The organism is Poseidonibacter parvus (assembly GCF_001956695.1).
Lineage (GTDB): Bacteria > Campylobacterota > Campylobacteria > Campylobacterales > Arcobacteraceae > Poseidonibacter > Poseidonibacter parvus.
Window position 1 is genome coordinate 1,441,789 of record NZ_CP019070.1, and the last position, 57,671, is coordinate 1,499,459.

55 protein-coding genes and 4 tRNA genes (2 of these 59 only partly in view) are annotated in these 57,671 nt (G+C 28.1%); 24 read left to right on the forward strand and 35 right to left on the reverse strand.

From position 1 onward, the window contains the following. The 4 genes in view from LPB137_RS07175 to LPB137_RS07190 are tightly spaced (at most 5 nt apart) and all read right to left on the reverse strand, a layout consistent with a single transcriptional unit that may run on beyond the window. Window positions 1-162: the start of an ABC transporter ATP-binding protein gene (locus LPB137_RS07175; protein WP_197682246.1), read on the reverse strand. 495 nt of this gene lie to the left of the window's left edge; the window shows 162 of its 657 coding nt (coding positions 1-162); its start codon is at window positions 160-162; its stop codon lies beyond the left edge, outside the window. Then, the gene (locus tag LPB137_RS07180; protein ID WP_076086349.1) at window positions 162-758 is read right to left on the reverse strand and encodes an arylesterase; all 597 of its coding nucleotides are present in this window, start codon (window positions 756-758) and stop codon (window positions 162-164) included. Before LPB137_RS07180 ends, LPB137_RS07175 begins: the two co-directional genes overlap by 1 nt. Before the next feature lie 5 nt (window positions 759-763). Further along, window positions 764-1,711, reverse strand: a complete 948-nt coding sequence (locus LPB137_RS07185; protein ID WP_076086352.1) for a sugar-binding transcriptional regulator — start codon at window positions 1,709-1,711, stop codon at window positions 764-766. A 2-nt stretch (window positions 1,712-1,713) separates the two neighbouring features. Beyond that, window positions 1,714-2,418, reverse strand: a complete 705-nt coding sequence (locus tag LPB137_RS07190) for an HAD family hydrolase (protein ID WP_076086355.1) — start codon at window positions 2,416-2,418, stop codon at window positions 1,714-1,716. A gap of 282 nt (window positions 2,419-2,700) precedes the next feature. Between LPB137_RS07190 and LPB137_RS07195 the strand changes: the two genes are divergently transcribed. The 13 genes from LPB137_RS07195 to pyk all read left to right on the forward strand — a co-directional run bounded on the left by LPB137_RS07195 (window position 2,701) and on the right by pyk (window position 18,877). After that, window positions 2,701-4,008, forward strand: coding sequence for an ABC transporter substrate-binding protein (locus LPB137_RS07195; protein ID WP_076086358.1), 1,308 nt, complete (start codon window positions 2,701-2,703; stop codon window positions 4,006-4,008). Between the two features lie 100 nt (window positions 4,009-4,108). Further along, window positions 4,109-4,984 (forward strand): carbohydrate ABC transporter permease, encoded by an 876-nt coding sequence (locus LPB137_RS07200; RefSeq protein WP_076086362.1) that lies wholly within the window; start codon window positions 4,109-4,111, stop codon window positions 4,982-4,984. A 10-nt stretch (window positions 4,985-4,994) separates the two neighbouring features. After that, the gene (locus LPB137_RS07205) at window positions 4,995-5,825 is read left to right on the forward strand and encodes a carbohydrate ABC transporter permease (RefSeq protein ID WP_076086365.1); all 831 of its coding nucleotides are present in this window, start codon (window positions 4,995-4,997) and stop codon (window positions 5,823-5,825) included. A gap of 38 nt (window positions 5,826-5,863) precedes the next feature. Further along, window positions 5,864-6,904: an ABC transporter ATP-binding protein gene (locus tag LPB137_RS07210; protein ID WP_076086368.1), complete on the forward strand. Its 1,041-nt coding sequence runs from the start codon at window positions 5,864-5,866 to the stop codon at window positions 6,902-6,904. Beyond that, complete coding sequence (locus tag LPB137_RS07215) at window positions 6,901-8,364, forward strand: mannitol dehydrogenase family protein (protein ID WP_076086371.1); 1,464 nt, start codon at window positions 6,901-6,903, stop codon at window positions 8,362-8,364. Before LPB137_RS07210 ends, LPB137_RS07215 begins: the two co-directional genes overlap by 4 nt. A 22-nt stretch (window positions 8,365-8,386) precedes the next feature. Beyond that, complete coding sequence (locus LPB137_RS07220; RefSeq protein WP_076086374.1) at window positions 8,387-9,313, forward strand: carbohydrate kinase family protein; 927 nt, start codon at window positions 8,387-8,389, stop codon at window positions 9,311-9,313. A gap of 69 nt (window positions 9,314-9,382) precedes the next feature. Beyond that, window positions 9,383-10,846, forward strand: a complete 1,464-nt coding sequence (gene zwf, locus LPB137_RS07225) for a glucose-6-phosphate dehydrogenase (protein WP_076086377.1) — start codon at window positions 9,383-9,385, stop codon at window positions 10,844-10,846. Then, a complete protein-coding gene (gene pgl, locus LPB137_RS07230) occupies window positions 10,836-11,543 on the forward strand; it encodes a 6-phosphogluconolactonase (protein WP_076086380.1) in 708 nt (235 codons plus the stop codon). Before zwf ends, pgl begins: the two co-directional genes overlap by 11 nt. Beyond that, complete coding sequence (gene edd, locus LPB137_RS07235) at window positions 11,540-13,369, forward strand: phosphogluconate dehydratase (protein ID WP_076086383.1); 1,830 nt, start codon at window positions 11,540-11,542, stop codon at window positions 13,367-13,369. The genes pgl and edd overlap by 4 nt, the downstream gene beginning before the upstream one ends. Window position 13,370: 1 nt before the next feature. Beyond that, window positions 13,371-14,006, forward strand: coding sequence for a bifunctional 4-hydroxy-2-oxoglutarate aldolase/2-dehydro-3-deoxy-phosphogluconate aldolase (eda, locus tag LPB137_RS07240; RefSeq protein ID WP_076089271.1), 636 nt, complete (start codon window positions 13,371-13,373; stop codon window positions 14,004-14,006). Window positions 14,007-14,008: 2 nt separating this feature from the next. Continuing rightward, window positions 14,009-15,664, forward strand: a complete 1,656-nt coding sequence (pgi, locus tag LPB137_RS07245) for a glucose-6-phosphate isomerase (RefSeq protein ID WP_076086386.1) — start codon at window positions 14,009-14,011, stop codon at window positions 15,662-15,664. Between the two features lie 137 nt (window positions 15,665-15,801). Further along, entirely contained in the window at window positions 15,802-17,421 is a 1,620-nt protein-coding gene (locus LPB137_RS07250) for an NADP-dependent glyceraldehyde-3-phosphate dehydrogenase (protein WP_076086389.1), read from the forward strand. Window positions 17,422-17,431: 10 nt separating this feature from the next. Then, window positions 17,432-18,877 (forward strand): pyruvate kinase, encoded by a 1,446-nt coding sequence (gene pyk / locus LPB137_RS07255; protein ID WP_076086392.1) that lies wholly within the window; start codon window positions 17,432-17,434, stop codon window positions 18,875-18,877. 53 nt (window positions 18,878-18,930) lie between these two features. Here pyk and LPB137_RS07260 read toward each other — a convergent pair whose 3' ends face one another. Next, window positions 18,931-21,438 (reverse strand): sensor histidine kinase, encoded by a 2,508-nt coding sequence (locus tag LPB137_RS07260; RefSeq protein ID WP_076086395.1) that lies wholly within the window; start codon window positions 21,436-21,438, stop codon window positions 18,931-18,933. Window positions 21,439-21,675: 237 nt separating this feature from the next. Here LPB137_RS07260 and LPB137_RS07265 point away from each other — a divergent pair, with 237 nt between their 5' ends. Continuing rightward, complete coding sequence (locus tag LPB137_RS07265; RefSeq protein WP_083657168.1) at window positions 21,676-22,017, forward strand: hypothetical protein; 342 nt, start codon at window positions 21,676-21,678, stop codon at window positions 22,015-22,017. Between the two features lies 1 nt (window position 22,018). After that, window positions 22,019-22,216 carry a hypothetical protein gene (locus tag LPB137_RS07270; protein ID WP_076086401.1) on the forward strand — a complete coding sequence of 66 codons (198 nt, stop codon included), beginning with the start codon at window positions 22,019-22,021 and terminating at the stop codon, window positions 22,214-22,216. A gap of 16 nt (window positions 22,217-22,232) precedes the next feature. Here the strand turns inward: LPB137_RS07270 and LPB137_RS07275 are convergent. From LPB137_RS07275 to LPB137_RS07290, 4 genes are all read right to left on the reverse strand, one after another. After that, a tRNA-Thr gene (locus LPB137_RS07275) sits at window positions 22,233-22,310 on the reverse strand. 36 nt (window positions 22,311-22,346) lie between these two features. Next, a tRNA-Met gene (locus LPB137_RS07280) sits at window positions 22,347-22,423 on the reverse strand. Between the two features lie 12 nt (window positions 22,424-22,435). Further along, window positions 22,436-22,512 (reverse strand) — tRNA-Met (locus LPB137_RS07285). A gap of 47 nt (window positions 22,513-22,559) precedes the next feature. Continuing rightward, a tRNA-Gln gene (locus LPB137_RS07290) sits at window positions 22,560-22,634 on the reverse strand. Window positions 22,635-22,753: 119 nt separating this feature from the next. On the opposite strand from LPB137_RS07290, the gene LPB137_RS07295 reads away from it, so the two are divergent. Beyond that, complete coding sequence (locus LPB137_RS07295) at window positions 22,754-23,785, forward strand: bifunctional 3,4-dihydroxy-2-butanone 4-phosphate synthase/GTP cyclohydrolase II (protein ID WP_076086404.1); 1,032 nt, start codon at window positions 22,754-22,756, stop codon at window positions 23,783-23,785. A 24-nt stretch (window positions 23,786-23,809) separates the two neighbouring features. On the opposite strand, the gene LPB137_RS07300 is transcribed toward LPB137_RS07295, so the two are convergent. The 5 genes from LPB137_RS07300 to LPB137_RS07320 form a co-directional block, all read right to left on the reverse strand. Beyond that, window positions 23,810-24,298: a hypothetical protein gene (locus tag LPB137_RS07300; protein WP_076086406.1), complete on the reverse strand. Its 489-nt coding sequence runs from the start codon at window positions 24,296-24,298 to the stop codon at window positions 23,810-23,812. Window positions 24,299-24,383: 85 nt separating this feature from the next. After that, on the reverse strand, window positions 24,384-25,964 hold the full coding sequence (gene pckA, locus LPB137_RS07305) for a phosphoenolpyruvate carboxykinase (ATP) (RefSeq protein ID WP_076086409.1): 1,581 nt from the start codon (window positions 25,962-25,964) through the stop codon (window positions 24,384-24,386). Between the two features lie 27 nt (window positions 25,965-25,991). After that, window positions 25,992-27,314, reverse strand: coding sequence for a sodium ion-translocating decarboxylase subunit beta (locus tag LPB137_RS07310; RefSeq protein WP_076086412.1), 1,323 nt, complete (start codon window positions 27,312-27,314; stop codon window positions 25,992-25,994). A gap of 18 nt (window positions 27,315-27,332) precedes the next feature. Beyond that, complete coding sequence (locus LPB137_RS07315) at window positions 27,333-29,153, reverse strand: biotin/lipoyl-containing protein (RefSeq protein ID WP_076086415.1); 1,821 nt, start codon at window positions 29,151-29,153, stop codon at window positions 27,333-27,335. 5 nt (window positions 29,154-29,158) lie between these two features. Next, a complete protein-coding gene (locus tag LPB137_RS07320) occupies window positions 29,159-29,401 on the reverse strand; it encodes an OadG family protein (protein ID WP_076086418.1) in 243 nt (80 codons plus the stop codon). Between the two features lie 320 nt (window positions 29,402-29,721). On the opposite strand from LPB137_RS07320, the gene LPB137_RS07325 reads away from it, so the two are divergent. Further along, the gene (locus LPB137_RS07325) at window positions 29,722-30,378 is read left to right on the forward strand and encodes a S24 family peptidase (protein ID WP_076086421.1); all 657 of its coding nucleotides are present in this window, start codon (window positions 29,722-29,724) and stop codon (window positions 30,376-30,378) included. Between the two features lie 2 nt (window positions 30,379-30,380). Here the strand turns inward: LPB137_RS07325 and LPB137_RS07330 are convergent, their stop codons facing one another. The 5 genes from LPB137_RS07330 to mobB are packed head-to-tail and all read right to left on the reverse strand — an operon-like array spanning window position 30,381 to window position 34,865. Beyond that, window positions 30,381-31,340 carry a UDP-N-acetylmuramoyl-tripeptide--D-alanyl-D-alanine ligase gene (locus LPB137_RS07330; RefSeq protein WP_076086424.1) on the reverse strand — a complete coding sequence of 320 codons (960 nt, stop codon included), beginning with the start codon at window positions 31,338-31,340 and terminating at the stop codon, window positions 30,381-30,383. Beyond that, complete coding sequence (metG, locus tag LPB137_RS07335; RefSeq protein WP_076086427.1) at window positions 31,340-33,295, reverse strand: methionine--tRNA ligase; 1,956 nt, start codon at window positions 33,293-33,295, stop codon at window positions 31,340-31,342. Before metG ends, LPB137_RS07330 begins: the two co-directional genes overlap by 1 nt. A gap of 28 nt (window positions 33,296-33,323) precedes the next feature. Continuing rightward, window positions 33,324-33,530 carry a hypothetical protein gene (locus LPB137_RS07340; RefSeq protein WP_076086430.1) on the reverse strand — a complete coding sequence of 69 codons (207 nt, stop codon included), beginning with the start codon at window positions 33,528-33,530 and terminating at the stop codon, window positions 33,324-33,326. Next, window positions 33,523-34,365, reverse strand: a complete 843-nt coding sequence (locus tag LPB137_RS07345) for a class 1 fructose-bisphosphatase (RefSeq protein WP_076086433.1) — start codon at window positions 34,363-34,365, stop codon at window positions 33,523-33,525. Before LPB137_RS07345 ends, LPB137_RS07340 begins: the two co-directional genes overlap by 8 nt. A 2-nt stretch (window positions 34,366-34,367) precedes the next feature. Then, entirely contained in the window at window positions 34,368-34,865 is a 498-nt protein-coding gene (gene mobB, locus LPB137_RS07350; protein ID WP_076089273.1) for a molybdopterin-guanine dinucleotide biosynthesis protein B, read from the reverse strand. Between the two features lie 67 nt (window positions 34,866-34,932). Here mobB and LPB137_RS07355 point away from each other — a divergent pair, with 67 nt between their 5' ends. Then, the gene (locus LPB137_RS07355) at window positions 34,933-35,412 is read left to right on the forward strand and encodes a hypothetical protein (RefSeq protein WP_076086436.1); all 480 of its coding nucleotides are present in this window, start codon (window positions 34,933-34,935) and stop codon (window positions 35,410-35,412) included. Here LPB137_RS07355 and LPB137_RS07360 read toward each other — a convergent pair. The 6 genes from LPB137_RS07360 to bamA are packed head-to-tail and all read right to left on the reverse strand — an operon-like array spanning window position 35,381 to window position 43,144. Continuing rightward, entirely contained in the window at window positions 35,381-37,033 is a 1,653-nt protein-coding gene (locus tag LPB137_RS07360; protein WP_076086439.1) for a lytic transglycosylase domain-containing protein, read from the reverse strand. The genes LPB137_RS07355 and LPB137_RS07360 overlap by 32 nt on opposite strands. A 9-nt stretch (window positions 37,034-37,042) precedes the next feature. Continuing rightward, window positions 37,043-37,315, reverse strand: coding sequence for a YggT family protein (locus LPB137_RS07365; RefSeq protein ID WP_076086442.1), 273 nt, complete (start codon window positions 37,313-37,315; stop codon window positions 37,043-37,045). Further along, window positions 37,312-38,532: a glutamate--tRNA ligase family protein gene (locus LPB137_RS07370; protein ID WP_076086445.1), complete on the reverse strand. Its 1,221-nt coding sequence runs from the start codon at window positions 38,530-38,532 to the stop codon at window positions 37,312-37,314. The genes LPB137_RS07365 and LPB137_RS07370 overlap by 4 nt, the downstream gene beginning before the upstream one ends. Window position 38,533: 1 nt before the next feature. Then, complete coding sequence (locus tag LPB137_RS07375) at window positions 38,534-39,826, reverse strand: M16 family metallopeptidase (protein WP_076086448.1); 1,293 nt, start codon at window positions 39,824-39,826, stop codon at window positions 38,534-38,536. Window positions 39,827-39,833: 7 nt separating this feature from the next. Continuing rightward, window positions 39,834-40,904, reverse strand: coding sequence for a dehypoxanthine futalosine cyclase (locus LPB137_RS07380; protein ID WP_076086451.1), 1,071 nt, complete (start codon window positions 40,902-40,904; stop codon window positions 39,834-39,836). Further along, entirely contained in the window at window positions 40,904-43,144 is a 2,241-nt protein-coding gene (bamA, locus tag LPB137_RS07385; RefSeq protein ID WP_228144648.1) for an outer membrane protein assembly factor BamA, read from the reverse strand. The genes LPB137_RS07380 and bamA overlap by 1 nt, the downstream gene beginning before the upstream one ends. A gap of 101 nt (window positions 43,145-43,245) precedes the next feature. Between bamA and LPB137_RS07390 the strand changes: the two genes are divergently transcribed. Next, on the forward strand, window positions 43,246-44,076 hold the full coding sequence (locus tag LPB137_RS07390; protein WP_076086454.1) for a prephenate dehydrogenase: 831 nt from the start codon (window positions 43,246-43,248) through the stop codon (window positions 44,074-44,076). A gap of 21 nt (window positions 44,077-44,097) precedes the next feature. Here LPB137_RS07390 and folP read toward each other — a convergent pair whose 3' ends face one another. Genes folP through LPB137_RS07415 form a run of 5 tightly spaced genes read right to left on the reverse strand, consistent with a single transcriptional unit; the run spans window position 44,098 to window position 47,819 of the window. Further along, entirely contained in the window at window positions 44,098-44,904 is an 807-nt protein-coding gene (folP, locus tag LPB137_RS14210) for a dihydropteroate synthase (RefSeq protein WP_076086457.1), read from the reverse strand. 9 nt (window positions 44,905-44,913) lie between these two features. After that, a complete protein-coding gene (locus tag LPB137_RS14215; RefSeq protein ID WP_172802472.1) occupies window positions 44,914-45,540 on the reverse strand; it encodes a DNA polymerase III subunit delta' in 627 nt (208 codons plus the stop codon). Window position 45,541: 1 nt separating this feature from the next. After that, window positions 45,542-46,093 (reverse strand): HobA family DNA replication regulator, encoded by a 552-nt coding sequence (locus LPB137_RS07405; RefSeq protein ID WP_076086463.1) that lies wholly within the window; start codon window positions 46,091-46,093, stop codon window positions 45,542-45,544. Between the two features lie 2 nt (window positions 46,094-46,095). Then, a complete protein-coding gene (locus LPB137_RS07410; RefSeq protein WP_076086466.1) occupies window positions 46,096-47,307 on the reverse strand; it encodes an aspartate kinase in 1,212 nt (403 codons plus the stop codon). 17 nt (window positions 47,308-47,324) lie between these two features. Beyond that, on the reverse strand, window positions 47,325-47,819 hold the full coding sequence (locus tag LPB137_RS07415; RefSeq protein ID WP_076086469.1) for an RNA pyrophosphohydrolase: 495 nt from the start codon (window positions 47,817-47,819) through the stop codon (window positions 47,325-47,327). A 55-nt stretch (window positions 47,820-47,874) separates the two neighbouring features. Between LPB137_RS07415 and hemW the strand changes: the two genes are divergently transcribed. From hemW to LPB137_RS07440, 5 genes are read left to right on the forward strand one after another with little or no spacing between them, the layout of a single operon-like run. Beyond that, complete coding sequence (gene hemW, locus LPB137_RS07420; protein ID WP_076086472.1) at window positions 47,875-48,942, forward strand: radical SAM family heme chaperone HemW; 1,068 nt, start codon at window positions 47,875-47,877, stop codon at window positions 48,940-48,942. Window positions 48,943-48,999: 57 nt separating this feature from the next. Beyond that, the gene (gene prmC, locus LPB137_RS07425; protein WP_076086475.1) at window positions 49,000-49,827 is read left to right on the forward strand and encodes a peptide chain release factor N(5)-glutamine methyltransferase; all 828 of its coding nucleotides are present in this window, start codon (window positions 49,000-49,002) and stop codon (window positions 49,825-49,827) included. Between the two features lie 15 nt (window positions 49,828-49,842). Then, complete coding sequence (locus LPB137_RS07430) at window positions 49,843-51,810, forward strand: M3 family metallopeptidase (RefSeq protein ID WP_076086478.1); 1,968 nt, start codon at window positions 49,843-49,845, stop codon at window positions 51,808-51,810. Window positions 51,811-51,861: 51 nt separating this feature from the next. Then, window positions 51,862-52,368 carry a hypothetical protein gene (locus LPB137_RS07435; protein WP_076086481.1) on the forward strand — a complete coding sequence of 169 codons (507 nt, stop codon included), beginning with the start codon at window positions 51,862-51,864 and terminating at the stop codon, window positions 52,366-52,368. 11 nt (window positions 52,369-52,379) lie between these two features. Beyond that, complete coding sequence (locus LPB137_RS07440) at window positions 52,380-52,658, forward strand: hypothetical protein (RefSeq protein WP_076086484.1); 279 nt, start codon at window positions 52,380-52,382, stop codon at window positions 52,656-52,658. Between the two features lie 12 nt (window positions 52,659-52,670). Here LPB137_RS07440 and LPB137_RS07445 read toward each other — a convergent pair whose 3' ends face one another. The 5 genes from LPB137_RS07445 to LPB137_RS07465 all read right to left on the reverse strand — a co-directional run. Next, window positions 52,671-53,726 (reverse strand): tyrosine-type recombinase/integrase, encoded by a 1,056-nt coding sequence (locus tag LPB137_RS07445; RefSeq protein ID WP_076086487.1) that lies wholly within the window; start codon window positions 53,724-53,726, stop codon window positions 52,671-52,673. A gap of 106 nt (window positions 53,727-53,832) precedes the next feature. After that, complete coding sequence (locus tag LPB137_RS07450) at window positions 53,833-54,906, reverse strand: protein-glutamate methylesterase/protein-glutamine glutaminase (RefSeq protein WP_076086490.1); 1,074 nt, start codon at window positions 54,904-54,906, stop codon at window positions 53,833-53,835. Between the two features lie 35 nt (window positions 54,907-54,941). Beyond that, a complete protein-coding gene (locus tag LPB137_RS07455) occupies window positions 54,942-55,616 on the reverse strand; it encodes a chemotaxis protein CheD (RefSeq protein ID WP_076086494.1) in 675 nt (224 codons plus the stop codon). Continuing rightward, window positions 55,613-56,458, reverse strand: a complete 846-nt coding sequence (locus LPB137_RS07460; protein ID WP_076086497.1) for a CheR family methyltransferase — start codon at window positions 56,456-56,458, stop codon at window positions 55,613-55,615. The genes LPB137_RS07455 and LPB137_RS07460 overlap by 4 nt, the downstream gene beginning before the upstream one ends. Further along, window positions 56,459-57,671 carry the 3' portion of a chemotaxis protein CheA gene (locus tag LPB137_RS07465; protein ID WP_076086500.1) on the reverse strand. It continues 854 nt past the right edge of the window, so 1,213 of the gene's 2,067 nt are visible here — the last part of the coding sequence; its start codon lies off the right edge, out of view — the gene reads right to left on this strand; it ends in the stop codon at window positions 56,459-56,461.

Genomic DNA, 57,671 nt, shown 5'->3' on the forward strand with positions numbered 1-57,671 from the left:
AATTCCAGAAATTAAAGAAAGTAGTGTAGATTTACCACTTCCTGATTTTCCCATAATTGCAATTTTTTGACCAGGTTTAACATGAAAATTTAAATCTTTAAATATTTCAATACTCGTTGAGCTTTGATGATAAGCTTTTTTTAATGATTTTATTTCTAACACTACAATTCTTCCTTTATAAATTTAAAAACATTTTTTGCAATTACTTTATGTCCTTGTGTATTTGGGTGTATTCCATCATTTTGGTTTAATTCTTTTATTCCCGCAACATCTTTTAATAAAAAATCCATACTTTTTAATTTATATTTATTTTTAACTTCTTTGTACATTTTTTCAAAGTTATTTGCGTATTCTTGGCCATAATTAGGTGGAATTAACATTCCTGCTAGTAAAACTTTTGCATCAGCTTTTTTTGCATAAAAAACAATCTCTTCTAGATTTTTTTGGCTTTGTTTTAAATCTAAACCTCTTAAACCATCATTAGCACCAAGTGCAATAAAAACTATGCTAGGTTTTCTTTTTAAATACCATCTAAGTCTAGCTAATCCATCACTTGTAGTTGAGCCACTAACACCACCGTTAATTACTTTTATATCTTTTTTCACTTCTTTTTGAAGCATATTTTCTACTAGTTTTGGATATGCTTTTTCTTTATCAACACCTAAGCCTTCTGTTAAAGAATCACCTAAAAACAGTATACTACTTGCATTTGAATAATGAAAAGTAAATAAGCACATAATTAATAAAATCTTTTTCATAATATTTATCCTTTCTTTAAAAGTGCTCTAGCACATACTTCATTTGTAATTAGTCCATTTATTAAGCTACCTTTTAAAGCAGCTTTAATTGCAGTATGTTTTTCTTTTACAGCTGCAATTCCTATTACTAGTTTCTCAGGGTTTTTTACAAGAGGAATACTTGTTAATCTTTTGTTTGTCGCTGCGTTAATTACATTTCCATCAATATCAAAAGCCCAACCAATAATTTCACCCACAGCCTTTGCATTTAAAAGTGCATCTAATTCTTCTTTATTAATAAAATTGTCTTTATACATAGGAGCTGTACCATCCATTTGTCCAATTCCTACAAAAGAAACATCAACTTTTTTAGCTAAAGCTAAAACATTTTTTGTTGATTGTTGATTATGAAGTAAATCTCTTTCTTCTTCTGAAGAAACAATTAAAGGTAAAGGCATAGGATAATAAGTAGCATCGATCTTATCAGAGATTTTACTAACTACTTCATGTGAAGATGCAGACCCATCATTTGCCATATTTCCTACTAATGATACAAGTTTATGATGAGAACCATTCATTGGTGATAACTCATTTGCAATCATATTAAGAACCTTTCCTGTTCCTAAACCTATAATTGTAGCTTCACTTGATTCAATAAACTTTTCCATTAAAGAAGCACCAGCTTGCCCTAAACCAATATTTGTACTAACATCTTTAGAAACAGCTGGTATTACCTCACACTCTTTTAGAGAATATTTTTCTTTTAATTGTTCTGCAAGTTTCATACATTCAGAAATTGGATGATCTAGTCTTACTTTTATTAACTTTTCACTTACACATAAAGATACCATTCTTTGTGCAGATTGTCTTGAAATACCAAATTGTGTTGCTATTTCTTCTTGTGTACATCCTGCAACATAATAAAGCCATCCAGCGCGAGCTGCAAGATCCAGTTTATCAACTTTTTGAGACATGACTATTCTCCTTTTATCTTTTTGTTTGTTAAATGTGGAAGATATAAAAAGAAATTATTCATATCATTAAATACAAAATCAGGCTGAAATTTATATACATGATTAGTATCCCAATCTTTTAAATGACTAGCACCTGTAAAGTGCCATACTTTCATTTCTGCTTTTTTTGCACCTTGTATACCTATTAAACTATCTTCAATTACTAAAACATTTTTAGGCTCTACGTTAAACTGTTTTGCACAATTTAAATAAATATCAGGTTCAGGTTTACCTCTAGGTCCTAAATCATAAGCACTATTAATATCATTTTTAAGATATTCATAAACACCCACGGTTTTTAAAGAACTACTAGCACGACTAAGACTACTACTTGTTGCTACACATTTATTAATATTTAAATTTTTTAGAATAGTTTCAATACCAGGTATAATCTTTAATTCTGTGTCAAAAGCTTTTAATAATTCTGTTCTATACTCTTTTTCAAAGTTATCCGCTAAATTAGTATTAAACTTTTCAAGAACATGTGCTTTAGTTTTAGAATATGATTGTCCAATAAAATGATCTTGCACATATTGTGTACTTATGTCTATACCTATTTTATTAAATTGTCTTGAGATTACTTGTGCACTTATAATCTCACTATCTATTAATACTCCATCACAATCAAAAATAATTAATTCAATATTTTCATAGTTTTTTACTTGCAATTTTTTTGCCTTTATAATTGTTTATATTTGTTGAAAGTATACAAGTTTTTATTTAATATTTGCATTATCAGAAAATTTATCAAAAATAGGCCATATGTAAGGATATAAAAAGATTAATAATTTTTATCTAAAAAGTAGCATTAAAATAGCATAAAAAATATTCATTAATTGGTTAAATATTATACAAAATTAAGTTTCATATTGTTATTATCTTTTCAACAAATGGGCTTTTGCTATTCAAATTAGCAAAAGCCCAATTTAACAAAAACTTAGGAGAGAAAGATGAATGTTAAAAAAATATTAAAAACGAGTATGGTTGCAGCAATTGCAGCATTAAGTTTAAATGCAGGTGATTTAACAATTGCTACTGTTAATAATGGCCACATGGTTGAAATGCAAAAGTTATCAAAAGTATTTGAAAAACAAAATCCAGATGTAAAATTAAAATGGGTTGTTTTAGAAGAGGGTGTTCTAAGACAAAGAGTTACAACTGATATTGCTACAAAAGGTGGTCAGTTTGATATTATGACTATTGGTATGTATGAAGCACCAATGTGGGGTAAAAAAGGTTGGATTGAAGAAATGAAATTCGATGCAGCTTATGATGAAAAAGATTTATTACCTGCAATGGTTGATGGTTTATCAAATGATGGTAAATTATATGCAGCTCCATTCTACGGTGAAAGTTCTATGTTAATGTATAGAAAAGATTTAGTACAAAAAGCGGGAATGACAATTACAGATAATCCATCTTGGGAACATATTGAAAAAGTAGCAAAAGCTATTAACAATCCTGAAGAAGGAATTTATGGTATTTGTTTAAGAGGAAAAGCAGGTTGGGGTGATAACATGGCCTTAATTACTACTATGGCTAATACTTTTGGAGCTCAATGGTTTGACAAAGATGGTAAACCACAATTAGACTCTAAAGAGTGGAATTCTGCAATTAACTACTATGTTAACTTAGTAAGTAAATATGGACCTCCAGGTTCAAGTGGAAATAGTTTCAATGAAATCTTAGCTTTATTTAATGAAGGTAAATGTGGTATGTGGATTGATGCAACAATTGCAGCATCATTTATTTCAGACCCAAAACAATCTAAAGTTCACGATAAGATTGCATTCGCTCAATCTCCTGTAGGTGTTACAAGTAAAGGTGCAAACTGGTTATGGTCATGGGCCTTAGCAATTCCATCAAGTACTAAAAACTTAACTGATGCACAAAAATTCATCTCTTGGGCAACTTCTAAAGAATATATTGAATTAGTTGGTAAAACTAATGGTTGGGGTAAAGTTCCAACAGGTACAAGAAAAAGTACTTATGAAAACCAAAACTTTAAAGATGCTGCAGTATTTGCAGATGCTGAGTTAAAAGCAATTTTATCAGCAAATCCAAAAGATTCTACTTTAAACCCAACTCCTTTTGTTGGTGTTCAATTTGTTACTATTCCTGAGTTCCAAGGAATTGCAACAACTGTTGGTAAACACATGAGTTCAGCACTTGCTGGAAAAGTTTCTGTTGAAAAAGCATTGAAGTCTTCTCAAAAAGCTGCTGATAGAACAATGAAAAGAGCTAGATACTATAAATAGTCTCTGTAATCAAAAAAAGAGGAAACTCTTTTTTTGATACATACGTATTAAATTATAAAATTTGTTATGTATGTATCAAACTAACTTATAAAGGTAAATAATGAAATTTGATTTAGATAAAAGTACCGTTATGAACTTATTAAAAGCTCCAAGTATTATTGTTCTGTTTTTATGGATGATTGTACCGCTTTCAATGACTTTATACTTTTCGGTAATTAGATATAACTTGTTAAATCCAATGGATACAGGTTTTGAAGGTTTAGGGAACTATGAGTTCTTTATGACAGATGAAGCATTTATGCCAGCTGTTTTTAATTCTCTTATATTAGTAGTAAGTATTATTGCTATTACTATTATTTCAGGAATTATTCTTGCTGTTTTAATTGATAGAAACTTCCCTGGACGTGGAATCGTAAGAGTTATGTTAATTGCTCCGTTTTTTATAATGCCAACTGTAAATGCATTATTATGGAAAAATATGTTTATGAACCCTGTTTATGGAATGTTTGCATTTTTCTCAAATACGTTTGGATTAGAACCAATTGATTGGATGTCTGATTTTCCTCTTGTATCCATAATTATAATGTTAAGTTGGCAATGGACGCCTTTTGCATTATTAATTTTTATGACAGCTTTACAGTCACAAGATCAAGAACAAAAAGAAGCAGCTGAATTAGATGGTGCAGGTTTTTTTGCTAAGTTTTACTACTTAACATTACCTCATCTTTCAAGATCAATTGCTATTGTAGTTATGATTCAAATGATTTTTCACTTATCTATATTTGCAGAAATATTAATTACAACAGGTGGCGGACCAGGTAGTGAAGGTACTAACTTGACATATATGATTTTTACAAATGCATTATTAGACTTTGATGTTGGAATTGCTTCTGCTGGTGGTGTATTTGCCATTATCTTAGCGAATATTGTTGCTTACTTCTTAATCAAGCAAGTTGGCAAAAGCTTAATGGCATAAGGATTTAAAGATGACTTATAAAACAAAAGAAAAAATAACACACAGAGTATTAGTTACATTAGCATGGGTTATTGCACTAATATTCTTCTTTCCAATTTTTTGGATGGTATTAACAAGTTTTAAAACTGAATTACAAGCAATTGCAGTTCCTCCAATGTTTATCTTTGAAGGAACTTTTGAAAATTACGCATTAGTAAATGAAAGAAGTGATTACTGGCATCATGCTATTAATTCAATTATTACATCATTTGGTGCAACGCTATTATCGTTAATAATAGCAGTTCCTGCAGCATACTCTTTTGCTTTTTCTCCAACGAAAAATACAAAAGATGTAATGTTATGGATGTTATCAACAAAAATGTTACCAGCAGTTGGTGTATTACTTCCAATTTATTTAATTGCTCAAAAATTTGGGCTATTAGATACTAAAACGGTTTTAATTGTAATTTTTATGCTTATGAACTTACCAATTATTATTTGGATGTTATTTTCATACTTTAAAGATTTACCAAAAGATATTTTAGAAGCAGCAAGTTTAGATGGTGCTAATTATCTTCAAGAATTAAGACATGTTGTATTACCACTTTCATGGGGTGGAATTACATCAACAGGATTACTTAGTATTATTTTATGTTGGAATGAAGCATTTTGGTCAATCAACTTAACTTCAGCAGATGCAGCAACATTAACATCGTTAGTTGCTTCTTACTCAAGTCCTGAAGGATTATTCTGGGCTAAGTTATCAGCTATTTCAACTTTAGCTTGTGCTCCAATAGTAGTGTTTGGTTGGTTCTGTCAGAAACAACTAGTTCAAGGTTTAACATTCGGTGCTGTTAAATAAATTATTAAATATTAAAGAAAAAAGAAAAAGGAAATTATATGTTAGGTGTTGAATTAAAAAATGTTGTTAAAGCTTATGAAGGAACAACTATTATACAAGGCGCAAACTTACAAATCAAAAAAGGTGAGTTTGTTGTATTCGTAGGACCTAGTGGTTGTGGGAAATCAACATTAATGAGAACAATTGCAGGTCTTGAAGAAATTACAAGTGGTGAGATTTCAATTCATGGAGAAGTTATAAATGATACTCCTCCATCAAAAAGAGGAGTTGCTATGGTATTTCAATCATATGCACTTTATCCTCATATGAATGTTTATGACAATATGTCATTTTCATTAAAATTACAAAAAGTACCAAAAGCTGAAATAGATCAAAGAGTTCAAAAAGCAGCTAAATCTTTACAAATGACAAACTTACTAGATAGATTACCTAAAAATCTTTCAGGAGGTCAAAGACAAAGAGTTGCAATTGGACGAGCAATAATTAGAGAGCCAAAAGTTTTCTTATTTGATGAGCCTTTATCAAATCTAGATGCAAACTTAAGATCTAATACAAGAATTGAAATTGCGAAACTACATAAACATTTAGAAGCAACAATGCTTTATGTTACACATGATCAAGTTGAAGCAATGACTCTTGCAGATAGAATTGTTGTTTTAAATAAAGGTGTTATTCAACAATTTGGATCACCAGATGAACTATATAATAGTCCTGATAATTTATTTGTTGCAGGATTTATTGGAAGTCCAAAAATGAACTTTATTGAAACTAGTAATTCAAACGAAGCAAAAAATATTGTAGAAAAAAGTGATATTGATAATAAAGCTTCTGTAAAAACAGTAGGTGTTAGACCTGAGCACATTGATTTATGCCAAAGAGATGAAGCTGATTTTACAGGTACTGTTGATTTAGTTGAGCATTTAGGTGAATATGTAATTTATTACGTAAGTTTAAGTAATGAGCAATTAATTACTGTTAAAAGTGTACAAGACCATTTAAAAGTAGGCGATGAAATTTTCATTAATTCTGCTGATAAAAGATTTTATTTCTTTGATAATGATGATAAGGCTATAAAATGATTTTAGATAAAAACTTTTTACAAAATAGTGCATTTAATAAAGCTGAATATAATTACTCGCAAGATGATTTAAGTGCAGGAATTATTCATATTGGTGTTGGAAACTTTCATAGATCTCATCAAGCTTATCTTTTAGATTCTTTATTTAATCAAAGAAAAGATTTAAATTATGGAATTATTGGTGCAGGTTTAAGAGAATATGATACTTTTATGAGAGATGATTTATTAAAACAAGATTGTTTAACTACACTTGTTCAAAGAGATGAAAATACAACTAATACAAGAGTTTTACAATCAATGATTGATTTTATTGAGGTTGATAATAACTTATTAGTTGAATCTTTATGTAATGAAAATATAAAAATTGTATCACTTACTATTACAGAAGGTGGATATTATATAGATTCTTATGGAAACTTCAATATTCAAAATGAAGAAATTCAAGCAGATATAAATAACCCTGATAATCCAAAAACAGCTTTTGGAATATTAATAAAAGCATTAAAAATCAGAAAAGAAAAAGGTCTTAATCCTTTTACTCTTTTAACGTGCGATAATATTGCACATAATGGAAATGTTTTAAGAAATGTAATGGTTAAAATGTCACAGCAAATTGATGCAGACTTAAGTGAATATATAGCAAGTAATGTATCTTGTCCAAACTCTATGGTTGATAGAATTACACCAACTGCAACAAAAGAAGATATTGCATTTATTCAAAGTGAATATGGGTATATTGATAATAGACCTGTATTTTCAGAGCCTTTTATACAATGGATTATAGAAGATAACTTTTGTAATGGAAGACCAGCACTTGAAGAAGTTGGAGTAATGTTTGTTGATGATATAGAACCATATGAATTAATGAAAATTAGAATGCTTAATGGTTCACATGCAGCAATTTCATCTGTAAGTGCATTGTTAGATATAGATTACGTACATGAAGCTTTAGAAAATGAAACTGTAAAGACATTTTTAGACAGTATTATAAACAAAGAAGTAATACCAGTACTAAAAGATATTGTTACAGATATTAATCTTGATGAATATTATAATACTGTAATAACAAGATTTGCTAATCCATATATAAAAGATACGATTACAAGAATTTGTTTTGATAACTCTAACAAGCAACCAAAATTTATAATTGATAGTATAAAAGATGGAATTAAAAATAATGTTAATGTAGATGGACTTATTTTAGCTTGTGCTTTATGGTGTAGATACTCAATTGGAACAGATGAAAATGGAAAAGAGTTAGATATAAATGATGCTAGAAAAGATAAACTAAAAGATTTAGCACTAGAAGCAAAAGATAATCCAATTGTATTTATTCAATTTGATGAAATTTATGGAACATTATCTCAAAATACTTATTTCTCTGAAACTTTTACTAAATTCTTAAATAGTATTTGGGAAAATGGTGTAGAAAATACAGTTAAAAATTATAATAAACAATAATACATATTAAAGGAAAAGAAAAATGATTATATGTTGTGGAGAAGCATTAATAGATATGATTCCTAGTCATCTTGATAATGGAGAAACAGCTTTTATACCTAAAATTGGTGGAGCTGTTTTAAATACATCAATTTGCTTAGGAAGATTAGGTGCTAATGTAGCTTTTTTAGGCTCAGTTTCAAATGATTTATTTGGTGAAATGATAATAGAAGAATTACAAAAGTCTAAAGTAAACACTTCTTTATGCGTAAACACTTCATTTAATACAACATTAGCATTTGCAAAAATTGCAAATGGAACTACAACATATAGTTTTTTCGATGAAAATAGTTCAAATAAAAATATATCTTTAAAAGATGTTGTTTTAGATGACAAAGAAGTAAATACGCTTTATGTTGGTGGAATTTCACTTATGAGTGAACCAAATGGAAGTGAAATTGAAAGCTTTGTAAATAAACAAAGCTCTTCAAAAGTTGTATTCTTTGATCCGAATATCAGACCTAATTTTATTGAAAATAGATCAATTTTTATACAAAGATTTGAGAATATACTTTCTCAAAGTGATATTATAAAAATATCAGACGAAGATTTTGAATGGTTATACCCTGATACTTCTTTTGAAGAACTACATAAAAAATGGCTAGACTTAGGTCTTAGTATCATTGTTCTTACAAAAGGAAGCGAAGGTGCGATAATTAAAACTAAAAAATATGAAGTATTTGCAAAAGCACAAAAAGTAGAAGTTATTGATACAATTGGCGCAGGTGACATTTTCAATGGAGCCTTATTATTCTCTTTATCTAAAAACAATAGCTTCTCAAAAAAAGGTTTAGTTAATATTGATGAAAAATCACTTGAAGAATCATTAATATTCGCAAATAAAGTTGCAGGAATTAGTGTAGGTAGAATTGGCGCTAATCCTCCTTTTTATAAAGAACTAAACTCATAACTTATTAAAATTTAAAAATATCATAAGGTTATAATGTTATGATATTTTTATTAAAGGATATAAAAACTTATGAATGAAATAAAAAAACCAACAGATATTATAATTTTTGGAGCATATGGTGATCTTTCTTTTAGAAAACTAATACCAGCTTTATACCATCTTTTTAGCGATGGTTACTTAGAAGAAGAAAGTAGAATCATCTCCGTATCAAGACAAAAGTTAAGTAGAAAAGAACATATAAAATTAACAAAAGAAAAACTATCAGAATTTATAGAAAAAGAATCATTTAGTAATGAAGTTTTTGATAAATTTAAAGAAATAATACATTCAGTATATGTGGACTTTGCAGATAATGACAGTTATAAAGATTTAAAAAAGATACTAGATGAAAGCTCAAATGAAGATAGAGTTAGTTACTTATCAACATCACCAAACTTTTTTGGGGATATATGTAAGTCTTTAAGCCATTGGGAACTAATAAAACCAACATCTAGAGTTGTTTTAGAAAAACCAATTGGAAAAGACTTAGAATCTGCAAGAGAAATTAATAATGAAGTATTAAAATATTTTAACGAAAATCAAATTTATAGAATTGACCATTATTTAGGAAAAAACACAGTACAAAATATTTTAGCCTTGCGTTTTGCAAATAGAATTATTATGCCTCTTTGGGATGCTACTAATATTGACCATATTCAAATTACTGTTGCTGAAAGTGTTGGTGTTGAGGGTCGTGCTGGTTATTATGACCAATATGGCGCTATGAGAGATATGATTCAAAATCATTTAATGCAGTTACTTTGTTTAGTTGCAATGGAGCCACCTTGTTCACTTGATGCAAATAGTATCAGAGATGAAAAAGTAAAAGTTTTAAGATCCTTAAGACCAATCACAAGAGAAAATGTAGCTGCTAATACAGTTCGTGCACAATACTCAAATGGTTCAATAAATGGTCAACCCGTTCCTGGATATCTAGATAATAAAGATATTGAAGAAAGTCTAACAGAAACATTTGCAGCTTTAAGAGTTGATATTGATAACTGGAGATGGAATGGAGTTCCATTTTATATTAGAAGTGGAAAAAGAATGGAAAAAAGAAACTCTGAGATTGTAATACAATTTAAGGATGTTCCTTATTCTATTTTCCAAAATAATGGTGAACCTGTTTCTTCTAATAAGCTTGTTATTACGCTTCAACCTGAAGAGAGTATTACCTTAAGTTTAATAAATAAAGTACCAGAATTAAGTGAGAACATGAGACTAGAAGAAGTTGATTTAGAGTTGATTTCACCTTCATCTACAAAAAGAAAAAATGAAGCATATGAAAGATTATTACTTGATGTTGTAAGATCAAATCCAACACTATTTATGAGATTAGACGAAGTTGAAAGTGCTTGGAAATGGGTTGATAGTATTTTAGAAGCCTGGGAAGATAATATTGTTCCTATGAAAAAATATGCTGCAGGTACAAATGGACCAAGTGCAGGTGTCCAACTTATTGCAAAAGATGGTAGGGATTGGCATGAAGATTAATAGTCAAAATAATAATGAGAATTTTTTTTCAGAACAAAAAGAGTTAATTGAGTCTTTAAGTCTAAAGATAATTACAAATTTACAAAATGCAATATTACAAAAAGGAAATGCTTCATTAATTGTTTCAGGTGGTAGTACACCAAAGCCATTATTTGAAGAACTTAGCTCTTTTGATATTCCTTGGGAAAAAGTAAAAATTGCACTTGTAGATGAAAGATGGATTCCATCTTCTAGTGATGATTCAAATGAAAAGTTAGTTAAAAATACACTTTTACAAAACTTTGCTAAAAAAGCACAATTTATTCCAATGTATCAAGAAGATATGACAATTGAAGATTCACAAAAAACTTGTTCAGACATTTATCAAAATGAATTGTTTCCTTTTGATGTAATAGTATTAGGAATGGGAGCTGATGGACATACGGCTTCTATTTTTCCTAATAATATTAAACTCGAAGAAGCTTTTGAAACAAATGAGAGCTTATGTGTCTTTATGACACCAAGCAATGCACCTTATGACAGAATGAGTTTAACAAAAAATGCAATATTATCTGCAAATAATATTTATTTACATTTTGAAGGTGAACAAAAACAAGAAATCTATAAGCAAGTTCTTGAAGGTATTGATAAGAAACAAATGCCAATAGCTTCAATTTTAAATCAAGATAAAAAAATAATAGAGGTATATTACAAATGAATGAAATAATACTAGAAGTTACAAATAATATCATAGAAAGATCAAAGACAAGTAGAGAGATTTACTTAAATAGAGTTAAAGAAGCTAGTAATAAAGGTGTTAATAGATCAAAAGTTGGATGTAGTAATCTTGCACATACAATTGCACCAATGAATGAACAAGAAAAAGAATTAATGTCAGATAAAGTTACTCCAAATATTGCAATTGTAACTGCTTATAATGATATGCTATCAGCTCATGAACCTTTTAGTGTTTATCCATCATTAATTAAAAGAACACTTTTAAATGAAGGTGCAACAGCACAAGTTGCATCTGGAGTTCCTGCTATGTGTGATGGTGTTACTCAAGGTTATGAAGGAATGGAATTAAGTCTATTCTCAAGAGATAATATTGCAATGGGAACTGCTATTGGACTTTCTCATAATGTTTATGATGGAGCTATTTATTTAGGAGTTTGTGACAAAATTGTTCCAGGACTTTTAATAGGTGCATTATCTTTTGGACATTTGCCTGCTATTTTTATGCCAGCAGGTCCTATGCCTTCTGGTATTTCAAATAAAGAAAAAGCATTAGTACGTCAAGAATTTGCTCAAGGAAAAGTTGATGAAAAAGCATTATTTAAAGTAGAAGCAGCTTCATATCATAGTAGTGGTACTTGTACTTTCTATGGAACTGCCAATTCAAATCAAATGCTTTTAGAAATGATGGGATTACAACTTCCTAATTCTTCTTTTGTAAATGCAAATACGCAGTTAAGAGATGAATTAACACAAGAAGCTTCAAAAACATTATTGAATTTAACAGAGTATAAAAATAATTTCACACCAATAGCAGATATTATTGACGAAAGAAGTTTTGTTAATGCAATTGTAGGACTTATGGCAACTGGTGGTTCTACTAATCATACAATTCATTTAATTGCAATGGCAAGAGCTGCTGGAATTATTATAAATTGGGATGATTTTAATATGATTTCATCTGTAACACCACTATTATGTAGACTATACCCAAATGGAAGTGCTGATGTTAATCACTTCAGAGATGCAGGTGGTATGAGTGTTGTAATTAGTGAGCTAATAAATGCAGGTTTAGTACATGAAGATGTAAATACAATTGTAGGTCGTGGTTTAAAAAATTATATAGTTGAGCCTACTTTAAAAGAGAATAAATTAGTATTTAATAAAGGTGCCATAATATCAAGAGATAAAGATATTGTTTCAAGCGTTGAAGCTCCTTTTTCAAATGAGGGTGGTATTACTCTTTTAAAAGGAAATATAGGAAGAAGTATTATTAAAACTTCTGCTTTAAAAGATGAGCATTTATATATTAAAGCTCCTGCAATGGTTTTCTCAACTCAAGATGAGTTAAAAAATGCCTTTAAAGAAGGTTTATTAAATAAAGATTTTGTAGCAGTTGTTAAATTTCAAGGACCGAAATCAAACGGAATGCCTGAACTTCACGGTTTATTACCTTCTCTTGGTGTTTTACAAGATAAAGGGTTTAAAGTTGCAATTGTAACAGATGGAAGAATGTCAGGAGCTTCTGGAAAAGTACCATCTGCAATTCATTTAGTTAATGAAGCTGCAAAAGGTGGAGCTATTGCACTTATAGAAGATGGAGATATGATTTGTTTAGATGTTAAAAAAGGAACATTAAATATTGAAATCCCAGCAGAAGAAAAGATTAGAAGAACTATTAAAAAAGTAGACTTATCAGCTAATCATTATAACTATGGAAGAAATTTATTCTCTAGTGTTAGAGACAATATTAGTAGTGCAGAAGAGGGTGCTACTATCTTTGATATTATTGGAAAAGAGAGAAATTAATATGAAAATAAACGCAAAAGAAGTACTTAGCATTAGCCCAATAGTACCAGTAATAGCAATAGATAATATTGAAGATGCATTACCACTTGCAAAAGCATTGCAAGATGGTGGAATTAATATAATGGAAATTACTTTAAGAACAGCAACAGGTCTTAAAGCAATAGAACTTATATCAAAGCAAATGCCTTCTATGAATGTAGGAGCAGGAACTGTATGTAATAAAAAAGATTTAGAAGACTCTATTTCTCATGGAGCAGCTTTTGTATTCTCTCCAGGAATAAGTGAAGAGTTAATACAAGCTGCAAAACAAAATGATATCGCTCTAATTCCAGGAGTTTGTACAGCATCAGAAGTAATGCTAGCACAAAATAATGATATAAACGCATGTAAACTATTTCCAGCAGTACAAGTTGGAGGAGTAAACTTACTTAAAGCCTTTTTGGGACCTTTTGCAAAAATGAGTTTTTGTCCAACAGGTGGAGTAAGTCTAGATAATATGAATGAGTTTTTAGATTTAAAAAATGTACTTTGTGTAGGTGGTTCATGGTTAGTTCCAAAAAAACTACTTGATGAAAAGAACTTTGATGAGATTACAAGAATTGCTAAAAGTTCATTAGAAAAAATCAATAAGGCTTAAATATGAACGAACAAAGAGATATTCTTTTTGCTAGATTAAAGCAAATTAGAAGCCAGCTTAAAAATATGTCAATTAATGACTTATTTACTCTAAATCCAAAGCGTTTTGAGGAGTTTTCAACTTCACTAGATGATATGATTTTAGATTATTCAAAAGTTCATGTAAATAATGATGTTATGACAACATTATTTAAACTAGCAAAAGCTTGTGATGTTGAAGAAAAAAGAGATGCAATGTATCGTGGTGATAAAATCAATATCACTGAAAATAGAGCCGTTTTACATATAGCACTTAGAAATAAACCAAATAAACCTATATATGTTGACAATAGAGATATTATGCAAGATGTTCAAGAAGGTTTAGAAAAAATGCAAAAATTTGCAAATGGAATCAGAGATGGTAAAATTGTTTCATCAAGTGGTGAAGCTTTTACAGATATTGTAAATATAGGAATTGGAGGTTCACATCTTGGCCCTGCTATGGTTACACAATCATTAAAACCTTTTCATGATGGTCCTAATGTTCATTTTGTATCTAATATTGATTCATCTCATATTACAGATACTTTAAGTAATCTTGACCCTTCAAAAACATTAATACTAATAGCATCTAAAACGTTTACAACTATTGAGACAATGACAAATGCAAAAACAGCAATGAAATGGATGTCAAATGCAATTGGTGAAGAAAATGCAGGAAAACATTTTGCTGCAATTTCAACAGCATTAGAAAAAACTAAAGATTTCGGTATTAGTGAAGACAGAGTTTTTGGATATTGGGATTGGGTTGGTGGAAGATACTCAATTTGGAGTTCAATTGGATTAGGTGTAATGATAGCAATTGGAACTGATAATTTTTCACAGTTTTTAGATGGTGCTTATGAAATGGATGAGCATTTTAAAAATACACCAATTGAGCAAAATATGCCAGTAATACTTGGACTTATTGGAATTTGGCATAGAAATATATGTGAATATCCAACACGTGCAATTTTACCGTATGATCAAAGATTAAGTTCTTTTCCTTCATATATTCAACAACTTGATATGGAAAGTAATGGAAAAAGTATTTCTTCAAGTGGTGAGAGCTTATATGAAAAAACAGGTGCAATTGTTTGGGGTGATGCTGGTACAAATTCACAGCATTCATTCTTTCAATTATTACACCAAGGTTCACAAATAGTTCCTTGTGAGTTTATGTTAGGTGTAAATAAATCAGAAAATGATATGAAAGAGCATAATGATTTATTAATTGCAAACTGTTTAGCACAAAGTCAAGCACTTATGGCAGGGCGAAGAATTGATGAAGTAATTCGGGTATTAGAAAAAAGAGGAGTTCCACATGAAGAATCAATTAGATTAGCTCCTCATAGACAATTTAATGGTAATCGTCCTTCATCAACTCTTTTATATAAAAAACTTGACCCTAAAACCTTAGGAAAAATCATAGCTTTATACGAGCATAGAGTTTTCGTAGAAGGTATTATTTGGGGTGTTGACTCATTTGATCAATGGGGAGTTGAACTTGGAAAAGAGTTAGCAACAGAGATGTTAACACATGTTCAAGAGACACATAAAAAGAAAAAAGAGTATACGCACAAAGATATGGACTCATCAAGTGCTGGATTATTAAACGCAATTAGTGCCTGGCAAGAATAGAAATAAAGAGGTATATTAATATCTCTTTATTTATTTAAAAGTTTATTTTTTATAATAACAATATAACATTATGATGTTTAAGTTTTAATTAACGTTTAAGTCATTATAATGACATTATGAATTTTAAGGAAATAAAAATGAAAACTAATAATAAAAAATATGAAAATATATTTACATCTATAGAAGAAATTCCAAAACAATTTCAATTAGATGGTGAAATCTCTCAAGATGAGTATTTAATTGATGGTTCAATAAAACATTGGAAAGGTCAAAAACAAGATGTTTATTCTCCAATATGTTTAAAAGATGGAAAACAAGTGAAACTTGGAACTTATCCAAAACTAACTCAAAATGAAGCACATCAAGCTTTAGACTCTGCAATGAACGCATATAATCATGGGATGGGTCAATGGCCACAAATGAAAGTAGAAGAGCGAATAAAAGCAGTAGAAAAGTTTACTTTCAAAATGATTGAAAAAAGAGAAGAAGTTGTAAATCTTTTAATGTGGGAAATAGGTAAATCACTTAAAGATTCTCAAAAAGAGTTTGATAGAACAGTTGATTATATTAAAGATACAATTGAAGCTTTAAAAAACTTAGATAGAAAAAATTCTCAATTAGAGATTGAATCTGGAATTTTAGCTCAGGTAAAAAGATCTCCTCTTGGTGTTACTTTATGTATGGGACCATTTAACTATCCATTAAATGAAACATTTACCACATTAATTCCAGCACTTATTATGGGGAATGCAGTTATCTTTAAACCACCAAAATTTGGTGTTTTATTACATAGACCACTTCTTGAAGCATTTAGAGATTCTTTTCCAAAAGGTATAGTAAATACATTATATGGAAGTGGGGAAGAGTTATTAACTCCATTAATGAAAAGTGGAAAAATTGATGTATTAGCATTTATTGGTAGTTCAAAAGTTGCTAGTACTATGGAGCATCATCACCCAAAACCAAATAGATTAAGGTCAGTACTAAGCTTAGAAGCTAAAAATGCAGCTATTGTAATGCCTGATGCAAATCTTGAAGTTGCTGTAAATGAATGTGTTACAGGAAGTTTATCTTACAACGGTCAAAGATGTACAGCTTTAAAGATTTTATTTGTTCATGAAAATATTGTAGGAAGCTTTTTGGAACAATTTAATGCAAAAGTAGATGCTATTAAATATGGAATGCCTTGGGATAAAGATGTTCAAATTACACCATTACCTGAATCTAATAAAACTACATATTTAAAAGATTTAATAGATGATGCAACTTCAAAAGGTGCAAAAATAGTAAATAAAGATGGTGGCACAATAAAAAATACATTTATGTTCCCAGCTGTTTTATATCCTGTTAATAAAGATATGAAAGTTTATCATGAAGAGCAATTTGGTCCTGTTGTTCCAATTCTAACTTATAAAGATATTCATGAGCCAATGCAATATTTAATGGAATCAAACTATGGACAACAAGTAAGTATTTTTGGAAATAATTCTGATGAAATCGCTAAAATGATTGATAGTTTTGTTAATCAAGTAAGCCGTGTTAATATAAATGCTCAATGTCAAAGAGGACCAGATATCTTCCCATTTACAGGAAGAAAAGATTCTGCACAAAGTACACTTTCAGTTGGTGATGCACTAAGAGCTTTTAGTATTAGGTCAATGGTTGCTATTAAAAATAATAGTGAAAATAAAGAGATAGTGACGAATATTTTAAGAGATCATAAATCTAACTTTTTATCAACTGATTTCATTTTATAAAAGGAAAGAGATGGAAAAAAGAACAAAAATATTAGCAACTTTAGGCCCAGCAAGCCATAGCATAGAGACAATAGAAGGCTTAATCAAAGCAGGTGCAAATATGTTTAGATTAAACTTTTCTCATGGAAGTCATGAATATCACTTAGATACTTTAAATAATATTAGAACTGCTATGAAAAACCTTAATACAACAGTAGGAGTATTACAAGATATTTCAGGACCGAAAGTTAGAGTAGGGGATTTAAAAGAACCTTTTGAACTTTTACGTGGTGATGAAATCACTTTTCTAAAAGAAGAAATTGTAGGATATAAAAAAGAAGATAAAAAATATGTAGTTTCTATTAATTATCCTGATATTCTAGATAAAGTAAAAATAGATGAATATATTTACCTTTATGATGGAACTATTAGAGCAAAAGTAATTCAAATAGAAGGTGAAGTAATAGCTCGTATTGAAAACCATGGAATACTATCTTCAAAAAAAGGTGTAAATTTCCCAAATACAGTAATTGATATTAATGTAATTACAAAAAAAGATGAAAAAGATATTGCTTGGGGTGTAGAGAATAATGTAGATTACTTTGCAATCTCTTTTGTTCAAAATGGTAATGATATGAAAAGAGCAAGAGAACTTCTAAATGGCTATAAAGGTAAATTAATAGCAAAAATAGAGAAGTTTGATGCTGTTGAAAATATTGATGATATTATAGAACAATCTGATGGTCTAATGGTAGCACGTGGGGATTTAGGTATTGAAGTACCTTACTATGATGTGCCAACTATTCAAAAGATGCTAATTAAAAAAGCAAATAATGTAGGAATGCCTGTAATTACAGCAACACAAATGCTTTTATCAATGACACAAAATGAAAGAGCAACAAGAGCAGAAATATCTGATGTTGCAAATGCAGTTCTAGATGGAACAGATGTAGTAATGTTATCTGAAGAAAGTGCAGTTGGTGAAGATCCAATAAATGTAGTTGAAACAATGAGTAATATTATTTCAAAAACAGAAGATATTTATAACTTTGATAAACAAAGTAAATTAGAATACTTAGATGAATTTGATGTAATACAAGCAACTGTAACAAAATTAGCAGATGATTTAAATGCAAAAGGAATTCTAGCTCTAACAAGCTCAGGAAAATCAGCAATAAAAATGTCAAGATATAGACCAAAAACTCCAATCTTAACATTTACACATAAGAAAAAAGTATTAAATTCATTAACAGCAGTTTGGGGAGTACAACCAATAGGAACAATAAAAGAAGCACATGCCTCTAAAATGTTTCAAAAGATGTTAGTATCATTAGAGCAAAAAGGCTTACTTCAAAAAGAAGGACCTTATGTAGCAACAGTAGGGTATCCAGTAGGAATGCCAGGAAGTACAAATACAATTAAGATTTTAACTGAGTCTGAGATTGAATATTATTTGAATTTTAAGGGAAAGAAGTAAAATTTAATATTATTTAGTGTATCTAAAAAAGGGCTAAATAATAGCTCCTTTTTTTATATCTTACTTATAGATTCTTTTATTTCATTTTTTTCTATTTTTAAAATAGATTTTTTTTCTAATTCTTCTTCTAAATTGTCTTTGTAAATCATAACAAAGTTATTAGATACATTTTCCTTTAAGCTAACAATTTCATCATTTTTTAATGTAGAAGTATCTAAAATTGCCTTACTAATATTATCACTACTATTGATTTTTAAAAACTCATTTATATTAGTAGCTTGAATAACTTCATATTTTTTTCTTAGTTCTACAATCATAATAATGAAAGTAATTGGATTATTATTTAAAATTAAAACTTTTTCTACTTTCTTTACACTCTCTTTTGGTGCAGGAATAATTTCATCTACATTTTTTCTACTTTGAACATTTTTACTTTTTTCTTGTGTGATCTCAATATCTTTTGGAAGAATTATTTCAAAAGTTGTACCAATATTAATTTCACTATTAACAAATATTTTACCTTTAAGAAGAGAAACTAATTCTTTTGTAATAGATAAACCAAGTCCTGTACCACCATATTTTCTACTTGTACTTCCATCTACTTGTTTAAATCTATCAAAGATAGTAGCTACTTGATTTTCGGAAATTCCTATACCATCATCTTTAACAAAAATTCTAATATATTCGCTATCATCTTTAACATTTAAAGATATATTACCTTTATTTGTAAACTTAATAGAATTACTAAGAAGGTTATCAATTATCTGATTAAGTCTGTAATTATCAGTATTGATAACTGATATCGTACTATCAATGTTTAAAGATAAATTTAATGATTTCGCATTAGCTTGTTCTGAAAACTTATTATAAAGTTTGTCAAAAAAATCTTTTAGAATAATTTTATCATTGTTTACTTCAAGCGTTCCCTTATCTATTTCTGTTAAGTCTAAAAGATCATTTACTAATAAAAGCAAATCTTTTCCACAATTATTTATTATTTCTATATTTTTTACATCTTTTTCATCAAGATTCTCTTTAGAATTCTTCTTCATTATTGAAGAAATTATATTTATTGAATTTAAAGGAGTTTTTAATTCATGACTTATATTAGCCAAAAATTCATCTTTTGATTTATTTGATTCTTCTGCAACTTCTTTAGCTTCATAAAGTTTGATTGTTCTTTCATTAAGCACACCAATCATATTTACAAAGTTATTACTTAATTTATCTATTTCTTCAATATTAGTATCAAGAACTTTTATTTCATTATTCATGTCCATTATTTTAGATGTTTGTTTAGAAAGTTTAGTAATTGGAGTTGTAATACTATCTGAGAATTCATTAGTTCTTTTTAGTAATAAATAAAAGAATATTATATAGAAAAGTAATAAAAAGGCAATTGCTGCATAACCAATTTTATTTGATAAGTTTTGAAGTATTTCAATAGAAGAAAAAATATTTTTCTTGTCAATTAATACCAATAATTTCCAACCAGTCTCATTTACATCTTGTTCATAAACTAAATAATCTTTACCATTAAGCCCGAAAGATGCTTCTTTGATATTATTTTCTAATATATTCTTAAAATGTTTAGCAGAATCACTTTTGTTTGTAATAAGATTAAACTCTTCAGGTTTCTCAACTGTTTTTAATATGGCATCAGTATATAGATGTTCTTTTAATTCTTTTAATCCTAATAAATGTTCAATTTCTTCAGACATTGCAATAATCATACCTTTTTCATCTACCATGAATAAATTTGCATTATAAGGCAATTTTTTATCTAATACATTTTTGACAAAAACATCAATAGAAATATCTAAACCTGTAACTCCTTCTAAAAAACCATTATTATAAATTGGAACTAAAGAAGACAGCATCCAACCATTACCAGCAGGATCTAAATAAGCACTAGTCCATGTAGATTTTTTTGTTGGATTATGTTTATTGTCAGCTAAATAATAAAAGTTATAATCTTCCATATGAATATGCTCACCATATTGTTTAGCTACATCATCAATAAATGGATAAAGTCTATTCATATCATCCCAACTATTAAAATATGAAGCAACAATATTGGGATTTATATCAACAACACTTTTTAAAGAAATATCCATAGCTTCAGTAAAAATGGCCTTTTGCTTTTCTTTTTCAGTAATCTTAGTTTTAGACGAATAATATAAACTAGAACCAATTTTATTTTCTTTATAAAAAACACCATTTGGGGCGATATTGAATTTAGGGTTTCCATTTGGTAAACCAAAAACAGAAGGGTTTTCAAAAAGTTTTTCATGTTCTCTTTGAAGTTGAGTATTAATTCTTGAAATTGTACTTAACTTATCACTAATAATATTAGCTTCATTTTCTAGAACTGTTTTACTGTATAGTTTGGCTTCAGCTAAAAGTAATTCTGTATTTTTCGATGAAATATAAGAATTAATAGAAAAGTATAAAACTACTAATGCAACTTCAACAACAAATATTGGTACAAGTGAAAATTTTAAAAAATGCTTTGAAAGTATTTTTTGTAACTTTTCTTGTTTTCCTTTTATTTTTTGCACGATAGCTCCTAAGTATTATGGATTTTATTATTAACATTGTATAGTTAAAAAGTATCAAAATAGTATTATTATTAAAAATATAATTTTATTTTATTCTTTTAAATGCTTTAATAAAGCTATCGTGTATAAATAATAATAAAAATACTATAAAAATAACATTTACAAGTTTTATATATTATTTGAAGTACTTTTGTTGTAAAATCTAAGAATAAATAAATAGAAAAAAGGATAAGAATAGTGAAAAAAAGTTTATTAACTATATCTTTAATATCAGCAGCATTATTTATAAATGGTTGTGAAGAAAAACAAAATAAAATAAATAGATATTTACAAAACTGGACAGGTGTAAATGGTGTAATTGAAATATATGCGGGTGAAAAACTTGTAAAAAGATTTATAAAAATAGATAAACTTTCTACTGCAATTTCTACTGACGGAAAAGATTCTAGAAATTACAGATATGGATATGGATTTTTAGATGAAAATTTAAATTTTAAGCAAGATAGTAATGAAAAGAAAGTTTATTTTGAAGTTTCTGATTATTCAACTTATGTTTTTTTTGAAAACCCAGGTCAATAATATGAAAAAGTATATTTTCTTAATTCTATGCTCTTTCTTTTTTACTTCATGTGCTACATGGACAGGTATAAAGCAGGATACTTCAACTGCATGGCAAGTGATAAAAGACTTATCATCAAAAGGTTGGGAAACAACTAAAGATGTATCATCTGATGCATATAATGGAACAAAAGAAAAAATTGATGAAATTGCTAAGTAGTAATAAATTTAATAAATGGAGCTGGTGAAGGGACTTGAACCCCCGACCTGCTGATTACAAATCAGCTGCTCTAGCCAAGCTGAGCTACACCAGCAACAGTGTTATTATAAATTCTTAAAAAGTTTAAGAATGGTGTCAAGAGAGAGACTTGAACTCTCGACCTCCGGCTTATGAGACCAGCGCTCTAGCCAGCTGAGCTACCTTGACTTATGGCTAATTTGGTTGCGGAAACTGGATTTGAACCAGTGACCTTCGGGTTATGAGCCCGACGAGCTACCGTGCTGCTCTATTCCGCGACCTATAAATTTTAATGATTAAATAATCAAAAAAATAAACTCTTAAATGGATGGGGTAGAAGGATTCGAACCTTCGAATGACGGCACCAAAAGCCGTTGCCTTACCACTTGGCGATACCCCAATCGTTTAAGTGACGAAATTATAGTAAAAAAGTATACTATTGTCAATAGCTTTTAGATTAAATTTTAATATTTTTGATATAATAACAAAAATATCAAATACTATATAAAGAGAATAAAAATGAATGCAATACAAAGAGTAAAAGAAGCTATTTTAGAAATTCAAAAAGGTAATATGGTTATTATGCTTGATGATGAAGATAGAGAAAATGAAGGTGACCTAGTTTATGCTGCAGCACTAAGCACACCAGAAAAAGTAAATTTTATGGCAACACATGCAAAAGGTTTAATTTGTGTTTCAGTTACAAAAGAAACTGCTAATAAATTAGAATTAAATCCTATGGTAAACTCTAATACTTCATCTTATGAAACTGCTTTTACAGTTTCAGTTGATGCTGTTGATGCTTTAACAGGTATTAGTGCAGGGGAAAGAGATGACACTATTAAAATTCTTGCTAATCCTATTTCAAATGCAATTCAATTAGCTCGTCCAGGACATATATTTCCATTAATTGCAAAAGATGGTGGAGTATTAGTACGAACTGGACATACAGAAGGAAGTGTTGATTTATGTAAATTAGCAGGATTAAATGGAGAAGCTGTTATTTGTGAAATCATGAAAGAAGATGGAACAATGGCAAGACGAGATGATTTAGATATTTTTGCCAATAAGCATGATATGAAACAAATTTATATTTCTGATTTAGTTGAATACAGATTATCACATGAAAAACTTGTTGAAGAAGTTTCAAGTTGTGATATACAATTTTTTGGTACTAATACAATTAAAAAAGAATTCAAAGATCATTTAGGAAGTATTCATACAGCTATATTATTTGGAGATATAAGTGAAGTTAGTCATGTTAAATTTCATACAGTAATTCCTGATATAAAACTTTTTCTAAATGATGAAAAATTACATTCAATGCTTAAAACAATAAATTTCTTACAATCAAAAGGTGGAATTCTAATATTTTTAAGTGATGATCAAACATCAAAAGAATCTCAAAAAGATTATGGAATAGGGGCTCAAATATTAAGCACTCTTAATGTTAAACAATTAAAACTAATGACAAGTGGAGGAAAACATTCCTTTGTTGGTTTAAATGGATTTGGTTTAGAAATATTAGAAGAAATACAAATAGAGTGTTAATACACTCTATTTATTTTAATTTTATTAACTTACAGCAGATTTAATTAATTCTAATGTTCTTTGAGGAATCACCATCTCTTTAGATAATGAACTTTCATTATTTTTGTAATATTTTGATTCTAATATCGTATTTATCTTGTCTTGAAACTTTTCAATTACAGTTTCTTGTGTATCTTTATCTTCAATATCTAAGAATTGTTTAGGTTCTTGATTTATAATACGAGCAAATCTAAAGTCAAATAATGATTTATTATCAAACTCTTCATTAAATGTTTTACAAATAGCCTTATAAACATCATTTAATTCAGCCTCATACTTTCTATAAATAGTACCAGCAGAATCATTTAAATATTTATTGAAATTACCATAATCAAGTAATAGTTCTTTGATTTCATCTTGTGTTAAACTATCATTTTCAACATCAAATTTTTTTGATAATAAATGATTACAACAATAGTGTACCACTTCTTGCTCATTTACTTTAAGATTATTTAAAAATTCAGATATTTTCATTAATTTCTCCTATAATTTGTAATAAAAAAAAGGAGTGAAAATTAATCCACTCCTTTTAACATTAAATTTTATAAAAAATTATACTCTATAAAATTGGTCCTGCAGCTGTGAAATCATATTCACTTTCTAAAGTTAAGTATTTTTTAAAGTTTTCAATATACATTGAAGCTAATTTCTTTTTAGTTTCATCATATTCTGCTTTACTTTCCCAAGTATTTCTAGGATTTAATACTTTAGTTTCAACACCATTTAGTGTCTTAGGAATTGCAAGATTAAAAATAGGTAATGTTTCAAATTCAGAGTTTTCAATAGAACCATCTAAAATACCATTAATACAAGCTCTTGTATTTTTAATAGTCATTCTAGTTCCAACTCCATAAGCTCCACCTGTCCATCCTGTATTTACAAGGTAAACATTAACATTGTGCTTATCAATTTTTTGACCTAATAACTCTGCATAAACTGTTGGATTTAATGGTAAGAATGCTTCACCAAAACAAGATGAGAATGTAGCAACTGGCTCAGTAATTCCTCTCTCTGTTCCTGCAACTTTTGCAGTATAACCACTTAAGAAGTAATACATAGCTTGTTGTTTATCAAGTTTTGCAACTGGCGGTAAAACACCAAATGCATCAGCACATAAGAAAATAATATTAGTAGGATGTCCACCCATCATATCTGGTGTATGATTTTCAATATGATTTATAGGGTAAGAAACTCTTGTATTCTCAGTTTTAGAACCATCTGAATAATCAACAACACCATTTTCATCATATACAACATTTTCTAATATTGCACCTTTTTTAATAGCACCAAAGATTTCAGGTTCTGAACTTGAATCTAGATTAATTACTTTTGCGTAACATCCACCTTCAAAGTTAAATACTCCATGATCATCCCAACCATGTTCATCATCACCAATTAAAGCTCTTTTAGGATCTGTTGATAGTGTTGTTTTTCCAGTTCCTGATAAACCAAAGAATAAAGCTGTATCGCCATTTTCTCCAATATTAGCAGAACAGTGCATTGCAAGCTTACCTTCTAAAGGAAGCCAGTAATTCATCATTGAGAAAACACCTTTTTTCATCTCACCAGCGTACCAAGTACCACCAATGATTGCAACATTATCTTCTACATTAAATACAACATATACTTCTGAATGTAAATTGTGACTAGCATAAGCCATGTCAACAGTTTTACAAGAATTATAAATTGTAAAGTCTGGAACAAAATTATCAATCTCTTCTTGTGTTTGAGGCATGATAAACATATTTTGAATAAAATGTGCTTGCCAAGCAACTTCAGTTATAAATCTTACAGATTTTCTTGAATCTAAAGATGCACCACAATATACATCAGTAACAAATAAATCTTTGTTACTTAATTGTTTTTTTGAAGTAACTAATAATTCTTCATAAACTTCTTTAGATACCTTTTGATTTATATCACCCCAAGCAATATATTTATTCGATGGATCTTGATTAACAAAAAATTTATCTTTTGGACTTCTACCTGTAAAAATACCTGTATCTATCATTAATGCACCAGTTGAAGACACTTTCGCACCTTCATTTGCAACTGCATAATCTATTAATGCATCTACATCAAGATTTCTTTTAACCATTCCAACGTTTTCTAAACCTAAAGAGTCTTTAATTTCAGACATAATTTAATTCTTCCTACTAATTAATTTTTATTTAAATATTGATAAAAGGACACCCGCTGCAACGGCTGAACCAATTACCCCAGCAACATTAGGACCCATCGCATGCATTAATAAAATGTTCGATGAATCATATTGTTGAGCTTCTTTACTTACAACCCTTGCTGCCATTGGAACTGCTGATACACCAGCTGCTCCAATTAAAGGATTGATTTGATTTTCTTTTGAACTTAATAAATTCATAAGTTTTGCCATTAAAACACCCATAGCAGTACCTGCTGAGAATGCTAAAAGACCAATTGCCATAATTCCCATAGTTTCAGCAACTAAGAATTGTTCAGCTGCAAGCTTTGAACCAACTCCTAATCCTAAGAATATAGTAACTATATTAATCAATGAATTCTGCATTGTATCAGAAAGTCTATCAACAACTCCTGATTCCTTAGCAAAGTTACCTAAACATAGAGCTCCAATAAGTGGAGATGCATCTGGTAAAATTAGTAAAGTTAACATTACTACTACTAAAGGAAATACTATTTTCTCTAATTTTGAAACTTTTCTTGCTGTTTTCATTCTAATTTTTCGCTCAGCTACAGATGTAAACATTCTCATAATTGGAGGTTGAATAACTGGAACTAAAGCCATATAAGAATAAGCAGCAACTGCAATCGCACCTAATAATTCAGGTGCTAATGCAGAGGCTATAAATATTGATGTTGGACCATCTGCTCCACCAATAATAGAAATAGCAGCAGCTTGTTCTAATGTAAATTCGATACCTGGCACATATTGTGATAATAATACTGCTGCAACTAATGAACCAAAAATACCAAATTGAGCTGCACCACCAAGTAATGCAGTTTTAGGATTTGCTAATAATGGACCAAAGTCAGTCATAGCTCCAACTCCCATAAAAATTAGAAGAGGGAAAAATCCATTTGTTATACCCATATTATAAATAATACCAAGCATTCCATCAGCACCAGCTATTTCAGCGATTGGAATATTGGCTAAAATTCCACCAAACCCAATAGGTATCAAAAGTAGTGGCTCAAAACCTTTTTTGATTGCTAAATAAAATAGAACAAAACAAATTATAATCATAATAACTCTACCAAAGCTTTGTGCAAACTTTGTTAGTTCTTCACCATGAGGGCCTTTTAATCCTTCTTGAGGATTAAGAATCGCTTTTATCCCAGTTGTACTGTAAAATGAATCAACTAAACCAGACATAGATTTTGATTCATACTCTTTTTTCTCTCCTGCAACTTCAACAGGTGCTGTTGCTGCAAAAGAATTTACTGTGAATACACAAAAGAGGGTAAATAAAATTAAAAATAAACTTTTTTTCATTATTACTCCAATAAACTATTAACCAATAATGGCTAAAGTTTGTCCTTCCTCAACTGCTGCATTAGGTCCAACTAAAATTTGTTTAATAGTACCTGCTGCTGGAGCATTAATATCAATTTCCATTTTCATAGCTTCTAAAATCATAATTTGTTGATCTTTTTCAACTTTTTCACCTTCTTTTACAAGGATCTTCCAAACTGCACCATTTACAACAGCAGGAACTTCTACACCTTCACCATTTGAAGCTGCAGGAGCTGCAGCAGCAGGTGCTTCACTTGAAGCAGCTACAGGAGTTACTTGAATGTCTGCATTTCCTTCAGCAATTGATACATTAAACTTTTGACCATCTACTACAACTGTATAGTTTCCATTTGCATTACTCATATTTTTACCTTCTCCTAAATTACATTCTTTATCATTTTCACATGTAGAATCATTTTTTCTAATATTTAATGGTGATTCACCTTTTAAAAATGCGATACCTTTTTCATCACAAGCAGCAGCAATGAAAATGTTTTCTTCACTAGCTTCAATACCTTCCATTTCTAATCTTTGTTTCCAAACAGATATTTTTTTCTTTTCATCTCTATCTGCAATATCTAAAGGATTTTCTTTAGTTGGTTCCATTTTTAGTTTTTCAGCAGCAAGAGCTACAATTTCTTCATTTGGTGCTACTGGAGTTTTACCAAAATATCCTAATACCATTTTTCCATAACCTGGAGCTATTTGTTTCCATGGTCCAAACATAACATTAGCATATGCTTGTTGCCAATAAAATTGTGATACTGGAGTTACAGAAGTACCATAACCACCTTTTTCAACAACTTCTCGCATAGCTTTAATTACTTCTGGGAATTTATCTAAAGTTCCATTATCTCTCATCATTTGAGTGTTTGCTGTTAAAGCACCACCTGGCATTGGTGAGAAAGGAATTAAAGGAGAAACTTGAGTAGCTTCTGGTGGAATAAAGTAATCTTTTAATTGATCGGCTAAAACTTCTTGATATTTCAGAACTTTTTCAATTTCTAAACCACCTAAATCAAAGTTTTTACCTTTTACAGCGTGTAACATAGTTAAAATATCTGGTTGTGAAGTTCCACCTGAAACTGGACTTGCTGCTAAATCAATACCATCAGCACCAGCTTCTAATGCGGCTAAGTAACCAGCAACAGATACACCAGCTGTTTCATGAGTATGTAATCTAATATGAGTATCGTTTCCAACTAAATTTCTAGCCATTTGAATTGTTTCATATACTTTTTGTGGAGATGAAGTTCCTGAAGCATCTTTAAAACAAATAGAATCATGAGGAATTCCGCTATCTAAAATTTGTCTTAATGTTTTTTCATAGAAAGCTACATCATGTGCACCTGAACATCCTGGAGGTAAATCCATAAGAGTAACAACTACTTCATGATTTAATCCGTACTTCTTAATACACTCAGCAGAGTATTCTAAGTTTTGTACATCATTTAAAGCATCAAAGTTTCTGATTGTAGTTGTTCCATGTTTTGCGAACATTTTTGCGTGTAAGTCAATTAATTCTCTAGAACCTGTATCTAACATTACTGTATTAATACCACGTGCTAGTGTTTGTAAGTTTGCATCTGGACCAACAATTTCTCTGAATTTGTCCATCATTTCAAATGCATTTTCTTGTAAGTAGAAAAATAAAGATTGGAATCTAGCTCCACCACCAAACTCAAAATGAGTTATTCCTGCATCTTTCGCAGCTTCAACAGCTGGAAAAAAGTCATTCATTAAAACTCTACCTCCAAAGACAGATTGGAATCCGTCCCTAAATGTAGTATCCATGACATCTATATACTTTTTAGCCATTAATATTAACCTTTTAGATTTTTATGATGTTGAACAGCTGCAACAATTGCAGCTACTTTCGCAGTTTCATTACCTGAAGCAGAAGGCGTAGGCCTTTTAACTGGTTCTATTTTCTTTTCAGGAAAATATTTTGTTAATAATGCAGCTTGAGCTTTAAGCACAAAAATCATAATAATCAAAAATGAGAATACAACACCCATTCCTAACATCATAAATTTTAATGCTTCCGTAACTAAGTTTAATTCCATAACAGTCTCCGTGGTTACCACAATGTGATTATTAATGTAATAATATATTAAACTAGCTTTAGTAACATTTATAAGTATCTTTGATTTTTATTAAATTTATAAATTTGGTTTTTTTATAATACTTTATCTCCAAACTGGTAAATTAAAGTGTCTACTTTATGAAAAAAATCCATAACGTTATTTTTAGTTTCAATAATTTTTCTTGCCATTTTGTATCCTTTAGTATTTAATATTTCAAATTTTATAATATTTTTTCAAAACTATTGAAAAATATTGCAAATTGTAATATAATTATGTAAATAGTATGTAAGGAAGAAAAAATGCTAATTGTAAGTGAAATTATAGATAAATTAAAAGACATATTAAGTGCAGATGGTGTTAATGGAAAAATATTTGATAAAGATGTTGCTACATCTTTGGAACTTTCACAAGCTAATTTTGCCACTATGAAAAATAGAGGAAAGATACCATACTCAAATATCTTAAACTTTTGTGCAAAGAAAAAGATTTCAATTAATTGGTTACTTTACAACCAAAACCCAGGCTCTCTTGTTGATAGTACTGATAAATACTGGATTAAATATTTTCCTGAAGTAAGTGTTAGTGCAGGTGGGGGTGCTTATGAAAATGATGATGACTTTGAATCTTTAGAAGTTCCAGCTTATTTTGTAAATATGTTAGGTGGGAAAGAAAATCTTAAAAATATTGATGCAATTAATGTAGTAGGGGATTCTATGGAACCAACATTAAATGATGATAATATAATATTTATGGATAAAACAAAAAATGACTGTTCAAGAGATGGAATATACGCATTTACAACAGTTCATGGTTTATTTGTTAAAAGAATTCAAAAAAGAGTAGATGGTAAGTTAGATATTATTTCTGATAATAAAGATTACCCTTCACAGGTTTTAGCTAATAATGATATTAAAATTATTGGAAAAGTTATAAGTTCATTTGGTTCAGTGTATTAAAATTAGAAAAGAGATAACTCTTTCTCTTCTTTTAATAAGGCTTGCTGTATTTGTTCAAGTTCGAATCCAGTAATAAATAAAGCATTAAAAGATTGTTTTTTTATAATTTCTTTTAAGTTCTCAATACTTTTTATATCTTGAGAACTTAAATATATTTTTTTTGCGTAAGAAAACTTTTCTTCTAAATAATTAACTTCTTTTTCAATTAAAGAGAGCTCATTTTGAACTATAATAAATCTATCACTTTTACCAAACTCTACAATATTAAAATTTTTATCTAAAAAAGTGGGTTTAAAAAAATTAAAGTTTTTCAATTTTGAATCATCAAAATCACTAATATCTAAAAAATCATAAATTCTTATAAAATCTTCTACATAAATAGAAGGTATTTTAATTTTTTGAAAGTATATGTTTTTGTATGTAAAAGAAGTTTCAAAAAGAGAATGTTCAATTAAATTTGATATTTCAAACTTTTCTTTTTCAAAAGCACAATTATTAGGATAAAGTTTATTTAATAGTTCAATATCTTTTGAAATAAGAATAGTATTTTCATTAATATCATCAAGTGAGGATAATAACTCATCAAAATTATTTGATATAAACTTTAAATTCTTTTCGTAAGAAGATAAAGCTTTCAATAAATTAAAACTAACAATATTACAAAAATATGCTTGAAGGTTAAAAGTTGCAAGTTTATATCTAAGTAATTTTACAATTGCATTAGTAATATTATCTACTTTTATCCAAGCAATTTCATTATCAATTATAGGATAGAAGCTTTCTGTGATTATTGCAAAGGCACCTCTTTGTACAGCTATTTGAACATCATCCAAATTTGAAGCAATAAAAAGATCACCTTCTTTTATTTTATTAACATCAGTTTTAAAAGAGTATATAAAAGATATTGATGGAGAATTTAAAAGTTTTCCATCAATAATATCTAGAATAGAGTTTATTTGCACTAACTTATTTTTGTACCTATTTTTTTACTTGATTCTGGTCTAATTAATGATAAACCATCTTCATCTTTGGCAGCCATTAGCATTCCTTCACTAATCATTCCCATTAGTTTTGCAGGTTTTAAGTTTGCAACAACACATGCTTGTGTTCCTACTAAATCTTCTGCAGAATAAAATTCTTTAATACCTGCTAAGATTTGTCTATTTCTTCCTTCACCTAAATCAACTTGCAGTTTTAAAAGTTTTTTAGACTTTGGAACTTCTTCTGCTTCAACAATTGTTCCAATCTTTAAAGATGTTTCAAAAAATTTATCAATTGTAATTAAGTTATCATCTTCTTCTATAACTTCATCTTTTTTTGAAGATTTTTCTTCTGTTGTATTTTTTTCAACAACAGCTGGTTTTGCTTGCTCTAAAAGAACTTCTTCAATTCGGGGGAATAATTGCTCAACTTTTGTAATAGTAGTATCTGCAATTAACTCTTTATTTTTAAGTAATGAAGTATAAGTTGCATTATCAATAGTAATTCCAATTGAAGTTGCGATTTTTCCAATTTTTTCAGGCATTACTGAATCTAGTAGAAGTGAAACTCTTGCCATTATATTTGTAATTAAAGCTACTAAAGCCATGGCTTCATTAGTTTTACCTTCTTTCATTTTAGCCCATGGTTCGTAATCACCAATTGCTTTGTTTGCAATTGTTAATACTTTCCAAATATCTTCAAGGTATCTATTTAATTGCATATCCCATAAATAAAGTTCAACTTTATCTAAAATTTCTTCTACTTCATCTAGCTCTTTTTGGTGATATTTTTTTACATCAACAGAAGTAACTTTAGAATCAAAATATTTTCCACTCATACCAGAAATTCTATTTAATAAGTTTCCTAAGTCATTTCCTAGATCTGAATTAATTCTATCCATTAAAGCTTTTTGTGAAAAATCTCCATCTTGTCCAAAAGGAACTTCTCTAATCATAAAGTATCTAAATGCATCTAAACCATAAGCATCAGCTACAAGTTTTGGATCAACAACATTTCCTTTTGATTTAGACATTTTTTCACCATCTCTTGTCCACCATCCATGTGCTGCAATATGCTTTGGAAGAGGTAAATCTAATGACATTAAAAAAGCTGGCCAATAAATAGCATGGAATCTTAAAATATCTTTTCCTACTAAATGAACATTTGCAGGCCATTGATTCATATTTTTTTCGTCACTTCCATAACCAAGTGCTGTGATATAGTTCATAAGTGCATCAAGCCAAACGTACATAACGTGTTTTGGTTCATTCATAGATTCAGGAAGTTTAACACCCCAATCAAATGAAGTTCTTGAAATTGATAAATCTCTTAATCCACCTTTAACGAAGTTTATTACTTCATTTTTCTTAGATCTTGGCAAGATACAATCATCATTTTCTTCATACCATTTGATTAATTTGTCTTCATAAGCTGATAATTTAAAAAAGAAACTTTCTTCTTTTACAATATTTGTAGGCTTTCCACAATCAGGACAAAACTGCTCATCAACTAACTGCTTTTGAGTAAAGAATGTCTCACATGATACACAGTAATAACCTTCATAGTCACCTTTGTAAATATCACCTTTATCAAACATTTTTTGAAATGCATGTTGAACACCAATTTTATGCTCATCATCAGTTGTTCTAATAAATTTATCATAAGAAATATCAAAATCATCCCATAATGTTTTAAACTTTCCAGATACTTCATCAGCATATTCTTTTGGAGTTTTTCCTCTTTGTTCAGCACTTTGAGCGATTTTTTGACCATGCTCATCAGTTCCTGTAAGAAAATATGTATTTGCACCAGTTAATCTTGAATATCTAGCTAGCATATCAGCTATAATTGTTGTATAAGCGTGTCCTATGTGTGCAACATCATTTACATAATATATTGGTGTAGTGATATACACATTTTTACAAGATTCTTCCATTTATTTACCTCTTTTATAAATTATAATATTAAAATTCAAACCCACCGCCTGAGCCTTTATTCATAGAGGCGTAGACAGCTAGTACATATTTATTTCTTAAGTCACAATCAAAAAACTTATCACATGGAGTACATGATTCTAAAGATTCTTTTACTTGACACTCTTTTAATTCAACTAGTTTTTGATCAAGTTTAATTTCCCACTCATCAATTACTAATTCGTCTTTATTATCCATTCTTTTTATAAACTTCTAATACTCTATTTATTTCAGTGTTTGATCCAAAGAAACAAGGAGTTGTATCATGAATATGAGTTGTTTCAACTTCTAAAGCTCTTTTAAATCCATCAACTGCTTGCCCATTTGCTTTTTCATAAGTATATGCAAAAGGAAATACTTCAAATAGTTGTCTTAATTTACCTTTTGGTCTATCAGTTGTACCTGGATAAGAAAACAATCCACCACCTTTTAATAAGATTTGGTGTAAATCAGGAACCATACCACCTGAATATCTTAATCTATAGCCATCATTAAAAATATCATCAATTAATTCTTTATGATAAGGTGCCCAACAATTTTGAGTAGAGCCAGGTGCATTAAGCTTTCCTTTTTCCTCTAAAACGATATTTTGAATAAATTCAAATTTACCCTTTTTTAGTCTATACATTTTAACATCATCAATAGCAACTACCATTTCTACACGTGGACCAAATACAACATATACAGAGGCAATGATACTTTTTGCATCAAAACCACCTTTATAAATTCCATAAATAGAACCAACAGATAAATTTACATCAACTAGTGATGAACCATCTAAAGGATCATAAGCAATTAAATATTCGCCATCTTCATTTAAAGATACAATTTCTTCTTGTTCTTCACTTACAATTGCTTTTATACTTGGAATTGTTTTGAAAATATCTTCGATAATAACATCACTTGCAATATCAAGTTTTAACTGAGTATCACCAGTTGAATTTTCTTGTTCACTTTTACCAGTGTCACCTGTTTCAATTAACTCTTTAATCTTAATACTTGCTTCTTCTATGGCTTTGATTATATCTTGCATTTTTATACTCTTTTCGCGTTTTTATCAATCCAGATAATCATATCTTCTGGAGAGTTTAAATCAATTTTATCAATTGATGATGGTATATCATCGTCATTTATCGTATCATCACTTGCAATTGCATTTGTAACTTTAAAATAAGTTTCATCTAAATTATTTCTAAAAATAGAGATTCTAGGTAAATCCAATGTTTTTAATCCTTCAACTAATAAGTAATCAAAATCATTAAATAAAGCTATCATTTCTTCAATACTAGAAGTCTCTTTTTTTAGTAAAGTAGTTTTATTAGGACTTACAACTGCAACATCTGCACCTGTTTCTCCAAATTTATATGAATCTTTTCCAACTCTATCAAACATAGCTTTATCTTTTGGATCATGTTTAATAATACAAACTTTAAAACCCTTATCTTGTAGAATATTTGAAACTTTAACAATTGCAGTAGTTTTTCCACTATTTGATGGTCCTGAGAAAGCCACCACTAATCTTTTTTTATTCATAAAATGGATTTTATCTAAATGATGGTTAAAGTATTGTAAAATATCAGCTTCAAAGTTGGGAGAAACAATGTACAAAACTTTATTTTTATCAATATTATCAACTATATTTATTGGATGTTCATCTACAAGTGCACTTAAGCATTTTGAAAAAGAAGAAATTGAAGCTAAAGCTATGCAATATACAAAAAAAGCTGATGTAATAATCAATAAAGAACAAAAAGTACTTTTATGGGTAACTTATTTAAATAGTACAGATATTAAAGAGTTTGATACTAATTATGAATCATTTCTAACATCAACATATTTTACTGATGCTTTATCACAAGATATTGGTGATAATAATTATAGTTTTTCATTAAATAAAAAAACACCACTATCTATAGAAGAGATTTCTAAAGATAATAAATTATATAAAGATATTTTATCTAAAAATACTTGGGGTAAATATTACTTAGTAAAATTTGAAAAAGATAAAAATATTGAAGAATTAATTTTTACCTTATCAAATAATAGTGCTAATTCGGCAGAACTAAAGTTTGTAAAATAGAGGATAAACTAAGTTTATTTTCTTTATTTAAATGATTATTATATACATAATAGTTTGTTAAAACTTTTCTACCATATTTTCTAGTTTCATCATAAGAAATTTGTTCCATACTCATAAATGGCTCAAACCTATTTTTTTCTTTAAATAGTCCACGTTTAAACTGTTTTCTTGTGTATCCTGGACCTCCATTATATGCATAAGCAATAAATAATGGATTGTTATTAAACTGTTTACTTAAAGAATTTAAATGTTTATTTGCATATCTTAGATTTACTTCTGGTAAAAACTGTTCATAAATATTATATGGTTCATTTAACTGCTTTGCTAATGCTTTAGATAAAAAAGGCATAATTTGCATTACACCTTGTGCAGTTGCAAAGGAAACAGCTGAAGAAATAAACCTACTTTCTTGTCTTCCAATTGCATACATTAAAACCTGTCTATTAATATCATAGTTTTTCATTACATCTCTAAATGGCTTTATAAAATATTGTTTTTTGTATCTTGAATGTCTTTCTAAAACATAGGCATAGTGAGGTAAAGTGGAAGAATCAGTAAATAAATTACTATACTTTTCTAATTTCTTATCATCAAGATTCTTTTTTGTATCAGCTTCAACTTTTATCCATTCAAATTGATCTAAAGTATTATATGATGTTTTTGTATTTGGAATATCAATATCGTAGTATATATTATTTATATCAACATTTAAAAGTTCTTTTACGTATAGTGAGTAAATATTATTATCCCAACTATTTGAAACTTCATGTAAAAAAGATTTGTTTTGAGTTAATAAATATATCCAAAAAAGTGTTTTATCTTTTGTTGATTGAAAATATGCTTTTTTGTAAGCTATTTGTAAATAATTTAATGCTGCTTCTTCTTGTTTATGATTGATAGCATTTAAAGCTAATGAAAAAAATGTTTGATGTGTAAGTAGAGAATTGTTTTTAACATTAAATAATGATTTTTGTAAATTGTTTAATTCATCTCGATGAACTGCATAGGAAATAAATTTATTAAAGTTTTTTTCTTTTGATATCTTATCAATAAATGTATTAGGAATTATATGGTCTATTATATTTTGACGATAATTTTTTCTAGTATCAAAAAATAATCTATAGAATCTGTTTGTATTTGTATTAATCAACTCATTAAAAGGATCATTCGAAGCAATTATTTTTAAATCATTTTTTAAAGTAGGGTACTTAGCTATTTTTTCTATTGCAAAGTTTAAATCGTTTTTTGACATTTTAGTTGCATCAAAAATACTTAAACCAAGTGCTATACATCTTGAATCTTCTTTTAATAATTCTTTTGCATTAGCTCTATAACATTTAAGATCTTTATTTGGTATTGTCGAAAACTTTTTATTAAAAGCTTTTTTTACTCGTCCACTTTTTGATTTAGCCATATCATAGGCATTTTGTGCATTTTCTTGGCTAATATCTTTTTGTTTTAAGTATTGAATTATAAAAAAATCTTTTGCATAAGATTTTGGCTTTTCATCAAGCCAATCAAGAGTAACTTTGAAGTTTTTATCAGTTATATTTAAAACTTCATTATTTGCACTTGCATTTACTAAAACAGCGCAAAATAATGAAGCTATAATTTTTTTCAAGAATTTACTTTAAAAGAATAAGTTTTTTAAGAAAATTTCTAAAAACATTAATCCAAAAATAAGTATTATTGGAGCTAAATCCATTCCACCAAAAACAGTAGGAATATATTTTCGTACCAAATTATAAGCAGGTTGTGTTAATCTATATAACATTTGAACAATTGGATTATTTGGGTCTGGGTTAACCCATGTCAATAGGGCTGATATGATAATAACCCATTTATATAAAGATATAATTGTTAAAACAACAGTTAAAACTGAAGTAGTAAAAGCATCTATCATTTTGCAATTTCTCCTAAATAGTTTTTAATTAAAGGATATATTTCAGATAATAAAGGACCTTCTTTTTGTCCTGTTAGAATATATCTTAATGGTGTTGATAAAGATTTATCTTCTAAAGAAGTATTATCTTTAATATATTTTTCTAAATCTTCAAAAGTTTCAAAAAATGGTGCTTTTTTTATACACTCTTTTATTTCTAAAAACTCTTCTTCAAAGCCTTCAAGTTTGTCTTTTGAAGTAAAAACTATATCAATTTTATTTTTTAATTCTTTAATAGTGCTAACTTCATTTAAATAAATCTTAGCTAATTTACCAATATCTAAATCAGCGAAACCTAAGATTTTTGATAATCTTAATTCATCCATTGATTCAATGTGTTTTTTATTAATTTCTTTTAATTTTTCAATATCAAATAATAGTTCTTCTTTTGAAGTCTTTTCAATATCAAACCATTTAATAGCATCTTCAAGTGTAAATATCTCAGAAGGAACTTCATTCCCTAAAAGTACTAAATAATTTGCAATCGCACTAGGAAGAAAACCTTCATCAATAAAATACTTAACAGAACTGTTAATACTAGATGAAACTTTTGGAAGATGAATATAGTTTATTTCTTTATCATAAGAAAGTAAGTTTCTAATATGAACTTGCTTTGCAGTATCTTCTTCGTGTTCATTTGATCTAATAACAGTTGAAATATCCATTAGCATATCATCAATTGAGCATGCATAATTATATGTAGGTGACTTATCATGATTTAAAATTATAAAAGAATCAACATCTTTGTCAAAGCTTTTAATTCTAACTGTAAAAGGAGCATTTACTTCTAAAACTGCTTCATCAGATAGTGTTTCACAAAAACCGTCATATTTATAAGGTTTATTGTTTTTAATAGCTTCTTGTTTTAATTCTTCAAGTTTTTCATCGCCGCAAAAACATGAAAAAGCTTTTTTTTGTGTTAAAAGTTGCATTGCCATTTTTTGATGATATTTTAAAGAGTCACTTTGATGAACAGCTCTTGAGTAATCAATAGAAAACAAAGATAAAATTTCTAAGATTTCATTATCTTTTCCTTCTATATTCTTCTTTTTATTTATATCTTCAATTCTTATAACTAAATCTTCATTTAACTGCTTTGCAACTATATAGTTTAAAATAGCTAAACGAAGGTTATTTAAGCTCATACTTTCAACAGAACTTGGTGCAAATCTTAACAAACTATTTCCTTACTATTGCAAATGTTAAATTGTTTATTTCTTCATGAGAAGCAATAAATTTATTTAAATCTTCTAATTTTAAATCTTGAATTAATTCTAATTCTTTTTGAGGATAATTTTGCTCTAAACCTCTATAATAAAGAGTAAAAGCTTTATTTAGTCTTTGAGATAATACTTCATTTCTTAAAGGTTCACTACCTGTTAAAAAGTTTTTAGCAGCATCTAACTCTTCTTGAGTAACACCTTTTTTTACAAAATCTTTTACAATTTGTGTTACTAAAGTTTGTGCTTCTTTTGCACTTTCATTTTTTGTTTGTAAATACCCACTAAAGAAAGTATGAGATTTATTTATAGAAACAGAGCCATAAGCACTATAAGCAAGTCCTCTTTTTACTCTAATTTCTTCCATAAGTCTTGAACCAAAACCAGAACCACCTAAAATAAATGATGCTACTTTTGAAATATATCTTTTTTCATCTTTAGCTGTAACATTGTAAGAACTTCCAAAATAGATATAAGCTTGTTCAGTCTCTTTGATTAAAGTTTCTTCTTGTTTTTCTGATTTAAATTTAATCTCTTCTAATTCTCTTTTAACACCTGGTTTTAATGCATCTAAAACTGGTGTAATTAAAGTTTTAAACTCTTTGTAATCAAAATCTCCACCAGCAACAATAATTAAATTATTTAGGTTAATTGTATCATTGATAAAGGTCTTTATATCTTTAAGTTTAATTTTCTCTATTGACTCAACTGTACCAGAACTTGGGTTTTGTAAAGCAGTATCTTTGAATAACACTGATTTTAATAAATTCTTAGCAGTATAATCAAAATCATTCTCTTTTCTTTTTAAAGCACCAATTTTTAATGTTTTTAATTTATTTAAAGTATCTTCACTATAGTTTGGTGATTTGATTAAATTTGTTAATAACTGTATTGATTTATTAGATACATCTTTTAAGTTTGATAACTCAATTACAAATGTCTCAAATCCATTTGAAGTGTGTAAAGAAATAGCATTCTCTTCTAGCTTTTGAGCAAAACCTGTTGAACCTAACTCTTTAGTTCCTTCATTTAATAATTGTGAAGAAAGACTTGCTAACCCACTTTTATTTTTATCTTGAATATAACCTGAGTTTTGAAAAACTAATTGTAGATTTAACGTTGGTAAACTCTTTTGTTTTTCAAAAACTACTGGTATTTTTATTCCATTTGTTTCTATATGCTTTATCGTAGCACTCATTAAACTTCCTTGTAAAATTACTAATGCAAATATATATTTTTTTAATTTTTTCATAAAAGGATTAATACCTCTCTAATATCTCATAGGCTGTATTTCTTTTTGCAGGATTTTCACCTATGTCTTTTATAAGCCTAATCATTTCTTCTTGATTCATTCTATTTGAAGCTCCTGCTGCTTTAACAACATTCTCTTCCATCATAGTACTTCCTAAATCATTTGCTCCAAAATTTAAAGCTAATTGACCAATATATGAGCCCTGAGTCACCCAAGAACTTTGCATATTTTTAAAATTATCTAAGTAAAGTCTTGAAACTGCTAATAATCGTAAGTATCTATTCGATGATTGTGGTTTAATATCTGGTATTTCTTTTAAAAGTTGCGTATTAGCACCTTGAAATGACCACATAATAAATGCTCTAAATCCACCTGATTTATCTTGTAAATCTCTTAGCATTTCCCAATGTTCAATTATCTCTTCATCTGTTTCAACTGTTCCAAACATCATTGTTGCAGTTGTTTTCATTCCAATAGAATGTGCTAATTCATGAACATTTATCCAATCTTTACTATCCATTTTATTAGGAGCAATAATATCTCTTACTCTATCACTTAAAATTTCAGCACCAGCACCTGGAATTGAGCTTAAACCTTTAGCTTGTAATCTTTTTAGCACTTCTAAAATAGTGATTTTAGATACTTTTGCAATATATTTAATTTCAATTGCAGAAAAACCATGAATAGTAATTTGTGGATACTTCTCATGAATATGAGAAACTAACTCTTCATAATAATCAATTTTAAGTTTTGGGTGAACTCCACCTTGAAATAAAATTTGCGTTCCACCAATTTCAAGTAATTCATCAATCTTTTGATCAATTTCATCAAATTTAAGTACATAAGAATCATCATCTCGTCCATGTCTATAAAAAGCACAGAATTTACAATCAACCCAACATACATTTGTATAGTTAATATTTCTATCAACTATAAAAGATGTAGTTTTATCAGGATGAAGTTCTAGTTTTCTTTTACTTGCAAGTTCACCTAATTCTAATAATGAAGCATTTTTAATTAAATCTAATGCTTCTTCATTTGTTATTCTTCTATTTAATAAATCCATTTTTTTAACCATTAGAAACTACTCCCTAGTGAGAATTCAAATGATGATGTATCATCATCAGCTTTTGCATCTAAAGCTTTAGCGAAGATAAGCTGTAATGGTCCTAAAGGAGAAATCCATTCTAAAACAGCACCAGTACTTGATCTTTGAATTTCCGTAAAATCATCTTGTCCAATCATTCCATAATCATAGAACAATGCCCATCTCATTTTAGCATTTGGAATTAAAGGGAAACTCATTTCTAAAGAGTTTGCCCATAAATTTTTATATGGTTTACCAACTTCACCTGTATCATTAGAAGGGAACGCATAAGATGAGAATCCTCTTAAACTTTTTGTACCACCAAGATATAGTGAATCACCTTGATTAATTTGTCCATTATCAACTAAAACACTAACTTTTGTTCTAAATCTAAAAATCCAATCTAATTCTGCGTAGTCATTTAAACTATTAAAATATTTAAAGTATGAAGTTGATTTTAAGTATTTTGAATCTCCACCAACACCTGCGTATTGTAAAGAAGTTCCAATTTTCATACCTTCTCTTGGTAATTGATAATTATCTGTATTATCAAAATTTATATAAGGAACTAAAGAACTAGAAATATAATCAGTATCAGTATAGGGATTAGTAATAGTAGATATATCATCATACTCATAATCTTCACTAATAAAATCTAATTTATATCTAATACCAGCTCTTAAATTTCTTACAATTTCTCGACCAACACCAACAGAAAAACCTTTTGTAGATTTATCTAAATCATAAACACTTCTACTAATTTCACTCTCACTATTATGTGCTTCAATATCTCCACTGTACTTACTATCATTAATAGCAGGATTACTTAAACTTAATGTAAAATCACTTTTATTAGCAGATAAATCAGCACTTAGTCCAACACTTAAACCAGAACCAAATATATTTGAATCTTTTACAGAACCATTAACCATAAATTTATCATATGAACCATATCCACCACCAACAGTTAAAGCTCCTGTTGCTGCTTCAACTACATTTACTAAAATATCAATTTTATCTTCTGATACTCTTTTTTGTTCAATGTTTACTTTTTCAAAATATGAAGATCTTCCTAATTTTGATTTTGAATCATTTAAATCAGTTTGGTTAAATAATTCTCCTGGAGCTAAATAAATATCTCGTCTAATAACTCTATCTAGTGTTCTAGAGTTTCCAGAAATTTTAACATCATTAATATAAACTTTTTTACCTGGAATTACATTAAATACAACATCAACTTTTGAGTTTTCAGTGTCTTTTTTAACATCAAATCTAACTTGTGCAAAAGCATAACCTTTGTTTGCAACTTGTGTTTTAATATAGTTTTGATCTTTTCTTAATTTTTTAATATTAAAAGTATTTCCAATAATTAAGTCTAACTCTGGATAAATATCTTTAGGATCAACTATTGTTGAATCTACATAAATTTTAATATCATTTGTATAGTATTTAGTACCTTCTTTAATAAAAAAGTCTAAATTTGCTTGATTTGAAGCAAAATCAATATTTAAAAATGGTTCTTTAACTTGTGCATCAAGATAACCCTTTTCAAAATATAATTCATTAATTCTTCTTGCATCGTATTTTAATTGATCAATTTTAACTTCACCATCATTTTGACCAAACCACCATGAAGCAAATTCAACTTCTTTGTTTGCTGAAACATTATCAAAATCATCTTGGTCTAGTTCGTTTGAACCATAATAGTTAGCTTTTTTGATGATGATTTCATCACCTTTATTTACATTAAATGTAAGTTTTAAAGAGTGTTCATTTAATGTTTCAATTTCAGTTTCAACTACTGAGTTAATATATCCTTCTTCTTCAAGCATATTTAGCAAAATCTTCTTTGCGTCTTTTACTCTTTTTTCAGTATACATTGACCCTTTTTTAAGTTTAATCATTGTTTTTAATGATTCTATATCATCAGTTCTTGATTTATAACCTTGTATATCTATATTAGCTATAGAAGGCTTTTCTTTAAAGTTTAATTGTAATTTTCCATTATCGTTAATGGCAACTATATCATCAAAATAGCCAAATTTATAAAACTCTTTTATTGCATTATTTATTTTGTCATTGTTAAATTCATCACCAACTTTTATGTCTAGTGTTTCATTTACTATTTTAGAAGATATCTTATTTAAATTATTATATTCTATAGATTGTATTGTATCTGCGCATAGTGCTGTTGCACAAGCTAAAGAAAAAAGCATTATTTGATTTTTCACAACTTTCCTTAATTTCATAATTAGACAATAATATATCTAAATTCACTTTATATAAATATTAAGATATAATCACAAAATTAATTTACAAAAAAGGTGCTGTGTTGAATATAGGAATAGTTGGTTTAGGACTTATGGGTGGTTCTTTAGCAAAGGCTGTTAAAAAATATGGAATTGCTAAAAAAGTATATGGATATGCTAGAAGTGAAAAATCAAAAAAAGAGATTTTAGAATTAAATTTAGTAGATGAATTAGTTGATATTCAAAGATTAAAAGATGAGTGTGATTTGATTGTATTAGCAATACCTGTTGATAATATCATTTCATTTTTACCAAATTTACTTGATATTGATAAAAATACTACAATAATGGATTTAGGTTCAACAAAAGAGTTTATAGTAAAAAATATTCCTAATGAAATTAGATCAAATTTTGTTGCAGCTCATCCTATGTGCGGATCTGAAAAGTTTGGACCAAAAGCCTCTATGGATAATTTGTATGAAGGTAAAACTGTAGTTTTATGTGATTTGGAAGCAAATGATGAATTACATAAAAATAGAGCTATAAAAGTATTTCAAGATATTGGAATGAGACTTGTTTTTATGAACTCACATAATCATGATGTTCATGCTTGTTATATGTCACATCTTCCACATGCTATTTCATATTCACTTGCAAATACAGTAATGAATCATGAAGACCCTAAATCAATTATTGCTCTTGCTGCTGGTGGATTTACAGATATGAGTAGAATTGCAAAATCTAGTCCAAATATGTGGACAGATATTTTTAAACAAAATAGAGAAAATTTATTAAATTCAATTGATTTATTTGAAGACCATATGAAAAAAGTTAGACAAATGGTTGAAGATGAAGAGTATGAAAAGTTAGAAGAATGGATGAAAAAAGCTAATACTTTACATGAAATACTTTAGGTATTTCATGTTTTCATACTTTTATGTATTTAAAATTGCTTCTTGAACTTTTATAGCTTGCTTATGTTCATAAACGTCATGACATCTAATAATTGAAGCCCCATTTTTAATAGCTTCTAAGTGTATTGCTATTGTACCTGCTAATCTATCTTCAACTTTTGAAGGACTAATTAAATCAATCATAGATTTTCTGCTTGCACCTATTAAAAGTTCACAATCAAAATGTTTAAAGTATTCTAAGTTTTTTAAAAGTAATAAGTTATGCTCTAATGTTTTTCCAAAACCAATTCCAACATCTAAAATTATCTTTTTATTTTCAATTCCAAAGCTATTTGCTTTTTGAATTTGTTTTTTAAAAAAATTGTCAATGTCCAAGACTACATCATTATATTCAGGTTTATCTTGCATATTTGAAGGCTTATTTTGCATATGCATTATTACAACTTTTGCAGCATATTTTGATACAAGGGAGCAAACTTCATCATTTTGTAAACCTGTTATATCATTTACAATTGTAAAACCCTTATTTAAAACAAAATCTATTACTAAAAGAGAATAAGAATCAATGGAAAAATCTACTTTTTCAAAGTATTTTTCCTTATAAATAATTTCAACAATATTTTTTAATCGTTCTAATTCTACTTTTTCATCAACTGCTATACTTCCAGGTTTACTTGAAACTGCACCAATATCAATAATATTAGCACCATTTTCAATCATTAACTCAATTTTAGAAGCAGTTTGTTTGTAATCAAATCTACTGCTTTTAAAAAATGAATCTTCATTGGCATTTAAAACACCCATTATTTTTGTTTTGTATGTTTTCATTTATAGTTCTTATTTTTTAGTATTTGATAGTGATAAAAGTAGGGTAGTTAAAATATTTATAGGTCTTGAGTTTAACTCAAGAAGTTTTGAACTTTTAGAAAATAAATCTAATTGTTTTTCATCAAGCTTTATTTTTTGTTTATTTACTTTTAATAAAATTGATTCAATAACAGCTTTTGCATCTTTTTTTGATATTTTTTGATTCTCTTTTAAATATGAGTAAATATCTTTTAAATCAAGTTTTGAAATATCAAGTGAAATTTCATCTTTTAAAGATGATGTTTTTAAATACTTAAATGGCATTCTAGAATAAATTGTTGGTAAAATTGAAGACTTTGAATTTGTAAGAATAATAAATATTACATTTTTAGGAGGTTCTTCTAAGACTTTTAATAAAGAGTTTTGTGCTTCTTTTCTAAAAGTACTTCCACAAAGAAAAATATATTTATCTTCATTTGAAGCAATATATGCTTCTTTTATAGCTTGATTAGCTTGTAAAATCTGAAACTCTTCTTTTTCTTCATTTTTAATTATTCTAATATTATGAGGAGAATAAAAAGGTAATAATTCATTTAATGTTTGAGTTATATCATTAACTATTAAAATAGTTGAGTTATTAATCTTTTTATCAATCATATTAATTTTCTACGTTTACTTCTGCAAAAAGAGCTGAGCTTACAGTTTTATTATATAGTCTAAACATTTGTAGTAATTTCATATCTAAAGCTTCATCACTAGATCTAAGATTAAAGGCATCTTGCTGTTCTTCATCAAAAAGCCAAAGAAAAGAGTTTTTTGAAACTTTTGGAATAACAGCTCTTACATCTTGGCTTCGGCCAATATACCAAAAACAATATCCATTTGGAAAAGATATATTTAACATATCTTTTATATATGAAATATCATCATCTGATTTAATATTATCCATGTATTTGTAAAAAGATTTAAAATCATAAAAAGGTAGAAATGGTCTATTTAATTTTGGTGAATTAATATTTGATAAAACATATTCTAAAAACCATTCTCTATCTTTATCAGTTAATACAATTACAGATGCACCTTTTTCTAATAAATTTACGATATTTTTAGATACTAAAGGTGTCCATTCATATTTTTTTTCTTCTAACCAAGGAGAGATTAGTCTATCTTCCCTAATTACATCAACTGTCCAGTTTAAAAATTCTTGCACGCTTATTTATCCAGATTATAAGCTTCGTGTAATGCTCTTACTGCTAATTCAGCATATTTTTCTTCTATAATCATTGATATTTTGATTTCTGAAGTTGAAATAATTCTAATATTAATATTCTCTGTTGCTAATGCAGAAAAAGCTTTTGATGCGACACCTGTATGAGATTTCATTCCAACACCGACAATTGAAACTTTACAAATATTTTCATTGTAATCAATATTTTTAGATTGACTTTTGAATTTTTCCATTACGCTTTTACATAATGTAAAATCAGTTGTAGGAATAGTAAAATCTAAATCAGTTGTACCATCAAGTCCTCTTGTTTGAACTATCATATCAACATTAATATCAGCATCAGCTAATGATGTAAAGATTGATGCAGCAATGCCAGGCTTATCAGTTACTCCGTACATACCAACTCTTATTTGATTTCTATCTAATGCGATTCCACTTACAACTGGTTTTTCCATAATATTCTCTTCCTTTGTTATTAACGTACCTTCAACTTCTGGAGTGAAGCTAGATCTTGATACTAAATTTACATTTAATTTCTTAGCCATTTCTACTGATCTATTTTGTAAAACTTTTGCTCCTAGTGAAGCTAATTCTAACATTTCATCATAAGAAATTTTTTCTAGTTTTTTTGCTTTTGGTTCAATTCTTGGGTCTGTTGTGTAAATACCATCAACGTCAGTATATATTTCACAAATATCAGCTTGTATAGCGCCTGCAATTGCAACAGCAGATAAGTCACTTCCACCACGTCCAAGTGTTGAAACTCTATTCGTATTAATTGTAACACCTTGAAAACCTGCAACAATTACAGTTTTACCTTCACTAATAGCATTTTTAAGATTTGTAGTATCAATATCTTCTATTCTTGCTTTTGTATGAGCTTCATCTGTAATAATTCCAGCTTCTCTACCACTCATTGAAGTTGTTTTATAACCTTGTTCATTTAAAGCAATTGATAATAGTGCTGAAGTAACTCGCTCACCTGAACTTAATAACATATCCATTTCAGCAGGATTTGCTTCTTTTGAAAAACTTTCCGCATATTCAATTAATTTATTAGTCTCACCACTCATTGCAGAAACTACAGCAATAACATCATGACCTTCATCTTTAATTTTCTTTATAATATTTGCTACATTTTGGATTCTCTCAAGTGTTCCTACACTTGTTCCACCAAATTTTAATACTTTTAACATTTATTCATCAATCCTTTTTAAATATAACCTTCACTTTTAAAATATTTTATAACTTGTTTGTATACTGTTCTTTTAAAGAAAGTTATATAATCATAAATATTTTTTGTTGGTACAAACTTGAATTCACTGAATTCTGGTATTTCAGTTTCAATATTTATTTTTGCACCTTTTTTTAACTTTACTAAATAATATTTTTGTATTTGTCCATCATACGGTTGCATCTTTTTTGCAATTGCTGGAGGGAAATCATAAGAAACCCATTTTGGATATTCTGCAATAATTTCCACATCTCCTGTTCCAATTTCTTCTTCAAGCTCTCTATACAAAGCTTCCTTAGGTGTTTCACCTTCGTCAATTCCACCTTGTGGAAATTGCCATGCATTATCTACATCTGTTCGTGAAGCAATAAATATTTCACATGTATGTGGGTATTTAGCTGATAGTACAATCGCTGCTACATTAGGTCTGTAATTTTTGGTATTATCTTTTGTGATTTCATTTTTATCAGTCATAAATATATTTTCCCTTATAATTAGCCAAAGATTTTACAAAAAATAGGATTAAAAATTGCTTTTATACATACATATACCTTTTTGTGACAGTAAATGTTTTTACTGCGCATTCAATTCATATACAGATAAGTTTCATTTAAAACAAGAGTATATGAAAGCTTTAAAATTACAATTAAAAACAGAATTAAATAATTATGTAAAAAAACATAATAAACAAATAGAAACAGTTTTTATAGGTGGTGGAACACCATCATGCATCAAACATCATGAATATAAAGAAGTATTTGAAATATTCAAACCTTACTTAATTGAAGGTGCTGAAATCACAACAGAAGCAAACCCAAATTCTGCCTCATATGAGTGGCTAGAAAATATGTACAATTATGGAGTAACAAGAGTTAGTTTTGGAGTACAAAGTTTTAATAATGACAAACTAAAATTCTTAGGTCGTTCGCATAATAATAAAAGTGCTTTAAAAGCTATACAAAATGCAAATAGTATTGGTTTTAATGGTATTAATTGTGATATAATCTATGGAGTTCAAGGAGATACATTAGAAAGTATGAAAGAAGATTTTAAACAAGCTTTTGAACTTCCTATTACACACTTAAGTGCTTATTCTTTAACTATTGAAGAAGGTACAAAATTCTTTGATAGATCTTCAGTAAAAATTGATGACGAAGAGCTTTCTTATGAAATATTTGATTATATTAATGAACATGGTTTTAAGCAATATGAAATATCAAATTTTGCAAAAGAAAAAAAATATGAATCAAAACATAACTATGGGTATTGGGAACATAAAGAATATTTAGGAATAGGTGCAGGTGCTGTTGGTTATGTTGATAATCAAAGATATTATCCTATAAAAAGCATTGAAGAATATATAAAAAATCCATTCAATATGGAGTATGAACCAATAAGCCAAGAAGATATAAAAACAGAAAAAATACTACTAGGATTTAGATGCTCAAATGGTGTTGAATTATCACTTTTTACACAAGATGAGTTAGAAAAAGTAGAACATTTAGTACAAGAAGACAAAGTTTTAATACAAAATAATAGAATTTATAATAAAAACTTTTTATTATCTGATGAATTAGCTTTATATATATTAGGATAAATGTTAATTCATAATAGTTTAACTATAATAACAAGTTTAAAAAAGGTTTAATAATAAATGACAATAAAAGATACAGTTAGAAAATATGCAAATGATTTAAAGTTTGTAACTCATATTCCAGCTAAAGAAGTTGAAATATTAATGATGTATTTATTAGATAAAAATACTATCTGGTTACATATGAATTATAATAAGCAGTTTGATAAAGAACAAGAACTAGCAAAACTTGTAAAAAAAAGAGCCCAAGATTATCCTATAGAGTATTTAACAAACAAAGCTTCATTTTATGGTGAGACTTTTATTGTAAAAGAGGGTGTTTTAATACCAAGACCAGAAACAGAACTATTAATAGACAATGCACTTGAAATATTAAAAGATAAAAAAGAAACAGTACATGTTCTTGAAATTGGTACTGGTTCAGGAATAATATCTGTGATGTTAGCTTTATTAATAAAAGATATAAAGATAATTGCAGTAGATATAAACGAAAAAGCGCTAGAATTAGCAAAACAAAACGCAATAAAACATAATGTTGACGATAAAATAGAATTTAGGTTAAGTAATTTATATGAAAATATAAATGAAACAAATATAGATTTAACTATTTCAAACCCTCCTTATATTGCAAATGATTATGACTTACCAAAAAATGTAGCTTATGAACCGTCAAATGCTTTATTTGGTGGAAATATTGGTGATGAGTTATTAAAAGATATAATAAAACAAACAGATGAACGAAATATCGAATATTTACTTTGTGAAATGGGTTATGATCAAAAAAATCCATTGTCGCAGTATTTAGAAGAGTTTAATACAAAAAGTTTTACTTTCTATCAAGACTATGAAAAGTTTGATAGAGGATTTACAATACAATTTAAAAAATAAAAAGGATTATATAAAATGTTTAAAGAATTTAATTTAGAAAAGTTAACTGATTCAAAAGTATTATTAGAAAAGCTTTTAGATCAATCAAAAAATGAAATATTAGAATTAATGGAAATAGAAAATAAAACTTATGAAAATTTTGTTATGCCATATCAAGAAATAGGGGAGAGTATTAACAATTTTGTTACTCCTATATTTCATATAGATTCTGTTAAAAATTCAGAAACTACAGGAAAAGTTTATGAAGAATGTCTTCCAGTTTTATCAAAATATGAAACTTGGATATCTCAAAATGATGATGTTTTTAAGGCTTTAAAAGATATACAGTCTAACTGTAAAACTACTTTAAACGATATACAAAATAAAGTATTAGAAAATGAAATAAGAGACTTCAAACTTTCAGGTTCACATTTAGATGATGCAAAGAAAAAAAGATTAGAAGATATAAATTTAACTCTTAGCGAGTTATCTCATAAGTTCTCACAAAATCTTTTAAATGCAACTAATAGTTTTGAAATGATTGTAGAAGATAAAGAAGATGTAAAAGAAATACCTAGCTCTGATTTAGAATTAGCAGCATTCGAAGAAGATGATAAGACTAAATATAAATTTAATTTACAATTTCCTTCTTATATGGCTTATATGACTTATGGAACATCAAGAGAAAAAAGAGAAGAACTTTATAAAGCTTTTTGTACAAGAGCACCGGAGAATGGAAAGATAATTGAACAAATACTAATTTTAAAAAATGAAAAAGTAAAAATATTAGGATTTAACTCTTATTCTGAATACTCTTTAGAGACAAAAATGGCTTCAAAAGAAGAAGAAGTAGTTTCGTTCTTAGAAGAATTAGGTCACAAGGGTAAGAAAAAAGCAGGTGAAGAGCTGAATGAAATTAAAGAACTAGCATTAAAAGATGGTGTAAGTGATTTTAGATCTTCTGATATGTCTTATTATTCTGAAAAACTAAAGAAAGCTAAATATGATTTAGATGAAGAGTATTATAGACCTTATTTTGAGCAAACATCTGTATTAGATGGTTTCTTTGATTTTTTACATCAAATGTTTGATGTAAAATTTGTTCAAGTTGATACTAAAGCATGGGATGAGAAAGTAAAAGTATATGATCTTTTAACGAATGAAAAACAAACTGCACGAATTTATATAGATTTAGAAGCTAGAAAAGATAAAAGAGGTGGAGCTTGGATGAATAGCTGGCATTCACACTATTCTAATAGTAAAGGCGAAGAACAACTTCCTACAGCTTTTATTGTTTGTAATTTTCCTCAGTCAACTAAAACTACACCATCTTTATTAAGACATTCTGATGTTGTTACACTATTTCATGAAATGGGACATGCCTTACATCATTTATTAAGTGATATAAAAGAACCTTATGTAAGTGGTATTTCTGGAGTTGCTTGGGATACAGTTGAGTTTCCATCACAGTTTTTAGAATACTTTTCTTATGATAAAGAAGTGTTAAAACTTTTTGCTAAACATTACAAGACTAAAGAGGTTCTAGATGATGAAGCTATTGAAAAGATTATCAAAGCTAAGAACTTCCAATCATCGCTTGCACTTGTACGACAAATAGAATTAGCTTTGTTTGACTTTAAACTATATCAAGACTTATACAAAACTGAAGAAGAAGTGCAAAATGTACTAGATAAAGTAAGAGCAGAATTTTCACCAATGATTCCACCTTCATATAACAAATTCCAAAATGGATTTTCTCATATTTTTGCAGGTGGATATGCAGCTGGATATTACTCATACAAGTGGGCTGAAGTACTAAGTGCCGATGCATTTTATATGTTTATTGATTCAAAAAATATTTTCAATAAAGAGCTTGCTTTAAAATATAAAGAAACTATATTATCTAAAGGTGGATCAAAAAATATGGATGAATTATTCTATAATTTTGCACAAAGAAAGCCAAGTGTTGATTCTTTATTAAAAATTGATGGAATTATTAGCTAAATTTTGTAATAATAACGAACTAATAATAATATCAACAAGGATTAAATACAAATGACAAATGCAGAAACAATTTCAAAACTAAACAATGCTTTAAATACACTAATTAAAGCTTATGAAGAACTTGAATTAAAAAATACTAAATTAGAGACAAAGATAACTGAACTAGAAGATGAAATTCTTGATCTTGAAACAGTTAAAGAAGATTTAGAATTAAATGTAAACGACTTTAAAACTAATACAGAAGAAGATAATTCTAATATTTCTTCAATGTTAGGAAAAATTGAAGGTTTACTAAATAAAAAAGTATCAAATAATGATATTACAAATGATTCATCAAGCACTAGTGAAGAAAAGAAAACTGTAGAAGACTCAGATAAAGAAGAAAGCAAAGAAGAAAAGAAAGAAGATGAACCTTTAGGTGGTTTATATAATTCAAATAACAAAACTTCTCAAAATGATGTAAGTAGTAATAAAGAAGAAAAAAACGAAGAAAAACAAGAAGATAATAAAATCGATTTAAATAGAATGGCTTCACTATTAAATGGATTTAATAATTAAAAAAGAGAATAATGATTACATTATTAAATAAAATATCTTTGTATAATACTTTTGGTGTTGATAATTTTAACTCAATAGAAGGTGCTATTAATAATATGGCACCTTCAATGGTAGAGTACTATTTATCGGACTTAAGCCAAGATGCAGAAGATATATATTTAAATAAAAGAGAGATAGAAAATAGTCTTTTTATAGGGGATTATAGTTTATACATAGATTATAATGATAATATCTATTTAGAATTAGACAACATTGAAAACTCATCTTATGAAACTGCCTCTTTTTGGTAAAAAATAATATCCTTAATCCATTAAATTAGTAGTTGCTCTTAACCTATCTTTATCAAAGTGTGTATATATTCTAGATGTATTTATATCTGCATGTCCTAGTGCTTCTTGTACTAAAATTAAATCATGATGTTTTTGATATAATAAAGTTGCAAATGAGTGTCTTAACATATGAGCACCATTTTTTTCTTTTCTAATTCCTGCACTTATTAATATATTTTCAACAGTTCTACTTACATAACTTTGGGTTAATCTATTTCCTTTTTGATTACATACTAATAAGTCATCATTACAAACACGCATATCAAGCCAATTATTTAAATCATTTTCTATAATTGAGGCTTTAATCATTACAACTCGTGGTTTATTTCCTTTTCCTCTAATTTGAAGTAAATAAACATCATCTTCTTTAAACATGTCTTTTAATTTTAGATTTAACATCTCAGATACACGAATACCTGTATAAATTATCATTTTGATGATAAGTCTGTTTCTATATGATGTTTTATCACTAAATTCATACTCATTAATAGCTATTAAAAATCTATTAATTTCATCTTTATTCATAAAAGAGGGTAGTTTTGAACCAGAATTTCCTTTTAATCCTCCCCAATTTTTTAGCTCAATTTTAAACATATATGAATTACCATCTGTATTTTCATTTTGTTTGTCAATATAAGTAAAAAGTCCAAGTAGGGCAATTCTATGATTTTTCTTTGATGCATCTGATAGACCACTTGTTGAACTTGCTAAAAAATCACTCAAGAGTTCTTCATCAATTTCTTTCATTGAAGCTAAACCTAAATTATTTAGAAAATTAAAAAGTTTTACTAAGGGATTAAAATATGTGTTAATTCCTGATAAACCAATGTTTCTTGCATCTTTCACTAATAATGTAAGTTCATTAATATTATTTGTACCAACAACTAATTTTTGTATTATAAGTGCTAGTTTTTCTTTATCATTAACTTGTCTATTTGATAGTGTAGTTAATTTATACCTTATAAAACGTTCAATCCAAAACAATAGTGTTCTATCAAAAGTATTAGAAAAGTCTAAATCATATCTCATTTATAGCCTTTAAAAGTTTATATAAATACTATTATACTTTAATAAGTTTAATTTAGTCTTGAAAACTATAATTTTCAAACTAATTAATACATTACAAAATAGTCTTCTATTTTCTCTTTCCCTTAGAATAATCTATAATATACTCAGCTATATCATCTAAATGAATGATGTCTTTTATTGCACCTGCTTTAATTGCTTTTGCTGGCATTCCAAATACAACACAAGATTCTTCATTTTGTGCAAGAGTATAAACATTATTATCATACATATCTTTCATTGCAATCATTCCATCATCACCCATACCAGTCATGATAACAGCCATTGCAGATGAACCAATTACATTGTTAACTGATCGAAATAATATATCTACGCTTGGTTTATGTTGACTAACTTTTTTTGTGTCTAGTAATTTAGTTTTATACCCTAATCCACTTTTTTCAATACTTAAGTGCATATTTCCAGGAGCTAAATAAGCATGACCTTTTTCTAAAAGCATTCCATCTTTTGCCTCGTGAACATTTACTTCTGAGTTATCGTTTAATCTATGAGCAAATGAGTTTGAAAATCCATATGGTATGTGTTGAGTAATTAAAATAGGAGGTAAAGAAGAAGGAAGTTTCATAAATACTTTACATAAAGCTTCAACACCACCTGTTGAAGAACCTATTGCAATTAATTTACTTCCATTACCTCTAATTGGTTTAGATGACATTACTTCATCTGGATGAATTTTATACTCTATTTCTTTATTATTAGTTTTTTTTACAATTAATGCTCTTGGTTTTTTTAAAGTATATCTTTTAAGTAAAAATGTTAAATTTAATAAGGTATCTTTTATTCTATGTTGAAAAGATTGCATAGATTCACCATTTTCAGGTTTAGGAATAAAACCAACAGCTCCATCATCAAAAATATCATTACCTCTTACACCCTCACCTGACACAACAACAGCAGGCATAGGGTGGAGTCTCATTAAGTTTCTTAAGAAAGTTACTCCATCCATTTTAGGCATATTTATATCAATAGTAACTAAATCAGGTTCATATTGTTTAATTTTTTCTCTTGCATCATAGGCATCTACAGCCATTGATATAACTTCAAATTCTTCAATATCATTAATCATATCTTTAATAATTCTTCTCATTGAAGCAGAATCATCAATAACTAAAACTGTATACACTTATATAGCCACCCTATTTATAAATCTCTAATTTTTTAGAAAAGTTCAATTTCCATTTCTGGTTCTTGTTTTTCTTCCATTCCAAATAAGTCAACAGCACCAACATATTCTTTGATAACAGGAGCTTTTGTAATCTCTTTTTGTAATGATTTCTCTTCAGATGCAATTTTACTATCTGTTTCACTTTTTTGAGTTACTTTAATAAAAGTTTCAAATTCATTTGCTAATAAAATCAACCTACCATGTTCACCACGTGTATGTTCACTAACTAATTGAAAACCTTCTGATTTACAAAAATCTTTAGCAAACTCTACATTTCTATGCCCTATTGACTGTGATGACATATTAAGTTGCATGATATCAGCACCACCTGATATTTTTGCAACCATATTATTTTTATTACAGCCTAGTTTATACATTTCATTAAGCATTGCTTCAACAGAATAAAGACCATATTTCATATCATCATTACTATTATTTGTTGCCGGAAGTAAAAAATGGTTCATTCCTTTTATTTTACTTACTTTATCAAAAAACATAATGGCTACACATGAGCCTAATAATGTTTTAAAAGCAATTTCTTCAACATCATTACCAACAGCAAATTCTCCACCAATTACAGTGTGTGTTGATAGACCTTTAGTTTTTTGTGTAAATCTTATAGAAGACGTTTTTTCAATACTTCCATCTTTATGTCCAATAATAATCAAAAGATTTCCTTTTCTTTTATAAAAATATTTTGCCCTACTCTTTTTACATAATTAACTAGATCTTGTGGGTTTTCTGAATGACCTAAATACAAAGTACCACCAATCTTTAGGTGTGAAAAAAGTTTTTTTAATATTTTATTTTGATCCTCTGATGAAAAATATATTAATACGTTTCTACAAAAAACAATATCAAATTGATTTTTCGAAAAAGGATAAGAAGAGTCATTTAAATTCATAACTTGAAAAGAAATCATTTTCTTTAACTCATCTTTAACTTTTATAAGTATCTCTTCACCAGATAAATTCTTTTGAACTCTTTTTTTGAAATATTTAGGAGGTTTTATCCAAGAAGGAAACTCTTTTGATGATTTAGAATATCTATAAACCCCATTTGCTGCATATTGTAATACGTTTGTATCTATATCTGTAGCAATTATTGAAGCATTTAATCTTTTTCCTAATTCTTCTTGAGTTTCTAAGAGTGTCATTGCCATTGAATAAGGTTCTTCTCCTGTAGAAGAAGCAGAGCAATACATACTAATATTATTTCCAGATTTCACTAGTTCTGGTATGGCTCTATTTTTTAAATCTAAAAAATGAAAATCTTCTCTGAAAAAGTGAGTTTTATTTGTAGTAAAAGAGTTAATAAAATCAGTAACATACGAACCTTCTTCAATTAATTGAAGAAGTTCCATAATATCACCTTTAAATTTACTATCTCTTTTTAGTTTCTCTATTCTATTAGAGATCATGATATCTTTATTATCTGCTAGAGTTATACCAGTTAATCCATAAAGAAGTTTTTTTACTTTATTGTGAATATCATCTGTAGTGTAATTCATTTATGATGCTTTTCTTGCCTTATTCATATTCTTCTCAATATTTATTTGTGCATTTATAATACCAACAACATCTAAAATCAAGCCAATACTACCATCACCTCTTACTGTTGCAGCACCAATACCTTCAACAGATCTAAAGTTTTTATCAAGTGGTTTTACAACAACTTGATGTTGATTTAAGAATTCATCAATTGACAATGCAACTTTTGTATTCCCAGATTTAACAACAATTAACATTCCATCTTCTAAGTTTTCAAAACTATTCTTTAGTCCAAATAACTGATGAATTCTCACAACTGGAATGAATTCTTCTCTTAACATTAGTAGATCTTGTGTTCCGTCACCAATTTTTTTAATCATATCAGATGTTGGTTGTAATGACTCAACAATTGATGATAGTGGTAAAATATATTTTTGATCACTAACTGCAATATCTAAACCATCAAGAATTGCAAGAGTTAAAGGTAACATAATTGTTAAAATCGTACCCTGCCCTAAAGTTGTATCTAATTTTAGATCTCCACCTAGTTTTTGTATATTTGTTTTAACAACATCCATACCAACACCACGACCCGAAATTTCAGAAATTTGATCAGCAGTTGAAACACCTGCTCCAAATACAAGCATAGCTTTTTCGTTAAGACTCATTGTATTGTATTGATTTTCATCAATTTGTCCTTGATCAAGTGCTTTTAAGGCAACTTTCTCAGAATCAATTCCTCTTCCATCATCTTCAATTGTAATAATCATTTGACCATTAGCTTGTTCTGCTGAGATAATAATTGAACCAACGTCAGTTTTTCCAGATGATTCTCTTTCTTCTGGAGTTTCTAAACCATGGTCAAGTGAATTTCTAATAATATGCATTAAAGGATCAGTTAATCCTTCAATCATTGCTTTATCAATTTCAACATTATCACCAAAATGTTTGAACTCTACTTTCTTGCCAAGTTTTTTAGAAATATCTCTTACAACTTTTGGGAATTTTGAATAAATAGATTCCATAGGTACCATACGAATACTCATAATTGAATCTTGCATATCTCTAATATGTCTTTCTAAAAGTTCTAATCTCTCAAGTACAGAATTTCTAGTTTTTGTATCATCAATTGTTGAAGAAAATTGTGTAAGCATTGCATTTGTAATAACTAAATCTCCAACATTATTCATAAGTAAATCAATTTTATCTAGATTAACTCTAATATTGTTATTT

Coding starts and splice junctions, on each gene's coding strand:
- LPB137_RS07180 (WP_076086349.1), bottom strand. CDS start 758: ATGAAAAAGATTTTATTAATTATGTGCTTATTTACTTTTCATTATTCA.
- LPB137_RS07185 (WP_076086352.1), bottom strand. CDS start 1,711: ATGTCTCAAAAAGTTGATAAACTGGATCTTGCAGCTCGCGCTGGATGG.
- LPB137_RS07195 (WP_076086358.1), top strand. CDS start 2,701: ATGAATGTTAAAAAAATATTAAAAACGAGTATGGTTGCAGCAATTGCA.
- LPB137_RS07200 (WP_076086362.1), top strand. CDS start 4,109: ATGAAATTTGATTTAGATAAAAGTACCGTTATGAACTTATTAAAAGCT.
- LPB137_RS07205 (WP_076086365.1), top strand. CDS start 4,995: ATGACTTATAAAACAAAAGAAAAAATAACACACAGAGTATTAGTTACA.
- LPB137_RS07210 (WP_076086368.1), top strand. CDS start 5,864: ATGTTAGGTGTTGAATTAAAAAATGTTGTTAAAGCTTATGAAGGAACA.
- LPB137_RS07215 (WP_076086371.1), top strand. CDS start 6,901: ATGATTTTAGATAAAAACTTTTTACAAAATAGTGCATTTAATAAAGCT.
- LPB137_RS07220 (WP_076086374.1), top strand. CDS start 8,387: ATGATTATATGTTGTGGAGAAGCATTAATAGATATGATTCCTAGTCAT.
- zwf (WP_076086377.1), top strand. CDS start 9,383: ATGAATGAAATAAAAAAACCAACAGATATTATAATTTTTGGAGCATAT.
- pgl (WP_076086380.1), top strand. CDS start 10,836: ATGAAGATTAATAGTCAAAATAATAATGAGAATTTTTTTTCAGAACAA.
- edd (WP_076086383.1), top strand. CDS start 11,540: ATGAATGAAATAATACTAGAAGTTACAAATAATATCATAGAAAGATCA.
- eda (WP_076089271.1), top strand. CDS start 13,371: ATGAAAATAAACGCAAAAGAAGTACTTAGCATTAGCCCAATAGTACCA.
- pgi (WP_076086386.1), top strand. CDS start 14,009: ATGAACGAACAAAGAGATATTCTTTTTGCTAGATTAAAGCAAATTAGA.
- LPB137_RS07250 (WP_076086389.1), top strand. CDS start 15,802: ATGAAAACTAATAATAAAAAATATGAAAATATATTTACATCTATAGAA.
- pyk (WP_076086392.1), top strand. CDS start 17,432: ATGGAAAAAAGAACAAAAATATTAGCAACTTTAGGCCCAGCAAGCCAT.
- LPB137_RS07270 (WP_076086401.1), top strand. CDS start 22,019: ATGAAAAAGTATATTTTCTTAATTCTATGCTCTTTCTTTTTTACTTCA.
- LPB137_RS07295 (WP_076086404.1), top strand. CDS start 22,754: ATGAATGCAATACAAAGAGTAAAAGAAGCTATTTTAGAAATTCAAAAA.
- LPB137_RS07300 (WP_076086406.1), bottom strand. CDS start 24,298: ATGAAAATATCTGAATTTTTAAATAATCTTAAAGTAAATGAGCAAGAA.
- pckA (WP_076086409.1), bottom strand. CDS start 25,964: ATGTCTGAAATTAAAGACTCTTTAGGTTTAGAAAACGTTGGAATGGTT.
- LPB137_RS07310 (WP_076086412.1), bottom strand. CDS start 27,314: ATGAAAAAAAGTTTATTTTTAATTTTATTTACCCTCTTTTGTGTATTC.
- LPB137_RS07315 (WP_076086415.1), bottom strand. CDS start 29,153: ATGGCTAAAAAGTATATAGATGTCATGGATACTACATTTAGGGACGGA.
- LPB137_RS07320 (WP_076086418.1), bottom strand. CDS start 29,401: ATGGAATTAAACTTAGTTACGGAAGCATTAAAATTTATGATGTTAGGA.
- LPB137_RS07325 (WP_076086421.1), top strand. CDS start 29,722: ATGCTAATTGTAAGTGAAATTATAGATAAATTAAAAGACATATTAAGT.
- metG (WP_076086427.1), bottom strand. CDS start 33,295: ATGGAAGAATCTTGTAAAAATGTGTATATCACTACACCAATATATTAT.
- LPB137_RS07340 (WP_076086430.1), bottom strand. CDS start 33,530: ATGGATAATAAAGACGAATTAGTAATTGATGAGTGGGAAATTAAACTT.
- LPB137_RS07345 (WP_076086433.1), bottom strand. CDS start 34,365: ATGCAAGATATAATCAAAGCCATAGAAGAAGCAAGTATTAAGATTAAA.
- mobB (WP_076089273.1), bottom strand. CDS start 34,865: ATGAATAAAAAAAGATTAGTGGTGGCTTTCTCAGGACCATCAAATAGT.
- LPB137_RS07355 (WP_076086436.1), top strand. CDS start 34,933: ATGTACAAAACTTTATTTTTATCAATATTATCAACTATATTTATTGGA.
- LPB137_RS07365 (WP_076086442.1), bottom strand. CDS start 37,315: ATGATAGATGCTTTTACTACTTCAGTTTTAACTGTTGTTTTAACAATT.
- LPB137_RS07375 (WP_076086448.1), bottom strand. CDS start 39,826: ATGAAAAAATTAAAAAAATATATATTTGCATTAGTAATTTTACAAGGA.
- LPB137_RS07380 (WP_076086451.1), bottom strand. CDS start 40,904: ATGGTTAAAAAAATGGATTTATTAAATAGAAGAATAACAAATGAAGAA.
- folP (WP_076086457.1), bottom strand. CDS start 44,904: ATGAAAACATACAAAACAAAAATAATGGGTGTTTTAAATGCCAATGAA.
- LPB137_RS14215 (WP_172802472.1), bottom strand. CDS start 45,540: ATGATTGATAAAAAGATTAATAACTCAACTATTTTAATAGTTAATGAT.
- LPB137_RS07410 (WP_076086466.1), bottom strand. CDS start 47,307: ATGTTAAAAGTATTAAAATTTGGTGGAACAAGTGTAGGAACACTTGAG.
- LPB137_RS07415 (WP_076086469.1), bottom strand. CDS start 47,819: ATGACTGATAAAAATGAAATCACAAAAGATAATACCAAAAATTACAGA.
- prmC (WP_076086475.1), top strand. CDS start 49,000: ATGACAATAAAAGATACAGTTAGAAAATATGCAAATGATTTAAAGTTT.
- LPB137_RS07430 (WP_076086478.1), top strand. CDS start 49,843: ATGTTTAAAGAATTTAATTTAGAAAAGTTAACTGATTCAAAAGTATTA.
- LPB137_RS07435 (WP_076086481.1), top strand. CDS start 51,862: ATGACAAATGCAGAAACAATTTCAAAACTAAACAATGCTTTAAATACA.
- LPB137_RS07440 (WP_076086484.1), top strand. CDS start 52,380: ATGATTACATTATTAAATAAAATATCTTTGTATAATACTTTTGGTGTT.
- LPB137_RS07445 (WP_076086487.1), bottom strand. CDS start 53,726: ATGAGATATGATTTAGACTTTTCTAATACTTTTGATAGAACACTATTG.
- LPB137_RS07460 (WP_076086497.1), bottom strand. CDS start 56,458: ATGAATTACACTACAGATGATATTCACAATAAAGTAAAAAAACTTCTT.